Genomic DNA, 57,671 nt, shown 5'->3' with positions numbered 1-57,671 from the left:
GCTTAGGGTCTCCTGGTGCTGGGTATTGAATTTCATACAGGGGCTTGGGGAAGTTATAAAAGTCGTGAATAGTATGCGGCGCATCTCCTGATGTAATAACTATATCGTGCGCTTCATCAAAATGGGCAGAAAACACCACAATAGCTCGTGGTTTACTAAGCGTTTGACCTATTGATGCAAGAAAATCTGACGTAGCCGATTGCTGTACAGCCATCATTGGCGAACCGTGAGATATAAATAAAGCTGGCTGAGTCATACTAAAACCTTAAACAAATAGACGTGTTATAAACACTATATAAGTTTCTAATTTGACGATAAATATGATACTTATTTATACATTATCAACAAAGTATTGTTAAAGATGGATAAACTCACCACCATGAAGACCTTTTTAGCCGTCGTGCAAGAAGGATCATTTTCAAAAGCGGCCGATAAACTCGATATTTCGCCGCAGTTAGTCAGCAAATATATTTCTGCGCTGGAAGATAATCTACGCACGCGTTTATTACACCGTACAACGCGAAAAGTAAGTGTTACAGAGGCTGGAAATCAGTATTATCAGCGTTGTCAGCAGGTGGTTATTGATATTGAAGACATGGAAAACTCACTCAATAACTTAAGCGAAAATGTATCGGGTTTGCTTAGTATTAGTGCGCCTATGTCGTTTGGTACAAAGCATTTAGCAGGCTTGTTGATTGATTTTCAAAAGCAGTATCCAAATTTAAAGTTAGATTTACGGCTCACAGACCAATATGTAGATATAGTAGAGCAGGGTATTGATATTGCTCTGCGCATTGGTGTATTAAAAAACTCAACGTTGATAGCTAAAAAAATTGCACCTATACACCTAGCGGTGTTTGCGTCACCCGACTATTTAAAACGCCATGGCACGCCACAAACGCTTTTAGATTTACAGTCACATAACTATTTACGCTATTCCCACAGCGAACCCACAAAGCGATTATTTGGGGTTAATGAGTTAAAAAGCGAGCTAAAGCTTGAAAGTAACTTTGTGGCTAACAATGGTGATTTGCTACTAAATACAGCCATTGCGGGTGGTGGTATTGCTATGCAGCCCACATTTATAGCAGGGGAAGCACTGGCTCAAGGTAAAGTAGTGCGCATTTTAAATGACTACGAACCCGAGCCAATGGGGCTTTACATGGTATACGCTAATAGGCAGTTTTTACCCAGTAAAGTACGTGCGTTTGTTGATTTTGCAAGTGGCTATTATGGCGATACACCTTACTGGGATTTAGGAGAGTGATATGTCGATAACTAATCAATTAACGTTATTTGTAGATGTAGTGCAACAAGGCTCATTTGCCAAAGCCGCAGCACTGCATGATATGGATAATTCGTCACTATCTAAGCAAATTAAAAAAAAGGACAAAACACCCAATTATTATGGAAGTAAAAATCCATAATAAAATAGGAATATAATTAAAATACAGATTCATATTACTGTGAGCGCGTTAAATTAATAACGCCCATTTACTGTAATGGGGGTTTACAGTAAATTTTTGCGTTATACATTTAGCTCTTTTAATTTATTCCAGACGCTCTCGCCGCCAGGGTGAAGCGCTGCATGGTACCGATACGCATAATATGTAATAGGTACGCAATGATGCTTTTGGCCAACTACAACTAAACTTTTCTCTTTTAGCTCTTTAGTAATGACATAGTTTGGTAACCAAGCAATGCCATTACCCTCTAAAGCCTGTATTTTTAAAAGCTCTGTCATCGACGATACAAATACTTTTTTAAGTTTAGAGCCCGATATTATCGGCTCTAACTGCCTACCCATATAAGAATCTAAACTGTAAGCTAAGTGAGGTACAAACCCATCACTTTCTAAATTGTATATTGCCTTACCGTTTGCATTGCAGGCACTCACTGGCAATAACTCTGCACTGCCTATTTTTTGATGACTAAACGGAGGTAACTTTAATCGTTCGTTATCAAAAGCAATAAGTAGGTCACATGCGCCCTGTTCGAGCGTAGCTGTGGCTTTATCAACATCAATGGCTTCTATATTGAGGACTACTTTGCGATCACTTTTACTATGAAAGTTCGACAGTTTTAGCGCTAAAAACGTAGCTAATGAGTGCGCTGCAGCAACCTTTACTGAGTGAGTTTCTTCAGAGGAGAGTTCTTCTAACATACTCACTGAGTTATTCATTTGGTTTATTAGATTACGCGCTGTTATATGAAATATTTTACCGCTTGAGGTAAGTGTAATTGGTAAGTTCTCTCTATCTATTAGCTCTGCACCTACGGCTTCTTCTAATGCTTTAATTCGTCGACTAAAAGCAGGTTGCGTTATATGCCTAAGCCTTGCGGACTGCGAAAAGCTTTTTGTATTAGATAAGGCCAAAAAATCTTCTAACCATTTACTCTCTATATTCATAATACTCACTCAAGATATGCAATTTAAGCATGGGCAGTAAAATAATAGCATTATTCAAAACAAAAAAAACACGATAAATTTAACCCATACAGTAACAACTTATCGGAATATAACAATGCTTAGAACACTAGGAGTATTGGGAGGAATGGGGCCTTTAGCTACCGCCTCATTTATGAATCAAGTAATTGCGTTATCACCTGCTAAGAATGATCAAGAGCACATACCTATGTTTATAAGGAATATCCCGCAAATTCCTGACAGAACAAATTTTTTAATGGGTATAGAAGATGAAAATCCATTTTTTGAGCTTAAAAAGGGTTTTAACCAACTTACTAGCTTAGGTGTAAGTTGCATTGTTATACCGTGTAATACCGCGCATTATTGGTACAACGCACTAACGAAAAATGCTGATGTGCATACCATTAGTATTGTACAAAGCGTTATTAAGCGCGCAAAGGCAACGGGCAAACGTAAGGTAGGGATATTAGCGACCACAGCCACGCTCAATATGCGGATATATCAGACGGCATTTAGTAAGCACAATATTGAATTTATTGAGCCTAACGAGCAGCAGCAAACATTTATAATGCAAGGTATAACGGCGGTTTAGTCAGGAGATTTAACCTCAGGACATAATCTTTTAAAACAAAGTTATGAGCTAATGCTAGCCCACGGTGCCGATACAGTACTATTTGGTTGCACCGAAATACCGCTAGTTTTAAATGAACAAGTATTTAATTCACCCGGTACATGTTTAGATACCATCGCGATTTTAGCGCAAGAGTGTGTTAATTGGGCTTATACAAGCACTCAACAATCAACTCACTTATTCTCAAGCGTTGCTTAAAAAATTAAGCATAGGTGCGCCAAGTAATACCAATTCGCTTAATTAAGTGATCTATTTTGAGGATGGAAAAACGTGTTGATAGCTAGGCAAAAAATTCGCGATTTAGTTGTTCTCGGCAATTGCTCCTGCATTGCTCTACCTTCTGCATCCATGCAGTCGTAAATGAAAATTTTTTAAACACAGGTAGCGACACGTTTAGCCCCGAAAAATGATTAAGTATTATTGCGGATTGGTATAAATGGCACACCTATTTTGTTATGTAGGTATGGGGGCGTTTTGTGCAATAAGCTGTTTAGATTTCAACTCACTCCAAAATTCGCTTGGTATGGTAACTTTCATTGAGGCTACATTAGCTTTAATTTGCTCCTCCGTGCGTGCCCCAGGAATAATTGAGGATACCGTTGAAGGCGCCTCTGCAAACTGCAGTGCAGCTGTTTTAATATCAATCCCATGTTTAGATGCAATGTCGCTTATTGCATTAAACTTTTGCTGCATAGGCCCTGGAATTTTAGGCGAGTAATTAAAGCGATTACGACCGGCTAAAAAACCACCATTAAGCGGCGCACCAATGACCGCTGAAATACCTCGTTTATCAAGCATAGGAAAGGTTTTATCAAGTGCCTGCTTGTGATCTAAAATTGAATACTGCAGCGCTAGTAAGCAAATATCAGGGTCTGACATATCAAGCGCTTTATAAACAGCATGAGGTGTATTTACTCCAAAACCCCAGCCTTTAATTATTCCTTCATCACGCATTTTAGTCAGCTCAGGAATAGCACCTTTAGCCGCTTGATCAAAATACTTAAGCCAGTCATCTCCCATATCGCTGTTTTGTGGTGATAAATCGTGAATATAGACAATATCGAGTGAAGCTACTCCAATACGATGCAAAGTATCTTCTATTGAACGGCGCGTGCCTGAGGCTGAATAATCATACTTATAATAAAACGGTGAGTGATCAGCCCAATGCCAACTGTTTTCTAAAGGCTCTGCTGAAGGGGTAAGAAGGCGGCCTACTTTTGAGGATAAAACATAATCTTCACGTTTTTTGTTTCGAAGTAAATCACCGAAGCGCCTTTCGCTTAAACTCAAACCGTAAAAAGGTGACGTATCAAAATGACGAATACCAGAATCCCATGCTGCATTTAGCATTGTTAAAATTTCTGTATCGCTTGATATAGTATTAAAGCCATTCCCGGCGGCAAGGCCGCCCAAGCCCACTCTTGATTCCGGCCGGTAATGCTTAGCGTTAGTAACATCGTTTGTGGGTAGAGCAGCGCTTTTATCTATTGATCCTTTAGTTTGCATAACACTGCCGTTAGACATTTTTACCTTTAGTTGCTCAGCCAAAGCTGAAGCACTAAAAATAGAGCCTAAACTTAAAGCAGCCCCTGCTTTAATAAAATTTCTGCGAGATACCATGTGACTATTCTCCTTGAGTAGGTTAAATATCTACGCTATAAGCTAGTATAAATAACAACCAAACCCAAGCAAGACAAAGACAATAAATACCAATACTATCAATAATATAGTTAAATTAACAAACACTGAACAGACGTTTGAATTAACATTTAAAACAGATTATTTTCTTTACTCGTATAGTCCTTTTAAATGCACAAAACAGTGCACTTTAATAGCTTGATAAAAAAGCATACTTCCAAATTGGTGCACGCTTTAATACTCATTTATACAACATAAAATGGTTACATTTATTAGATGTGTACAAATTAGTAGACAAAACCGTAATAAATTAAAGGTGCACAAATAATCTCACTAGCAAAGCGATTGCGGCAATAATTGGCTAATTTAACCGAGCGCAGTTGAAATAATTGGGGTAAATATTACAAAAACGTTTATTATTAAAGGTTTGCCTTGCAATACACGACGTATTTGTCTCTTTCACAATGCCATTGCTGGCAAGCCCTGTAAGAGTTTTATCTTGCCTAGTAACACTGTGCAGTGCAGACTATTACAACTAAATTCAACGTAGTTAGCGCTGAAAATAGCTGCTTAAATAGAGCTATTATTCAAGTTCAGGTTACTTGAGCTTTTTAATACCAATTAACACACAGATGGTACCGCCAATAATACCCGCCCATGCTTCTATTGGTGTGTCGCCACTAAATGCACGGCTAAGCTGCGAAGCCGCCGCATCATACACGTCGTATCCCCACATAATTAAAGCGATACCTATAACGATTAAAACAATTCCTACAATCTTATTATTCATAAATATCCTTAAGGTTTAACTTACATAAACTAAATAAAAAATAAATCAGAGTTAATCTAACTCTAATTGGGCACGTTCTACGCTCTCACTAGGTAGCTCTTTTTGTACCGACACACCTAGCTCTTTAAACTCTGATGCTTGTTTAATTAAATTACCTTTACCACGGTATAGCTGCGAAAATGCTTTATCATAACTTTCTTTCGCTTTATCAAGCTGCTTACCTACGCCTTCCATACTCAATAAAAAACCATTGAGCTTGTTATAAAAACGCTCCGCTCGACTTGCCAGCTCTTTTGAATATTTGGTTTGCTCTTCAAAACGCCAAAGCTGTTTAACAATATTTAAACTAGTAAGCAGGGTAGTGGGTGTAGCTACCAGTATATTTTTTTCGATTGCTTGTTGGTAAATATCGCTTTGATATTTGAGTGCTTCTACAAAAGCTGATTCTATTGGTACAAACATAACCACTACTTCTGGCGAGTTAATACCTGGTAAGCGGTCGTACGATTTACTCGCAAGTTCATTAATACGCGCTGTAACGGCGTTTACATGCTCTTTAATTGCTTGATTAGCATCTAGATCATTTTCAGCGTTCACGTAGCGTGTATAGGCATTTAATGAAGTTTTAGCATCAATAACTAAGTGGCGACCCTGTGGTAAGTACACAACTACATCAGGGCGCAAGCGGCCATCTTCAGTGTTAAACGACACTTCGCGCTTATAATCAACGCCTGCACGTAAGCCAGCACTATCTAATACGTTTTCGAGCATAAGCTCGCCCCAATTACCTTGGGTTTTCTTTTGCCCTTGTAGGGCGTTACTGAGCTTGTCGGCTTGATCTGTTATAGCTTGGCTTTTAGCTTGCAAATGCAGTAGCTCGGTTTTAAGCGCAGTCCGTTGTTTTATGTCTTCAACGTGCATTGATTCCATTTTTTCTCTAAAGCCTTTTAGCTCGCCTTGAACTGGTTTTAATAATTGCTCAATGCTTTCTTGATTTAAGGTTTTAAAGCTTTGTGATTTTTCTTCTAGAATTTTATTGGCTAGGTTTTCAAACTCTTTTTTGAGCGTATTTTTACTTTGCTCAATTTGCGCGAGTTGCTCGCTAAAGTTTTGCTGTTTTTGCTCAAGGGTAGTGCGCATATTATTATATTCAACATCGCGCTGATTATATTGTTCACGAAGCGCTGCCAGCTCGCCTTCGGCTTTACGCCAAAAATGATTGTATTGGATGCTTTGTTTTTCTTGTTCGCTAAAACGCGTTTTAAAATGCTGGGCTTCATCGCGCTGCTCTTGGTGAGTATGTTCTAGCAGTTCATGATCTTCTAGTAAGGCGCTGTATTGCAGCTCTTTATTATCAAATTGGTTTTGTAACAGGGAAAGCTGTTGCTGCTGTTCGCTTATTTGTAGATGTAGCTTTTTGCGAAGCCGTGTTGATACAGCGCCGTAAAATAGGGCGCCTAAAGCAACACCAGCACCAGCGCTTAGCCAATCAATATTAGTGAGTACTTGAGTGAGCATAAAATAAACTTATAAAATTTAGAGACATGCCATCATAACCAATAACCAACAACAGAAGTAGGGGAGTTAAGAAATTACAGACATAAAAAAACCAGCTTAAAATAAGCTGGTCAAATATTACTAATATTATTAGGTGAGGCTATATAACAACAGGCATTAGAGTAGACCGGATAACAAAATAATTAATTCAAATTAATTTGCGGAAGATCATTTATTTTTATTTGGGTTGATTTAAACAAATCAAATTATGGGCATAAAAAAAGCCAGTTCAAAATGAGCTGGCTCAATCATTACTAAAATGAGTAACTAAATAGGGGGAATCAACATGAAAACTTGTATTAACTGCAATTAATCAACAAGCATAATAGTAGACGCGTCTTTTTTAATTAAGTTCAAAAAAAATAAAAACTTTTAAAATAAGTGCTGAACGCTAAATTTTAGACATAAAAAAAGCCAACTCAAAATGGGCTGGCTCAATCATTACTAAAATTAGTAACTAAATAGGGAATCAACATGAAAACTTGTATTAACTGCAATTAATCAACAAGCATAATAGTAGACGCGTCTTTTTGAATTAAGTTCATAAAAAAATAAAAAACTTTTAAAATAAGTGCTGCGCGCTAAATTTTAGACATAAAAAAAGCCAACTCAAAATGGGCAGGCTCAATCATTACTAAAATTAGTAACTAAATGGGAAATCAACATGATGCTTGTGTTAACTGCAATTAATCAACAAGCATAATGATAGACGTCCGCTTTTTAATTAAGTTCATAAAAAGATCAAAACTTTTTAGATCTTTTTTAGTTTTTAATTAAAGACAACATTTGCTGCTCATCAAACTTTGTAAAGCTCATTGATTTATCAGTAAATAATGCATCAACAAGAGCTTGCTTGTCTTGCTGCATTTTAAATACTTTTTGCTCTATTGAGTTACTCATTATGAGCTTATAAACAAATACAGGATTAGTTTGACCAATACGGTAGGCTCTATCAGTCGCTTGCTTTTCTACTGCGGGATTCCACCATGGATCAAAATGAATAACAGTATCTGCTTGTGTTAAGTTAAGGCCTGTTCCACCGGCTTTTAAGCTAATTAAAAACACGGATGTTTTACCACAGGTAAACTCGTCGATTACTTTATCTCGTTGACGCGTTTGCCCTGTAAGCATACTAAAGTTAATGTTTATTTCTTCAAGGCGTTGAGCTATTAAATCGAGTGCCGATGTAAACTGACTAAATATAATAATCTTACGACCCAGGCTTAGCATAAGCGGTAAGTGTGTTGTTAACCATTCAAGCTTAGCAGAGCCTGCTTGAGTATGTGGATCTATTAATTTAGGGTGGCAACAAATTTGCCTTAACTTTAAAAGCGCCTCTAAAAATGCAAGCTTACTTTTTTGTGCGCCTTGTTCGGCAAATAAGTCTATTAGCTTCTCTTCTAATGAACGTGTAATGCCTTGGTACATTTCTTTTTGCTTAGGCTCAAACTCAAACTCTTTTGTAAGCTCTGTTTTTTCAGGTAACTCTTGCGCTACTTGTGCTTTAGCGCGGCGCATTATAAAGGGCATAATTAACGCTTTTAACTGCTCAGCCCTCTGCATATCAGCTTCACGCTCAATAGGTGTTTGAAAGTGCTGCTTAAAGTGGGCTTGAGAGCCAAGTAACGATGGCATAGCAAAATCGAGTAACGATTTAAGCTCAAGTAAATTATTCTCGATTGGAGTACCACTTAAACAAAGTTTAAAGTCGGCATTTAAGCGTTTAACTAATCGTGAGACCTGTGCGGTATCGTTTTTAATGTATTGTGCTTCATCGAGGATTATATTTTCAAAATATAATGGCGAGTAATATGCAATATCACGCTTTAAAAGCGGGTATGTAGTAAGAATGCATTGTGCTTGTGCTAAGTGTTGTAAAGGATCGTTACGGTTTGATCCAAAAATAGTGGTTACTTTTAAACTTTTAGCAAACTTAGTAATTTCGTTTTTCCAATTACTCACCAAGCTAGTTGGGCACACTATAAGTGTAGGGCCTGCTTGAGGGCGGTTAAATGTACTCGCTAAAAATGCAATAACTTGGAGTGTTTTACCCAACCCCATGTCGTCAGCTAAAATACCACCTAATTGATGACGTTTTAAAAAGCTAAGCCAATCAACGCCTTGCTGTTGGTACTCACGAAGTGTTACAGAGTCATTTAAGCCATGTAATGAAACCTTAGGCATTGCCTTATCGGTATTATTTAACTCTTGTAAATATAGCTCAAGTGAATCGTCGTGAAGCTCTACATTAATAGCTGTGTGCTTTACTAGTTCAGGTAAATACGAAAGCGGAATATTAAATTCGTCACGTGTTTTTACAAATTCAAAGCGTTCTTTAAATTCGTTTAATAAGTTAATGGCAGACTTATTAATAACCCCAAATTGACGACCAAGCGGGTAGTAATAAAACAGTTCACTTTGGCGATTCAATGACTGATAAAGCGAATCAGCATTAGTAAACAACAGCGCTGCTTTTGCGTCACACAACAATACTTTGCAGTGCATTTGATGCCCTGCTGCACGGTGTACATGTAAACTCACTTCACATTGTGGATTAGGGCTTGTTACTTTACTTACACTGACTTGCCAACCACGCTGCTTAAAGCCAGGAAATACTTCGTATATTAGCCAATGCAAATGGATAGGAGATTGCTTTGTAAATACAAGCTCACTTTGTAAACCCCCTTTACAAAATTCAAACCCTAGATTGATTAGCTCGTTAGTTACGGTGTTTTCAAATGCGCTATTTATAGTACTTGCTGGGGCAGAACCAGCTAAATAGTTTTTATTTTTATACTTAAATAACAGCGAAAGTGATAAACCTTGCTCGCCCATTGTTACTTTTAAAACAGCATTACTAGATAGCTTAGGTAACGTTGGCTGCAAGTTAGTAGGGTGCGGTATAACACCTGCACCAAAGTTATCTGCAAGTTGTTTGTATATTCTGTCAAAATTAGCGTCATGCAAAGCAGGCATAGTTTGTAAATGCGCTATTTCGTCTGCACTCAATGGTGTACGAAGACGACCCGCTTTTAAATGATCTAAATCGAGGTAAGTAGGCGGTGTTGTTTTTAATAAAGCCCAGTTTTGGGTTTGCTCGAGCTTAATAACTAATTGTGATAGATCTTTATCTTGCTCCCAACTAAAACTCAATGCTTGGCCAGATTGCGCTTTAATTGGCACGCGAGAGCGCTGAAAAAACAAGCGCTCAGTAGCTATCAATTGTTGTAGGGCACTAAAGCCCCATTGGCCTTTTAGCTCAATACTTCCTACTGCATTTTGTGAACGTATCCAACTAAATAATCTAAAATCACTTTCGAGTAAATCATTTGGCGTTACGAAACTATTTAACTGCTGCTCAGTGAGGTTTCGGCCTAACGTGTAATTCTTTTTAGTCTCAAAATTAGCTATTTTAGGTGTTAAAAATACTTTGTTATTTTCAATATCTAATACAAATAATAATACTTGCGAGGGTGTATGTTGATCACCACTTTTAAGAGCGCTTAATTCACTAAACCAATCATTAATGAAGTAATCTTCACCGTATTCACCAGAGTGCTCTATTTTAAGCTTAAACAAAATAGCAGCTAAATGTCGGCATTTGGTTTTTGCATTACACGAACAGTGTGTATCAACAGAATAACCAGTTGGTACTTTACTGATCTCAATACGTTGGTTAAATGATGATCCGTTATCCACTTGCACGGTAGAGTCTACAACAGAAAAATTAGGGGTATGCTCTAGCCAGGTGATTTGACCTTTCTTGTAGTACTCTTTGCCTTTATCTAAGACATTTTCGCGGAAAAGTTTTTTAATAAAGCGTTCAGAAAGAGGAAACTGGGTAGCCTGCTCATTTTTAATTTCTTCAAAAATAGCCATTAAATCATTTTTTGATAAGTTAGCAGACATGTCACTCTAAGCATTAAATTTTAAAAATAATTCTGCCAGTATATGCCTTATGTGCTCTGAGCTAAAGCACTATTAACAAGATATAAACTGGTTGGAGCTGATAGCTTAGTAAAAAATCGGTTTATAGGTAAAAATGAGTATAAAATTTCGCAAAATATTAGGCACTACATACAAATATAAAGATTAAACGACACGTTATAGATCACAATTTTACTAACAATAATAATAAACCAAGAGCAAATAGCTAAAAGGGGGCGATTAGTTAGTAAAAAAGTGATCTTGAAGAGGAAATATGATTATTTAAGGTAGGATTAGGCTAGTAAAGATCAGATTTTTACTAACAAAACAATCTGTCAGATCAGTATTTAACTAAGTATATATGTCTGACAGATCATTATTTAACTAACTAATTAAAGGCACTTAATAACTTAGTTAATTGCTCTAAGCGCTTGTCTGTCATCACTTTATTATCAATTTTGATAGACACATCACCACTTTTTAAATTGCGTTGTACCGATACAAACTTATTTTCAAGTACAGCTTCACGCTTAACAGCAGCTTGAGGCTCAGCAGTTAGGCATTTGGTGATTGCCATTGCACGCTTGTCGTCACTTGTAATGGCGTTTAGCTCTTCATCGCTAGCTAAGTCACTAACAAGTTGATTAAACGCCTCTTGGTCTCTCTCCTTTGCGCTCATGAGCTTTTTAGCCACTTCGCGACCAACGTGATTCGCAGTAGGGTAGAGCGCAATAACTTCAGCAGGTATTTGTTCATACGCTTTAACAGCATCAGCAATGGCGGTGTGTGATACACCTTCAATTGCAGCAATCTCTCTGTAAGATCCTTTTTTACCTTGTTCAATAAGCTCATTTTTAGTTTGCTGGTAAGCTTGTCCCAGCTCCCATAAACTTGGAGCGATATATTGATCTGAAGATACAGCTAAAATTTTAGCGTCTTGCTCAGTAAAGTCACTTGAACTAAGTACTAAATAATCAGCGTTACCTAAAATACAGGCCATACGACGGCGAGAACCCGCTAAGACTAAGCTTTTATCACCCTGATCCCAAAGTAACGCAGGGTGCTGATTACGGCCATCCTCTGCAATGGCAGGTAAAATATCCGATACTGACTTTTCGTTAAGAAGTGCTTGTACACGGCGATTTTTACCGTATACACCAGTTGTAGATTCAATGTCAGCGTGTGCGATCACTTTGCAAATAAGTGTAATTTGGCGCTCAGGATCGCTCGGTGCTGGCATGCGAATTACATCACCAGCATTTGCTTGTTCAAGTAATGCGTCAAGGCTACTACTTCCTACAGCTGTTGCAAAAGGATCTAAGCGGGTGTCATTTTTACGTTTTTTAGCCATTTTTATTTAACATCCTTACTTAGGGGTATTGAGTGTTGATTGAGTTGACTGCCAATTTGAACGAATAAGCATTTCTAGCTCATCGACCACATCTTTAATATTTTCTTGAGCGCGCATTAGTGATTCACGGCTTGCTAAGCTGTCTGACGCTTTTTGATCAAAAATAGTATTGAAAGACGAAGAGCTAGCAGTAATCGCCGAGCTGTGGTTGATTGGGTAACTCATAACTTGGCGACCGAATGCACTACGAACATCTTTAACAATATCGCGCTGTGAGTGATTACCTTTTACATAGTTGGTAACTAAAAACTGCATAAAGTCCCATCCCTCATGGCCAAGTGCCGCAACGGTATGGTAAATCTCACCTAGTCGTTTTAAATATTTATTATTAGCATCAAAGTCTACAGCTTCTGGATGAACAGGAATAAGCATCGCAGTAGAAGCCATTAATGCATTATAAAACATAAAGTTAAGAGTTGGAGCTGTATCTATTAATATAATATCAAACTCGTCTTTAACAGGGTTAATTACTTTTTCAAGTAACTTATGGTAATGACGAGTTTGCTCATAATTTGAGGTGTCTTTGAGTAATGTTGCAGTTTCGTGCTCAAAATAAAAATCGTCCATACCTGATGGTAGTACACGAATATTTGGGATATGCGTTGGTAAAAATGAGTTTGAAACAAATTCAGGCCATGTTTCGCCCTCATCTAAATCTATACAATCACGCATTAAATCACCAACAGTAATTGGGTCATGCTCGCTTGAAGGAAAAAAGCTTGAAGAAGAGCCTTGAGGATCTAAATCAATTATTCCAATGCGATAGCGCTTAATATTTGTAGTTGCCAGCGCTGCTGCAATATTAACCATGCTGGTTGTTTTGCCACAGCCACCTTTGAGAGAATTAATGACAATAACTTGCAGTTTGTCATCACCAGTACGATGATCTGGTTTAATATCCATAATATCAGCCATAGCAAAAATGTTTACTAATGTGTAAGCATAATGACCATTGGCGCCGCGTTTTATGTTTAAATCATCAAAGTCACCGTTGTCATGACGTCTTTTTAAAGTACGATTATTACAACCTAATAAATCGGCAGCTGCTTTTTGCGTATAAGTTCTTAATTCTTTTTCTTCTGATTTAAGATGAGCACGATAGTGCTGAATACGACCTTCTAATGATTTTTCAGCTACTTCGGCAGTTGCTTTTAAAAGCCGGTAGGTACTTAACGCGTTATTATTGATAGACATACTTTCTTCCTCAAAGTTAGGCAGTTAGTATAATGTCCATTCAAATTGCTGTAAATAACTATTTAAGACGACATGCGTTTTAAAAAGAAGACATTTAAAAATACTTTTACACTTTTACACTTTTAATGTTGCTTAGTATAAATAAAGAAGTTTAAAGGTGGTTAAATATATAAGGTAGTAAAGGTTAAGGGCCTAAAATTAACACATAACATTATGATTAATATAAACAATATAAAAAAAAGCAGATCAGCGTTATACTTGGTTAAGATCAGATCTTTATCTACCTGCAGATCAGCTTTTTACTAAGCCTTATTTTTTAAATCAAGTTACCCACAGGTTGCGCATAAGGTTATGAACAAAAAGAGCCCTTGAGATCAACTTTTTACTAAGTAAATTATAAAGTTATGCACTAACCTTAGCGTCAATAGGTTCGTTTAATTAGTATGGATCTGATCTGTACTTGGTACAGATCAGATCTATGCTAACTCGATAAGCCTTTATCCACAGGGATATTAATTTTATTGTGAATTTGTCGTGCTAAATTTTAAAATAAAGCCATTGTGATGGACAAAATAACAGCTGAGTTAGTAAAAAACAGATTTGTGATGACCCAGTTAGTAAAAATATGATCTGAAATCGCAAGTTATGTACATTACTTAGTATAATAGTGATCTAAACGTTTTATTTAAAGTCAGATCACTTTTATACTAACTTAAACATTTAACTTTTGTTGTTTAATGTGTTGTTATTAGATGTCGCAATAAAAATGGAAATAAGAACAATGAGCCGAAAGGTCAACATCTCGGTAGATAATTTGCCCGATACACTCAGGGGCCAAATCCACGGGGTGGAAAGTGCAATTGATAACGAAAGTTTAGCACTATTTACAGACAACAAAGACGTGCGAATTTCTATTGAAAATGCAGCTCATGGTTTACGTGCATATTCAAACACGTTTAATCATTATGATTTGTGGGGCCGTTTTGTTCGCTCTGGCTATAAAAAATTGCCACTTGAAGAAGCGCCTAAAAAAACAATCATTACGCGTAAAATATCGGAGAAAGTTGATGGTATTTTATACGATGGTGAGATAAAAATTACCCCTGCTGTTGTCAGTACTCGTAAAGATGGCGAAGATATTGAGTATCTTGTTTGGCCATCGGACAGAGAAGAAAAAGTAGAACGAGCACTTATTCGTTTAGCTTCTAAAGGCAAAATAGTAAAAATTAATTTTAAGTCCGGTATTCAATACGCGGTTGTTTTTTCTATGAACGAATTAGCGCAAGAGCTCAAAGCGGTAGGGCAGTCAATGCCATATCCTGCTATTAAAGAGTCACTTGAAGCATTGCAAGGTTCTAAACTTTCATTTAAATATTCAGCAACCGATACTAAAAACTCCGATATAGATGATTCGTTTTACGAGTCAAATATGAACTTTTTATCGTCACTTCACTTTAGTGGCAAAAAAGGTCAAGGTGGCAATGTAAAGTGTGTGGCCTGCTTAAATGCGTTTGTTCATAACATGATTGATAACCTTGAATACAAAGGGTATTACTTTAATAGTGCACAAGAATTAAAACGGGGATTGTCGCGTTGGATGATGCTTCGTTTGTATCACCTTTGGCGTTATGCAGCTCCAGGTAAAACTTATCATTTTAGATTACTTTCTATTATGGAAAAATACGGATCTATTTATTCAACTGATGATATTACGGAAAATAAATTAAAAGCGCTTCGTCGTGATATGACCACCACAATGAAAGATTTGATTGAAAAAGGTGCTATATCAGAATACAGCATTACAAACGTCAAAGATGACAAAAATGGTAACATTATTGATTACACATACGAAATGCACCCGTCTGATCAGTTTTGCGATGAAATACTTACATTGAACAAACACAACAAACGCATTGAGATTCAAGGCGGTAAACGTATTGTTGAAAATGCAGTGTTAATTGATGAAGATAAAATAGAAGAGATAGTAGAAAAATAATAAACGTTATTTAAATACTGTACATATTTACTAAAAAGGCCACATATTGTGGCCTTTTTAACATAATAGCTATCGGTCAACTTGTTCTAAATATAGCCTATCAACTAAAAAATCATACTCACGTTTTCGAGGATGAGCTTCGGGTTTTTTATAATCAGGTAAGATACCTAGTTTAACGTCTGGTTCTGGATTAATTAGAATAAATGGTAATGCGGCGCTCACATGATAGCGGTTTTGTGCTGTGTATCTCACATTAACTTGAGGGCTTACGCGAGTAGGGCGACGAATTCTTAATTTTTCCTTTTCACCTAAACTAGCAACCCGTAATTGTTCTTGAGCTACAAGTGATTGCCATTTTTGCTGATCTATCATTCTTGGATTTCGATAACAGGCCGATTTGTCGAGCATTTCGAGGGCCATTTTTTTAGTCAACGTTTTAGTTGCGTGCTTGTGCATCCAAGTAAACCTAACAGAAAATGGTGATTCACTCTCACTGTGAATCTTACGATAAGCAGCAAGTGTTATTAAATTTGGTATTGCATTATGAACAGCCTCAAATCGGGCATCGTTATTATCAATTGCCAATATACACTCTTTGAAACTAGCTTTAGCTTTGTTAACCTGTGCTATACGATTATTTAAAGCTTGTTTATCTGCATTTTTAATAACAAGTAAACCAGGGTGCCTTTTTAACACGCGACTGCTTAAGCCCGATTTTTTATAAATGTCAGAAAAGGAGTTTAAAATTGCCTTTTGAGCCGGCGCTCCAGTTATTTTAGAGACAAGTATGGACTCAGGAACCTTATTTTCATCTAAATTACTTACATCAGGTAACTGATAGTACTCTGCTCTGGAAAACTCACATTCGTTTAATTCTTCAATTAACCTTAAAGTTAATTCGTTCATTAAATCAAACTGACTCCTAATTTGCACTTTAGTAACCACGGCACACCTTAAAGAACACATCTTACTAATTTCATATTATTGCACGGACTTTGCATTGAGTAAACTTTTTAAAAAATAATACTCGTTGATCAGATAATATTAAAAGAAGTATGAGTATGGTGTGTTCTTTTCTAGGATGGATAGTTCTACTTATTCCTGTAATTTAGTACTGTTTTATTGATTAAAGAGTTAGTTCGCTTAGAGCTTAATTGCCCATGTAGTGTAATAAATGAGGAATGTAAAATGAACTTGGTGCGGTTGTATTCAAAATAATAGTGTTAGTTTTGGTTGTTTCTCTAATTAGTGATTAATATTATAACGTGTTTTAACTATGGGTCTATCATCCAAAACCTTAGAATGTCATACATGCTTTTTACATGAGAGCCATTTAAGGCATCACTGGCAGTTAAGTTTTTAGTTATCACAACTTGCTAAATAACGCTGACGGCAGGGTGAGAAGATGAGGGGTGAATCAGCAGATTAACCTTGTGTCAGTTGTAAGTATATTCTGGCATGAGAATAATCAACAGCGTTATTCTACTAGGCTTAAAGTACATATAAATGAGCAACACAAAATGACATATCATATATTTAGGCCTGCACATAGTCCTTGTTAGTTAATAATTAATTTAGCGCGTAAAGTTAAGATTACATTTGATGCAATTTAAGTATGATGTGTTCTTAAGTAAAATACATATAATATACCCTTGTGCTTTATTTATTCTCAATGTGTTAAAATTGAAACTAATTAACTCTAATTGTATGTTTTTAATCACTTTAGTTTATTTAAAATAAAACTAAAGTGATTGTTATATAATCACCTGAGTTAAGTAAAATTACTTTTATACTTAACTCATAACTAAATAATTGGAAAATAGTGAATTTAGTCCTTGAACATAGGGGTCTGCATACGTTAATTTCTTCTTATCAGGTAATGTAGGAATGAGGAAAAATTATGTCATCGTGGAACCCAAATAGCTGGAGAGAGCTGCCAATACTGCAGCAGCCACAGTACCCAGATCAAGAAATACTTAAATCAGTAGAAGGCCAATTAAAAACGGCTCCGCCTCTAGTTTTTGCCGAAGAAACAAGAAGCCTATTCAAACAACTTGAAGACGTGTGCGAAGGTCGTGCATTTTTACTTCAAGGTGGTGACTGTGCCGAGTCGTTTAGCGATTTTAATGCCGCTAATATTCGCGATACATTCAAAACAATTTTACAAATGGCTGTTGTATTAACTTATGGCGGTAAATGCCCAGTAGTTAAAATAGCGCGTATGGCTGGTCAATACGCTAAACCTCGTTCAGCAGACTTAGAAACAATTAATGGCGTGTCTTTACCATCTTACCGTGGCGACATTATTAATAATATTGAGTTTACAGAAGAAGCGCGCATTCCAGACCCACAACGTTTAATGACTGCATACCATCATAGTGCTGCTACGTTAAACTTATTACGTGCATTTGCACAAGGTGGCCTAGCCGATCTTCACCAGGTTAACCGCTGGAACATGGGCTTTGTTGCTGCAAATCCACTTAAAGAAAAATACCAACAACTTGCAGATAAAATTCAAGACGCACTAGAGTTTATGGAAGTGTGCGGAATTAACTCTACAATTGCACCAAGCTTAAAAGAAACCGATTTATACACTTCTCACGAAGCTTTACTACTTGGTTACGAAGAGGCACTAACACGTCGCGACCATTTATCGGGTGACTGGTACGATTGTTCTGCTCACTTTGTTTGGATTGGTGAACGTACACGCCAACTAGACCATGCACATATTGAATTCTTTAAAGGCATTAAAAACCCAATTGGTGTTAAAGTTGGCCCAGGTATGGACCCTGACGACCTAATTCGTTTAATTGACGCATTAAACCCAGATAATATTCCTGGTCGTTTAACGCTAATTACGCGTATGGGTGCAGACGTACTGCCAGAAAAACTCCCAGCACTAGTAAGAAGAGTTCAACAAGAAGGCCGTAAAGTAATTTGGAGCTCAGATCCAATGCACGGTAATACTGAAAAAGCGACTTCAGGTTACAAAACGCGTAACTTCGATAATATCATGCGCGAGATCAGTCAGTTCTTCGCTGTACACAAAGCTGAAGGTTCATACGCAGGTGGTGTTCACCTAGAAATGACAGGTCAGCACGTAACAGAATGTACAGGCGGTGCTTACGGTTTATCTGACGATGACCTAGCGCAGCGTTACAAAACGCAGTGTGATCCACGCCTTAACGCCGACCAAGTATTAGAGTTAGGCTTTTTAGTCGCTGATTTACTAAAAGACGCACGTAAATAATATTTATTGATACAAAAAAACCGCTTAGTTGCGGTTTTTTTTATTTCAAATTTGATGACTAAGTTAGTACTTACGTCGCTCCAAGTCTGTCTCTATCAGTATTTTTGCAGAAATTTCTTCAACAGAATGATGCGTAGAATTAAAGTAAGCTATTTTGTGACGCTTATACAACATTTCTACTTCGCGCACTTCAATACGACACTGTTTAATTGAAGCATACTTAGAGTTAGCCATACGTCGATGCCTTATAGCTGCAAGCCTCTCAGGGTCAATCGTGAGCCCAAATAACTTATGTTTATAAGGGACTAAACATTTAGGCAAACCTTCATTATCTAAATCTTCTTCTGTAATAGGGTAGTTAGCCGCTTTAATGCCGTACTGCAGTGCTAAGTATAAGCTTGTCGGGGTTTTACCACTTCTGCTAACGCCAATTAAAATGATGTCTGCCTCGGAAAAGTTTTTAATATTTCCGCCATCATCATTCATAAGCGCATAGTTAACCGCATCAATTCTAAAATCATAACTTTTTTCGTGGATAGAATGCGTACGATGCATTTTTGGCACAGGGGCTACGTTGAGCTCTTTTTCTATTTTTTCGCTATACGTAGTTAAAAAATCATACGTAACTGCATCAGCCGATTTTATAATTTCACTTAAATTGTGATTCACAAAAGTAAAAAACACGAAAGGCTTTTCACCTGTTTTTGCAGCGGTTGCATTAATTAAAGCTTTAATTTCGTGCGCTTTTTCTTCAGTTTCTACAAATGGAATTGTTTTATGATTAAAATCGATAGGAAACAACGACAAAGTCGCATGCCCAAACACCTCTGAAGTAATTGCTGTTCCATCTGATATATAAAAAGCAGTTCTCATAATTAACCTTTTTATTGCGTTTAAATCCCTAAAATGGGTTTCCCACGGTTTACGTGAGGACTGTTGCCAGTGTAGAATGATGACGACCTTTATAAAAGGTTTTCTTTCTTAACTCTCACAGTTAGACCTACAATTTGTTTTTTTTGGAGAAAGATCCGTGCAAGAATACGTTCTCTGGTATCAAGAGCTTGGTATGCAAGATGTTCCTCGAGTTGGCGGTAAAAACGCGTCACTTGGCGAAATGATTTCAAACCTCGCAAACGCAGGTGTACAAGTACCGGGTGGTTTTGCAACTACCGCAGATGCTTTTAATGAGTTTCTAGATCAATCAGGACTCACCGCCAAAATTCATGACATCCTAGATACACTTGATGTTGATGATGTAAATACACTCGCTAAAGTCGGTGCCGATATCCGCCAATGGATAATCGACACACCATTCCAACCAAACCTAGATCAAGCCATTCGCGACGCATATAGCCAACTCCATGGCGATACTGCAGCAGATGTTTCATTTGCAGTACGTTCATCAGCTACCGCTGAAGATATGCCAGATGCATCATTCGCAGGCCAACAAGAAACTTTCCTTAACGTTGTCGGTATCGATTCAGTCATGGTCGCTATTAAACACGTATTTGCTTCATTATTTAATGACCGCGCAATCTCATATCGTGTTCACCAAGGTTACGATCACCGTGGTGTAGCGTTATCAGCAGGTATACAGCGCATGGTACGTTCAGATAAATCAGCATCTGGCGTAATGTTTAGTATTGATACAGAGTCTGGTTTTGAAGACGTTGTATTTATTACATCAAGCTACGGCTTAGGTGAAATGGTTGTACAGGGCGCGGTTAACCCTGATGAATTTTATGTTCATAAACCAACACTCCTTAAAAACAAACCTTCAGTAGTACGTCGTAATATTGGTTCTAAAGCCATACAAATGATTTACTCAGAAGACAAAGCACATGGTAAGCAAGTAGACATCGTTGATGTTGACCCTGAGCTTTCTAATAAATTTTCGATTACAGATGAAGAAGTGCAAGATCTTGCCAAACAAGCTGTAATCATTGAAAAACATTACGGTCGTCCTATGGACATCGAATGGGCAAAAGACGGAAACGACGGCAAACTATATATAGTTCAAGCACGTCCAGAAACTGTCCGCTCAAACGAAGACTCAAACGTAATGGAACGTTTTCAATTAAATGGCACAAGTAATGTACTTGTTGAAGGCCGTGCAATTGGTCACAAAATTGGTAGCGGTGTTGTACGTGTTCTTGATTCAATTAAAGAAATGGACCAGGTACAAGTAGGCGACATTTTAGTAACCGATATGACCGACCCTGACTGGGAACCAATCATGAAACGTGCAGCAGCGATTGTTACAAATCGTGGTGGCCGTACCTGTCACGCGGCAATCATTGCACGCGAACTTGGTATTCCGGCAGTTGTTGGTTGTGGTAATGCAACTGATTTAATTAAAGCGGGACAAGAAGTAACAGTATCGTGCGCCGAAGGCGATACCGGCTTTATTTACGAAGGTATTTTAGATTTTGAAATACTAACGTCACGCGTTGATAAAATGCCAGAACTACCAATGAAAGTAATGATGAACGTGGGTAACCCCGATCGCGCCTTTGACTTTGCACGCTTACCGCATGCAGGTGTTGGCCTTGCGCGAGTTGAATTTATTATCAACCGTATGATTGGCGTTCACCCTAAAGCGTTATTAAATTTTGATGCGCAAACAGATGCATTAAAAGCAGAAATTACTGACATGATTGCCGGTTACGAATCACCAGTAGAGTTTTACATAACAAAACTGGTTGAAGGTATTTCAACGCTTGGTTGTGCTTTTGCACCGGAGCGTGTAATTGTGCGTATGTCTGATTTTAAATCAAACGAATACGCAAACCTAGTTGGTGGCCAGCAATACGAGCCAGAAGAAGAAAACCCAATGATTGGTTTTCGTGGCGCCGCACGTTATATCTCTGAAGATTTCCGCGATTGTTTTGCATTAGAATGTGAAGCTATAAAACGCGTAAGAAACGACATGGATATGGCAAACATAGAAATCATGATCCCATTCGTACGTACCCTTGAAGAAGGTAAACGCGTAATTGAACTACTAGAAGAGCATGGCCTTAAACGTGGTGAAAATGGTCTTAAAGTAATCATGATGTGTGAGCTGCCTTCAAATGCATTACTTGCTGATGAATTTTTAGAAATGTTTGATGGTTTTTCTATCGGCTCTAACGATTTAACACAGTTAACGCTTGGTCTTGACCGTGATTCTGGTTTAATCGCACATTTATTTGATGAGCGTAACCCAGCAATTAAAAAACTACTTTCTATGGCAATTAAAACAGCTAAAGAAAAAGGCAAGTACGTAGGTATTTGTGGTCAAGGTCCTTCAGATCACGAAGACTTTGCAGCATGGTTAGTAGAGCAGGGCATTGACTCTGTTTCACTCAATCCAGACACAGTAATAGAAACATGGTTATACCTAGCTAAAAAATTAGCAAAGTAATAAATAGGTAAGCTATAAAAAATGCCAGCAATGTATTGCTGGCATTTTTTTATAACCAATTAAAAGTTAAATTAACGGGCTAATTTTTTATCTAAATAAGCACATGATTTAGTTAACGCCTTTTGACAAAGTGATAAGTAATGTCGCGCTTTAGGGTAGTAAAACGAAAGACACAATAAACCCGCCATAAAAAATATAATCGATGGGCCAGGGACGATCGCAAAAAATAATCCTAGCAAAATAAATAGCACGCCACTGATCTGTAATAGTAATTTTTTCATATAACACACCTCATTACTCGTTAACTTGAGTATAATTTAAGCTGCATTAAAATCGACTAAAAGAGTGTTACAAACTGTAAAATCTTCAATTTCTATTCGCCATCACCATGATATAATTAGTCAAATGCCCTAAAATATCGTCGTCATGATAGCAACAATTACACAGCAAGATGCCGCGACAGTACTTGTCGCAAATTACCTAAATACCATTGCAAGCCAAGGTTTTAGTGGAGATACCGATGCCAGTTATGCAACGCGTATTACTGCTTCAACCGATAACAGTGTGTATCAGGAAATACCCCAAGGTGTTATTTTTCCAAAAAATGAAAAAGATATTCAACTCGCACTGCAAACTGCATCTCGCGACCCATTTTTATCATTAACTTTTGGCCCTCGTGGTGGCGGAACAGGTACTAACGGTCAATCGTTAACACCAGGTATTGTTGTAGATTTGTCTCGCTATATGCGCGAAATCCTCGAAATAAATGTAGAAGAAGGCTGGGTACGCGTTCAAACTGGCGTAATAAAAGATCAACTTAATGACTTTTTAAAACCTTATGGTTTTTTCTTCTCACCCGATTTATCTACTAGTAACAGGGCAACTATTGGTGGCATGATAAGTACTGACGCATCTGGGCAAGGGTCGTTAGTTTACGGAAAAACAAGCGATCATGTTTTAGGGCTTACAACTTATTTAGTCGATGGTACACCTATGTGTACCTCACCAATAAACATCGACAAAGCAAAAATTATAGCCGAGCAAGACTCTTTAATTGGTAGTTTATATAAAACAGTTTTAGATATTTCAGTTAATGAACGCGCAGCTATTTTAGCTAAGTTTCCACGGTTAAATAGGTTTTTAACCGGTTACGACCTAGAGCATGTGCTAAGTGATGACTTACTTACTTTTGACATGAGCCGACTAATAACAGGTTCAGAAGGCTCATTGGGTATAGTAACTGAAGCTAAATTAAACCTAACACCGATTGCTGAATTTAAAACCCTTATAAATATCAAGTACGATAGCTTTGATTCAGCACTTCGTCATTCACCGTTTTTAGTTGATGCACGCGCAACATCGGTAGAAACCGTAGATAGCAAAGTTTTAAACTTAGCGCGTGAAGACATCATTTGGAATTTAGTATCGGACTTAATAACCGACGTACCAAATAAAGATATGCAAGGCCTTAACATGGTCGAGTTTAATGCAGTATCAAACGATGATATAAAAGACAAAGTAGACACACTTTGTAAGCTTCTAGATGAATGCGTAGCAAATCAAACTAATGGCGTTATTGGATATCAGTTAACCAGTGATAAAAGCGATATACTAAAAATTTACGCAATGCGTAAAAAATCAGTAGGTTTATTAGGTAATGTAAAAGGCAGTCAAAAACCACTCGCCTTTGCAGAAGACACTGCAGTACCCCCTGAAAATTTAGCAGATTATATTGTCGAATTTAGAGCATTACTCGACAGCCATAATTTACAATATGGTATGTTTGGCCATGTTGATGCTGGGGTTTTACACGTACGCCCAGCACTTGATATGTGCGACCCAGAACAAGAAAAACTACTTAGAACTATTTCAGATCAAGTAGTAAAACTAACCGCTAAGTACGGTGGTTTAATGTGGGGCGAACACGGTAAAGGTTACCGAAGTGAATACAGCCCTGAATTTTTTGGTGAGCATTTATATACGCAACTTCGTAAAATAAAAACAGCTTTCGATCCTAACAACCGCATTAACCCCGGTAAAATATGTACTCCTATCGATAGTGAAGACTCACTAGTTAGTGTTGATGGACAAAAGAGATCGCACTTCGATAAGCAAATATCAATAGAAGTTAAAACCAGTTTTAACAATGCAATGACCTGTAATGGTAATGGCATATGCTTTAATTACGATGAAAATTCACCTATGTGTCCATCGTATAAAGTAACCGGCGATCGTCGTAATTCACCAAAAGGTCGCGCAAGTTTAATGCGCGAATGGCTTCGTTTACAAGAGTCAAAAAATGTAGATTTACTCGAAGTAGAAAAGCAGCTTAACAAAGGTGAAGTAATCACCTGGTGGGAACGTTTCGTTCACAGCCGCGAAAAACGAAAAGGTATTTACGATTTTTCTCACGAAGTAAAAGCGTCAATGGATGAATGTTTAGCATGTAAAGCATGTACAACTGCTTGCCCAATTAAAGTAGATGTTCCTACTTTTCGTTCGCGCTTTTTAAATTATTATCATAGTTATTATGCACGTCCGCTAAAAGATTACCTGGTTGGTAACATAGAAAACAGCGCGCCATTAATGGCAAAGTTTGCAAAAGTTATAAACCCAATTGTTAAAACATCATTAGTAAGCAATGTTATTAAAAAAGCAGTTGGCTATGTTGATACACCACAGTTAAGTATTCCTGCACTTTCAAAACGTATTACTAAAACACAAAAATTTGATTTTGATTTATTAAATAAATTAAATGCAGAGCAACAAAGTGAATATGTATTAATAGTACAAGACCCATTTACGAGCTTTTACGAAGCCGAACTAGTAGAAAGTTTTATTACTTTAATAACCCAACTTGGCAAAAAACCAATGCTATTACCTTTTAAACCAAATGGTAAACCGCAACACGTAAAAGGTTTTTTGCATGAATTTAAAGTTACAGCTAAAAATGCAGCTGAGTTTTTAAATAAATTAAATGATATCAATGCACCGTTAGTCGGTTTAGATGCTTCACTCGTTATGTGCTACCGCGATGAATATAATACAATTTTAGAAAATAACCGTGGTGAATTTAATGTGCAACTTGCCCATGAATGGTTAGAAACACAATCGTTTAAATCACTAAGCGCAAAACAAAATACAGATACCGAATTTACATTACTGAGTCATTGTACTGAAACAACTGCGCTGCCAAAAGCGGCAAATGTTTGGCAAACAATTTTCAGTGATATTGGTTTAACATTAAAAACAACAAATACAGGTTGCTGTGGAATGGCGGGGACTTATGGCCACGAAGCACAAAATCAAGATAACTCACGTGCACTTTACGAAATGAGTTGGAAACCAATTGTAGATAAAAATAAACCAGAGCAACTTTTATCTACGGGCTTTTCTTGTCGTAGCCAAGTTAAACGTTTTGAGAAATTTAAACCAAAACACCCAATTGAATTACTCGCACAGGTACTTAGCTAATAAAAGTTAAAAAAAGGCGTAACTTAAAAATAAGTTACGCCTTTTTTTATTAATACCCATTCGCTTAATTAAATGATCGTTTTTGATGCTGGAAAAACGCCTTGATACCTCGGCAAAAAATTCACTAATTTTTATAAAAGCTATTTAGATTTTTTAGCGAAACTGTCTGCAATTGGCTTTGTACTTATACCGTGAATAAATACACTAAACAAAATAGTCGTCATTGCTATTGTCGCTATTTGATATTTGTTTTCTATTTGCGTATCAATCACCATCAATGTAAAAACAATTGATGCTAATCCTCTTGGTCCAAACCACGCAAATGTAAAACGCTCTTTAATATTCAATGCCGTAAACTGCAGTGACAACATAACAGGAATTATTCTAATTAATGTTGTACTTAATAAAGCGTAAATTATAATTTCAGTATTTAATTTCGGGATAACTAAGTAAGCACAAACAAACCCAAACAAACACCAAATCATTAGCGATGTAAAATCTGCGATGTGCTCTGAGTCTTCAATTAATTCTGTTCTAACTTCTTCAGTCGAAAATTTGTCAAATAGTAAACCTGCAATAAACACCGCAATAAATCCACTGCCATGAAAATACTGAGTGACAGAAAACACAGCCATAGCAAAACCAAGTAATAAAAATGGACTGGTATTTTGTGCAAAGTAATGACGTTTCATTGCAAAGTTTAAACTCGGTATAAAAACAGCGATACTTGTAATAGCTATTAATAGAGCCAGGCCAAGCTCTCGGCCAAACACACTTAATGTTTGTGTTGCAGTAATAGCTGAGTCAGGATTTTTAGCGAGTAATATAAATATTAAAAATATGGGCACACATAATCCATCGTTCAAACCACTTTCAGTATTTATTCCTTCGCGTATTTTTTCAGGCACTTGTGTACTTGCTAGTAACCCTTTACTTAATGCCGCATCAGTAGGTGTTAAAATAATAGCGAGCAACGCCGCTTGAATAAGTGAAAGCTCAGCAAAGAAAAATAAAGCAACAGCAATACCGAGTAATAAAGTTAAGGGTAGGGCAACAAACAACAGTAAACTAGGATACTGAAAACTATGCCTTAATACACTTAACTTTGATTTAGCTGCATCAGAAAATAAAAATATACTTAGCGTAAGCTCTATAAATGGTAATAAAAGATCAACGCCTTCTTTTATTTTATCCCCTTCGTTGGGTAGCATTAAAGCTAAACATATTCCCCCAACAACAAAAAACATTGGGCCTGTTACTTCTGTTTTTTCTAACTGGCGAAGTGTTAAAGAATAAATTAAAAATAGTCCGCCTATAAATGATATTACTAAATACTCCATTAAATTTTCCTTTTAAGTCCTGATTTTGCTCGCTCTTTAATATTTGTTTGAATATAAATTTGATCGGTAGTCGCAATTTTAGAATGGCCTAAATCTTCTGATAAATGTTTGAGCGGTCTGGTTTGCGCATCATGTGTAGCACCAGTATGACGAAGCCAATGTGCAGTTGCAGCGCCAAGTTGTTCAGCGTCATCTTTAAAACCATCATTAAGTAATGATTGCTGAGCATAATCAAAACTTTGTTGAACTAAACGCCTAATTTGCCTTACGGTCATACCACCTTGACCGCGAATTTTATGAACTAACGGCTCAGATTCATCAACCCGAGGAAGGGCAGGTAGACCTCGATATAATCTGTATCGTTTTAAATATTCAACAAAATCATCACTCAAGGTTACATCTCGTAATTTATTACCTTTACCCATTATACGTAAAAACCAAAATCCATCATTATCTTGCCAAAAATGAGACATCACCGGCGACCATTGTGGGCGCTCAGATAATTCTGAAATTCGTAAATAAAGACCTTTTAAGCAGGCAAGCGTAAACAAATTTCGCTCTAAATCAGGGTTATGTTCGCATAAATCACGCGTTACACCAAAAACGTATTCCCATTGAATATCACTTAATGTATCAGGAATTTGAATTTGTGATTGAACAACTAAATACGGGCTATTTTTTTTAACAACAGGGACAAAGTTCGCGAATGTTTTTTCTTCGAGTAGGGCAAACTTATAAAATACATTTAAGGCAGTAAACATGGCCGATAAAGTTTGTTGGCTGGCAGTCGATTCTTTTAGCATAAAAGGGCGCCAATTTTGATTTAATCTACGAATTCCTTGCTCATCTTTATAACGCCATTGCACTGAAGTTGCAGCCCATTCTTTATCAGGTTCAACCATAAAATCAACGTAAGCTTCAATATCTTCACGTTTTAAATCGAATACTGATTTTTCTGCTATTAACCACGACCATAAATAAAAGCGTTCAAGTTCATTTCGAAAACGGCTATAAGTCGCTTCTGATTTTCTGCCATAAACATATAAAAACTGATATAAGAATGTCAGATCGGCTTTTGATTCAGTTACAGTCAAGCCAACTTCCTGTATAAAGGATGCAAGTTCTGGGTATTCTGAATTTAGAGTACCGTCATCTAGATGGGCAATTTGATATCTTAATTGTTTTAACGTATCAACCAAAGCAACAAGCATAATGTATAAATATTCAATTAAATAATAGGTTTACAGAATAACGTTAAAGTCCGATACTGTCTATTGTATATAGTTATGTTCATATGTACTTTTATTTAAAGTTAAAAAATATTTCCTTTATATTTCCTTTCAAATAGATTAACTTCTTGATATTAAAAATAATTCAAGTTTAAGATGTCAACAGTAACTGTCATTGCAAAAATTATTACAGATAATACTGGCTCGTGGGTTAATGTTCCTGTAATTCTTACCGCCAATGGTGACATACCACTAATTACAGACTATTTATTAGTCTTAACTGCACAAGGTAAAAGCCGCTCCTCTCTAATATCTTATGTAAGAGCCATAAAGTTATTTCTTGATTACATGGAAGCTAATAAAAGTATATTTAATGAGCCTGACAGATTACTCACTTCATTCATTTTAAGGTTAAGATCTGGCACTTTAGATGAACGTGGGATCGACCCTTCTGGTCTTTATTGGGAACCAAAATCCTTTCTTAATACTAAAAACATTATTCGTTGTTTAATATCACTTCTAAATTGGTTAGAGCCAAAATGTACAAAAACTCATAAACTTATCCAAAATGATTTTCGTAGCGTTTTACTTTATTCGGCATGGTATAGAAAAAATATAAATGACTTTCTTGGACATACTAAGTCTTTTAAAAACAGCTCATTAAGCTACAGAGAAATGAATTATTGCTCAACGAAAACACATTTAGTAGCCGAAGGTGATGCTGTAGCCTTTCCTGAAGAAACATTTAAAAATCTTTTTTTCGATGGTTTTTCAACTCAACGTGATTTAAGAATTTCAATAAGAGACAAGCTAATCTTACTCCTTATGCATGGAGGCGGCTTAAGAGAGAGTGAAGCCATGAGTTTATGGGTTTCAGATATTGAATTAGACCCTCTAAATAATAATGCTGCGCATGTTAAAATATATAATGAAGAGCAAGGTGTTGCTCCTTATGGCTGGAAATCGAACAGGGGGGGAAACTCTAGAAAATTATTCCTTAAAGAAAAATATGGCAGAGTACCACGTGTTTCTATGTTCAATACTGAGCATTTAGGCTGGAAAGGCGGGACTATAGACCACAAAGATGGTTATATAATTGTCAATTGGTTCCCTTCATACTATGGTGAAATTTTTCTAAGACTCTGGAAAATTTATCATCAATATCGAGCATCTATCTTATGCAATCATCCCTATGCCTTTATTTCATTTCATAAAAAACATTTAGGTTTACCTTACACATTAAATGCATTTCATCAAAATTATAAAAATGCATTAAAAAGAATTAATTTATTGCCCTCAAAGCATGCTGGTTATGATCCACATGGTCATAGACATAGCTATGGTCGGCGTTTACGAAGAGCAAATATAAATCCATTAATTATCAGAAGGTGTATGCATCACAAATCGCTTGACTCTCAAACTCCTTACACAGAGCCAAATTTCAATGAAATATCAGATACTTTAACTGCTGCTTCAGTAGCATTAGATAAAGGTGAAAAGATGTTAGATTTAAGTTGGGAGAACTTAACTAAATATGGTTTCAATGACATAGATCCTAATCAATACTTTTCGGGTGAAAACATAAAATTCAAGGTATAAAATGAAAAAACCAATTAAGAAAAATGACAATCGAAGTATTGATTTAACATTTAGCTGGATATCTAAAGTCCTCGGCAGTAAATGGAATGGTTGGGAGAAGCTTGCTAGTGAATGGATTGGGATGCAAACAACTTCAATAGATGTAAAAAGAGTAGCTCTTACTTTTTTCTTAGAAAAATATCTTTTTATACATGCTCCATATGCATCTAATATTGATGACTTTTTTAGAGGTGCAAATGGCCATGTAAGCAATTCAGATGAATTTGTAGAAATAATGAAATTATCAGGTGTAAATGATCTTTATGAACAGTCAAGAAGACCAAACTATATAGTTGATTTTATTGACTTTGTCGTTAATAAGCATTTTACAGTTGCTGACCAGCATAATGTGCCAAAAAAATTAGTTGTTAACCCATTTACTAAGGTTAAATTTAAAAGTGTTCCTCTTGAAACCGTTCGTCAACCGCTACCTTATAAATATATACTCAAGCTAAGAGATATAATTTCATCTAGCTCTGGTAAAACAACCAAACACTATAAAACATACCACTGTCTGTCATTTAAAGATTGGGGTTGGGCACAAGTTCAAACAGGAGTTAGGTCAGGAGGTAGGGGTGGTGATTGGTTTGAAGTTCCTGAAAGTTTAATCGACAAAAATGATCCTGACTGTGTTTGGCGCCGAAAAAAAATAAAACCAAAAGGCGGTACTGAAAAAGTAATTTTTCAAATGTGGTCTCCTGTTAGATCACTAGCTATCTTAATCAAACTACATTTACCACTGAGAACATATCAAGTTAGAATGTTAGACTCCGGAGAGGATGATACCTGGAAATATGACAATAAATCTTGGATAGAAAATGAAAATAAATTAACAAAAACCTCAAGCCCAAAATTAATTGAAAGAGGTGTTTTTAGGAGAATATATGATCAATATACTTCAACTCATACAACAGGGCTATTCATAAACACTAATAAAACATCAGATGCTGAAGTTGACGCTGGCTATGTAATACCTTGGAACCACCAAGAGGTTTTATATTGGCTTGAAAAACTTAGAAACTGGCAAGTAAAATATAACCCAATAGACAGGCCAACACATTGTAAGGAGCTTTCAAGAAAACACTTAGGCACTACTAAATCGGAACTTCAGCTTAATGCAATGGGGAATATGTGTTTTTTATTTCGCGACCCTACAGCCCAAGGCGATGATAAGCTCAAACCTATTGATGCTGATTCCCTAAAACGCCTTTGGCATTCTCTATTATTAGAGCTAGAGACTAATCTGTTTAGTACTGGTGATACCCTTGAAAATGGAGAAAGACTCAACCTAGTTGTCAATTATGAAAACGAAAAATCAAAAGGGTCAACTACACATTTCCCTCTACATAGTTTAAGAGTAAGTCTAATTACAGCTTATTCAATGGATTCAAACGTACCGATCCCAGTAATTTCGAAACTCCTTGCGGGTCATACAAGGCTTATTTCAACAATATATTATAACAAAATATCACCGTCAGTTATGGCAGATAAAATGCGAGAGGCAGAGGAGAGCTTAATCGAAAACTCTGATAGCTCACTTCGCTCATTTTTAAAAGATGCATCAATCAGTCAAATTAAATGTAACGTTGTTTATAACAGTGAAGATAGTGTCGTTGCATCGCTAGCAAATAGAAACCCTATAGGATGGGAAGAAAGAGCCTATGGTATGTGCCTAGTAGGTGGTAATAATGTTCGATCCGATGAAATGAGTACACTTGGTGGATGCTGGAATGGTGGTGAGCTTTTAGTTAAAAAAGCTAGGGCAATAGATAGAGTATATGGAAAAGTACCCAATGGCTCAGAAAATTGTATTAGATGTAGGTGGTTCATCACCGAAGCTGTTTATTTACCTAAACTAAATGCGTTATTTAATCAGTTAAGCTTCAAAGCTCATGAAGCAGCAAGCTTAGCATTGGATTTAGAGACAAAATTAGAGAAAATCAAAGACAGTAAATTTATAACTGACCAAGAGGGTAAACCATTTCTAAAGTTCGAAGAACTCCACTCACTTCAACGCAGGTTTGAAAAACAAAAAGTTGAATCTGACGAATATACTAAAGACTGGATATCATGTTTTGGCCTTATATCTAAAATTATTCAGCTAGAAGAAAACCGAGAAGCTGACAATGATAAGACTAAATTAATTGCCTTAGGAAACACAACTGATGTAAATACGGCCTTGAAGTTTATTGAAACTAAATCTGAACTATTGCATCTATCATGCTTATGTGAGGATGCGGAAATATATCCAGATTTTATGGATACATTGCAAAAAACTCCAGCTTTAAAGCAACGTACAATTCAATTAAGTCGCATCTTACTTAAACACGGTAAAAAACCTATTTTCTTAGAGATGGGTGATAAAGAACAGTTAATTGCCGGAAATGCAATGATAAGAAAAATGGCTAAAATTGCCGCTCCGAATGATAAGTTTGAAGGATTTAGAGTTGTTGCTGATTATCTTGAAGCCGAAACATACCTCACTGACTCAAAATTACTAGATGCCGGGTACACTGAGACACATAACAATTATATCAACTTACCTTCTCATAAATGAGGCACCGAATGCGATCAGACTTAGAAAAAAAGCACCAAGATGAGAAGCTAGAAGCTCTAAAAGAAGGGAGAACACAAAAGACTAAAGATACTCTTGATAAATTGAACTTAATTTTATCTAAATATTTTGAGCAAGGAAATATTGATTTTTCAATAACAAATATCGGAATGATAAGTTATAAAAATGGTGGTCCTAGTTACGAAACGCTTCGTGCAACAAAAAATGTGCACTATAGAAAATTAATTAGTTATTGGGCTGAATTAATCAAAAGTCAATCGATTGGCAATAAAGTGGTATCACCAGCTACAGATAATGAGCTTTTAAATAAAATACCCGATATTGCGGCTCGCGCATACTTTGCAAGAATTTTAGCTGAAAGAAAGAAATTTAAAACCGAGCTGAATATCTTAAAAAGTCAATCAGAAATAGTAATCGATAAGCGTAATCAATATACCCAAACAGCAGACTTTATACCTAACTTAAAACTAACTAATAATGAGTTATCAGCGCTTACTTATGCTGTATCGGATGAGTGTATTAAGCTCAATGGTTGGCTAAAAACTGAATTAGGCCAAATAAAAGGAAGTGAATATCAAAATGAAATATTCCCTAGAGGCTTTATACAAGCTTTAAATAAAGTAATTAAGTCTAATGAGTAATATATTCACAATGTACTACTTATGAGGTTTATAATTAAAATTAGATGTATATTGGCCTGGCAAGTGAATATAATTTATTAATTTGACAGGCTGTTATGTGCCAAAGCGGACGTTAAAAGAATTCATAAGATGAAGTTACAACTCGGATTGAAAAAATATTTCTTGGCGAGTTTTTATCAGGGGGGGTTATTGAAGATGAAACATTCAGGTTTCGGCCATTTCAGCAAATCGTGACTTCAAAGATTGTTAGCAAATCTGCTGATGAGGATAAGTTAGAAATATACACACATAGTGTGAGTTGTTATGTGATTGATGCTGACCATAAGTTAATTGATATTTCGTTTGTTGAACTGGTTGTTATGAGAGCAGGAGCTTATTCGGCAGATCGAGTTTTAGAAATGAGAGAGCAACTTAAGTCTCAAAATAAAAGCCATTGAATAGCGAAGATAAGAAGTCTGATGAGATTATTATTTGTCACTTACCTCTTTGAAAAATTTGACGATAATCAAATATTCATAAATGTTTATACAGCATCAATTGACTTAGTCAAAAATTTGCATTAGTATTAGAGATGTATATTTGTAAGAGAATTTTATGTCTAAAGTATTTTCAAAAGTCTTAGTAATGACGCTTATGCTGGTTGCCTTTGTAGGGCAAGCATTTGCGTATTCTGCTATGCCTTGCGAAATGTCATTAGGTTCTCATGAATCACACATGAACATGGAACATTCCAAGATGAGTCATCATGAAGGAATGGAGCATGGTGATATGAATAAAAGCAGTAACGGTCAATCAGAAGATTGTTGTGGTGTTTGTGTTTGTCCTACAAATGCTTGCTCATCTACGACAGTCCTAAATTCCAGTATTGATTCGACAGATATTCAAATATTCAGTGAATCTGTAGCTGCTCTGCAATCTAAACAACCTCATTCAATTTCCACTTCCCTTTATCGTCCACCAATTTTTGCCTAATACAGGATTAGTGCGTCCAAATTTCTCGCACATGTAATTAATTTTTCTGTTAGTCAATATAGCGTCGTAGCGCTATAGATATTTTCCAGCGATGTCTGGGGGCAAAAATGATCAATAAGTATTTAAAAATAGCAGTAGTAATGCTGCTTTCACCTGCGTTTGCAAACGCCAACGAACATAACCATGCAGACAATCACGACGTAACACCTTTGGAGTTAATCGTTTATAAAACCCCTACTTGTGGGTGTTGTAAAAAATGGATAACTCATATTGAAGACAAAGGGATCGTTGCGCATTCCAAAGATTTCCGAAACATCGGCAACATCAAAACTAAGTATGGTATCAAACCTAATTACCGTTCATGCCACACGGCAGTGAGTAGAAATGGATTTGCCTTTGAAGGTCATATACCTGCTAAATTTATTCAGCAGTTCTTATCAGAAGAACATCCCAATGCGATTGGGCTTTCAGTTCCAGCAATGCCAGTTGGCTCTCCCGGTATGGAAGTCGATGACCGCTTTATGCCATACAACGTGTTAATTCTATTTAAAGATGGAACGAGCAAAGTCTATGCAAAAGTTAAGACATACGAGGAGCAATTCTAATGAAATTGAACTCTTCAAACCTTACTTCACTTTCAACTGCATTAATACTCGGCTTATCTGTATTCTCAGCTCAAGCTGAGAAAGTAGTGCCGCTTGAACAAGCTATCACCTTAGCTCAGCAAAATGATCCTTGGCTTCATGGTAGCCGATTGAAACAAAGTGCAGTTGAAAATAGAAGTATTGCTTCAGGTACTTTGCCTGATCCGAAAGTATCGCTAGGGATAATGAATTTACCAACAGATACTTGGGATTTAGATCAGGAAGGAATGACTCAGCTAAAGGTTGGCGTCTCTCAAATGTTTCCGAGAGGCGACAGTCTAGAGATCAAGAAAGACCAGTTACAAATTGAGTCCACGAAATTTCCACTGTTACGAGAGGATCGTAAAGCTAAGTTGAAAAGCCAAGTGTCACAACTTTGGTTAGATGCTTACTTAGCCCAACAAACTATTAAATTGATTGAAGATGATTGGTCTCTCTTTGAGCAGATGGCGGAAGTGGCTAAAGCTAGCTATTCAAACGTTGTTGGTAAAACTAGACAGCAAGATGTTATTCGTGCTCAGTTGGAAATCGTGCAGTTAGATGACAGATTAACTTCGCAAAAGCAGAAACTAGAAACGACAATCGCTCGTCTCAATGAGTGGCTTCATATTTACGATGCGGATCGTTTGAATGAATCATTCAACTTTGACGCGCAACCATTAGAGTTTAGCGTCTCAAAAGAATTGCCTTCGATTCAATTGAATAATCCAACAGTCCTAAAAGCATCTAATTACTCAAGAAATCTATTGGCTCAGGAGCTTTCGAATCACCCAGCCATACTTGCAATTGATATAAAACGCAAAGCTTCAGAAAAAGGAATTGAGTTAGCCAAACAGCAATATGAGCCGGAATGGGGTGTTAATGCTAGTTATGCCTATCGCGACAATATGCCCTCTGGTGATAGCCGAGCTGATTTATTTTCTGTTGGGGTAACGTTTGATTTACCCTTGTTTACCGAGAACAGACAAGATAAGCAAGTTGCAGCTTCTATTGCAGATTCAGAGACTATTAAAACCGAGAAACTATTACTGACAAAGCAAATGATCAGTGTTTTAGAAAAAGAACTAAGACAGCTTAAACGCTTATCAGATAGACAATCTATCTATCAAGAACAACTCCTTAAACAAACTCATGACCAAGCAGAAGCGTCATTGACAGCCTACACAAATGATGATGGCGATTTTGCCGAAGTTGTTCGAGCAAGAATCGCAGAATTAAATGCCAGAATATCAGCCTTAAGAATTGATGTTGACGCACTTAAAACAGTTGCTCGTATCAACTATTTCTTTGCGCATTCTCAATCTAACTCAAATGCTGAACATAAGTCGATGCAAACTTCACACAAAACTAATCAGCACTTATCCAGTCAGCAATTTGGAGAAAAATAATGTCAACGAATACAAAAACAATTATTGCCATCATCATTGGGGCAGCACTTGGTGCTGGAGCATTGAGTTTATATCAAGGTACTGGCTCAAACAGTAATAGTAATGAAGCAACATCAGGAGAAAAAAAGCCTCTGTATTGGGTTGCACCGATGGATTCTAATTACCGCCGGGACAAGCCCGGTAAGTCGCCTATGGGGATGGATTTAATACCTGTGTATGAGGAAGAATCATCTGGTGATGACTTTGGCCCCGGAGCAGTAAAAATTGCGCCTCATGTAGTGAATAACCTTGGGGTTCGCACTGCACCTGTTGAACTGAAAAATATGCATACTGAAATCTCAACGGTAGGTTATGTTCAATATGATGAAGATAAGCTAATTCATATCCACCCACGGGTTGATGGCTGGATTGAAAAACTTTACATCAAAGCAGCAGGTAACCCTGTAGAGAAAGGGCAGCCTCTTTATACACTGTATTCTCCTCAGTTAGTTAACGCGCAAGAAGAGCTGTTAATAGCGTTAAAGCGCAACAATAGTTCTTTAATTTCAGCAGCCAAAGATCGCCTAAAAGCGTTACAGCTTTCAGCAGACTTTGTTCAAAAGCTAGAAAAGACACGAAAGGTTCAGCAAACAATTACCTTTTATTCACCACAAGCAGGTGTTGTCGATGGTTTGAAGGTTAGAGAAGGTTTTTATGTAAAGCCGGGAAACACCTTATTAAGCATTGGCCAGCTAGATCAAGTTTGGGTTGAAGCAGAAGTGTTTGAACGTGACGCAGCCTTAATTAAAAAAGGACTTCCTGTATCAATGACACTGGATTATTTACCCGGTGAGGACTGGGCTGGTGTCGTTGATTATGTTTATCCAACATTGAACAGTAAAACACGCACACTCCGAGTGAGATTGAAATTTGATAACACAGACTATCAATTAAAACCAAATATGTTTGCACAAGTCTCTATTCACGCTAATCAAGCTGATAGCACCATCCTCGTGCCTAAAGAAGCCGTTATTAGAACAGGTAAACAGGACAGAGTAGTACTTGCGTTAGGTGATGGGCAATTTAAATCTATTGAAGTGACTATTGGCCGGGTTGATATCGACAGCATCGAAATATTAGACGGCTTAAATGAAGATGACGTTGTGGTGACATCTGCCCAATTCTTGATTGATTCTGAATCAAGTAAAAGCTCTGACTTTAAACGAATGACTCATGATGAAGTGCCTAACTCTGTTTGGATGCAAGGGGATGTTAATAGTGTTATGGCAGGGCACCGCATGGTTAATATTTCACATGGCCCTGCTGAAGCTTGGGATTGGCCTGAAATGGTTATGGATTTTACTGTGGCTGAAAAAGTCGATATTGACTCATTAAAGTCAGGTCAATCTTTGCACTTTGAAGTGAGCAAAACCGAAGAGGGTGGATATGAAGTTACTGGAATTCATATCATGAGTGAGCCTGCTGATATGAGTGAAGAAGTATCATCAGCAACAGTATCAGGTTTAATTAATGCGATTGATATTGATACACGGATTCTAAATATTAGCCGAGGCCCAATAGAGAAGTGGGATAGACCTGCTGCGACGATGGATTTTATCGTCGCGGACAATATAGAAATAGTTGATTTCAATGTTGGTGATAATGTCACTTTCACTTTTGAGGTTAGGGATGACTTAGTTATCACTGACATTTCTCTTGAATCAGATGAACAACACGGCAAGGAAAATAAGCCGGTCGTTGATCACTCGAATCATTAAGTTGGGAGAAAAATAATGATTGAATCAATTATTAGATGGTCAATTGGCAATCGCTTCTTTGTTATCTTAGCTACCTTAATTTTGATTGGTGGTGGGCTATTTTCAATAAAGAATACGCCTGTTGATGCACTACCAGATTTATCTGACGTTCAAGTAATAATTAAAACGAATTACCCCGGTCAGGCACCGCAAGTTGTTCAAGATCAGGTTACTTATCCACTGACAACTGCAATGTTGTCTGTTCCCGGCGCTGTTACTGTTCGTGGCTATTCATTTTTTGGTGACTCATTTGTTTACGTCATCTTTGACGAAGACACTGACTTATATTGGGCAAGGAGCAGAGTACTTGAATATTTAAGTCAAGTAGCCCCTTCACTACCCGCTAGTGCGCGTCCACAACTAGGGCCAGATGCGACAGGTGTTGGCTGGGTTTACCTATATTCTCTTGTAGATAAAACGGGCAACTTGGATATTAGCCAATTGCGTAGTATTCAAGATTGGTTCTTAAAATATGAATTGCAAACTGTCCCCGGAGTGTCAGAGGTTGCTGCCGTTGGTGGAATGGTTAAACAATATCAAATACAAGTCGATCCCGATAAGTTAAGAGCCTACGGTATACCACTTAGTCACATTCAAATGGCCCTTAAGCGTGGTAACCAAGAAACAGGTGCCTCTGTTGTTGAAATGGCTGAAGCAGAGTACATGGTTACCGCTACTGGCTATATCAAAAGTATTTCAGATATAGAGTTGATCCCTCTCGGTGTGAACGAACAAGGAACGCCGCTTACTATTGGCGATGTGGCAGAAGTTAACTTAGGTCCACAAATGAGACGGGGCATCGCGGAACTTAATGGTGAAGGAGAAGTTGTTGGTGGTGTGGTTGTTATGCGCTTTGGTGAAAACGCACAAAAAACCATTGATGGAGTAAAAGCCAAATTAGAAGAGTTAAAAAAAGGTTTACCCGAAGGAGTTGAAATAGTTACGGTTTATGATCGCTCTGGCTTAATAGGAGAGGCGGTAGAAAACCTATGGAGTAAATTGCTCGAAGAGCTTGCTGTCGTCGCGATTGTATGTGTTGCATTTCTGTTTCATTTGCGATCTTCGATTGTTGCAGTTGTCACTCTACCTATTGGCATCTTAGCTTCATTTATCATCATGCATATGCAAGGTATCAATGCGAATATTATGTCATTAGGTGGTATCGCTATTGCAATTGGTGCGATGACAGATGGCGCAATAGTGATGATTGAAAATATGCATAAACATATGGAAAAGACACCGCTAACAGATGAAAATCGTTGGCAAATAGTCTCAAAGGCGGCAAGTGAAGTCGGTCCTGCATTATTCTTTAGTTTGCTCATCATTACAGTCTCATTCTTGCCTGTATTTATTTTGGAAGCGCAAGAAGGAAGAATGTTCTCTCCTCTTGCTTACACAAAAACATATGCAATGGCTGCATCAGCAGGCTTAGCGATAACATTGGTGCCTGTATTAATGGGGTACTTTATTCGAGGCAAAATTGTTTCAGAAAAGAAAAATCCGTTAAACCGATTGCTAATTGCTATTTACATGCCTGTTTTAAAGCAAGTAATGAAGTTTCCAAAATCGACAATTGTAGCAGCAATATTAGTGACTATCGTCGGTTTTTGGCCTGTTGATAAGATTGGTAGCGAGTTTATTCCTCCTCTAGATGAAGGAGATTTAATGTACATGCCGACTACATATCCGGGGATCTCTATTGGTAAGGCAAGAGAAATTCTACAGCAGACAGACAAGCTAATTAAAACAGTGCCAGAAGTTGAAACAGTATTTGGTAAAGTAGGAAGAGCTGAAACTGCAACTGATCCCGCGCCTCTAACTATGATTGAGACCTTCATTCAGTTGAAGCCTCAAGAAGAGTGGCGTGAGGGAGTTACAACAGAATCTTTAAAAGCTGAGTTTGATAAGTTGGTTAAGTTTCCGGGCTTGACGAATGCTTGGGTTATGCCAATCAAAACTCGTATTGATATGTTGGCAACAGGTATTAAAACGCCTGTGGGTATTAAAGTCGCCGGACCAGAGCTTGATGTGATTCAGGAAATCGGCCAACAAATAGAGCAAATTTTACCCGAAGTTACAGGCACAGCATCAGTTTACTCAGAGCGAGTTGCAGGTGGACGATATATCAAGGTTGATATTTCACGCGATAAGGCAAGTCGCTTTGGGTTAAACATCGAAGATGTTCAACAAGTGGTTTCTACAGCTATTGGTGGTATGAACGTTACCCAAACGGTAGAAGGTCAAGAGCGTTACCCTGTTAACTTACGCTATCCGCAAGACTATCGAGACTCTCCTGAGCAGCTATCACGATTACCTGTTGTAACACCAAGTGGTCAACGCATTGCACTAGGTGATGTCGCAGATATTCGAGTTGAGAACGGTCCGCCGGGGATTAAGAGTGAAAATGCTCGTTTAAATGGCTGGACGTTTATCGATATAGACGGTGTTGACGTAGGTACTTATGTTGAAAGTGCAAAAATACACTTGGCTAATAATCTAAAACTACCAGCAGGTTATTCAATTACTTGGGCTGGGCAATACGAATATATGGAAAGAGCGAAAGAAAAGCTCACCTATGTATTGCCTTTAACACTCGCCATTATTGTTATTCTACTTTACTTAAACTTCAGAGCGTTTAGTGAGGTGGCTATCATTATCGTTACCTTGCCGATGGCGATGATTGGTGGCTTATGGTTGATGTATCTGGAAGGGTTTAACTTCTCTGTGGCTGTTGGCGTGGGCTTTATTGCTCTAGCTGGGGTAGCGGTTGAGATTGGTGTGATAATGTTGGTCTATCTCAATCAGGCACTTGCTGAGCTTAAGGAAAAAGCGAAAGAGCGAGCAGAACTCATCTCAGAAGATGAATATCAAGATGCCTTATTGCACGGTGCTGGATTACGTGTTCGTCCTGTAATGATGACAGTAGCGACAATCATTATCGGCCTAATGCCTATTTTATATGGTACAGGAACAGGCTCTGAGGTAATGAGTCGTATTGCTGCACCAATGGTAGGTGGGATGACAAGTGCAGTCCTGCTAACTCTAATTGTTTTACCCGCGATTTATTCAATCGTTAAAAAGCCCGAAGTAAACGCCTTTAACAAGGAACTTTCTAACTCGGAGCTAAAAAACAATGCTTAGAAAAGCTAGGAAGTACCATAAATGGCTAATGGCATTTGTAGGGATACAATTCCTTTTCTGGTCGATTACTGGTGTGTATATGGTGACTATGGATATTCACTATATACACGGCGAAACCTTGGCTAAGAGTGAGGAAGCCAAAATAGATTTAGCAAGTATGGATTACTCCATTGTAAAGCTAGCTGCGGATTATCCTAAAGCTAGCCAAGTTACACTTACTCAAAGTATGGGCCGTCCTTTGTATTCTTTTATTAATGGAGAAAATGGAAAAGTAGCAATAGATGCTAAAACTGGAGCTGTTCAGGCCCTTGTAGATGAAACCAAGGCTAAAGAAATCGCACAATACCATTATGTGCTGAATCATCAAATCGACAGCATAAGGTTGATTAAGTCAGCGACAAACTTGCCTGCTGAGTTGTCCCCAAGGCATTTACCTGTTTGGAGAGTGACGTTTGAGCAATTCTCCACACCGACATTTTATATAAGTCAACAAACAGGATCACTTGTTGCCAAGCGTCATGATTACTGGCGATTGTTTGATTGGATGTGGCGGTTCCACATTATGGATTACTATGATGGAGAAAACGTATCTAACTGGTTTTTGTTCTTGGTCGCAACTCTAGGTCTAATGGGAGCAATTACTGGCGCAGTATTGACTTATTACCGAGTGCTTTCCCCAAATAAAAAGAGAGTCATTTGATGCGACTATTTAAGTTAAATACAACGATACACAAGTGGCTTTCTTTATTTGTTGGTTTACAACTGCTTATTTGGTTGGGAACGGGCCTTTACTTCAATTTGATGGATCACAGTAAAGCCAGTGGTAATGAACTTAGAGTTCATTCTCATCATGAAGGTAGCATTACAGGCTTTGACCTATTCCCTATTAAAGACATTACTAGTAATGCTCCGCAGGAAGTAAACCTTATATGGGTTTTACATCAGCCTTACTATCATTTTGTGTTCGATAAGGGGCAGCATAGCTATCAAGAACGCCACTCAAAGCTATTTGATGCTGTAACAGGAAAGCCATTTAATTTGTCTGAAGAACAAGTACTAACTTTGGCAAAAAACTCCTACTCAGGACAGGGTAAGTTAACTACTCCAGTGTTATCTCAACCTCCGTTTTCTGATCACGTAAGGCAGCAAAATCCTATGTGGCAAGTTGCCGTTGAGGATGAGAACAATACAACTATTTATTTAGATAGTATTACAGGTCAAGTACTTCGCCATGCCAATGATGATTTCAGATTGAAAGATCTGATGATGAAGCTTCACTTTATGGACTATGGCAATTCTGGAGGATTTAACCATTGGTTGATCATTGCATTTGCTTTTGCAACGCTATTCCTTTCAATTACTGGTGTTACTTGGCTGATACAACAGTATCGAAGTGGTTTACTGAAGCTAGGTTGGGGCACTAACAGGCAAAAAGTGGCAGTGACGTTTTCCAATGAAAATACTATTACTGACATCTCAGCAGTTGGTCGCTCAACTGTACTAGAAGGGCTAGCTAGTTCACATGTATACCTTCCTTCAGGTTGCGGTGGTGGCGGTACTTGTGGCAAATGCGTGTTCTTAAGTTCAACTAAATTACCTATCACACTATCTGAACAGGAACATTTATCTCAGGAGCAACTTAAGGAAGGTTATCGGCTTGGATGTCAGCATAGGTTCTCTGAAATTAGTTCGATTGAAGTTAATACTGATCGCAATATTGAAAATCATGAGCTAGTTGTGGTTGCGACTAATTTCATTACTCCTTTTATCAAGGAAGTGAAATTTAAGCTGAAATCAGGCAAACAGTTGGCATTTAAAGCTGGTGCATATATGCAATTTGATGTGCCAGCAGGGATGAATAGCTTACGTCCAGATGATATGCCAGAGTGCTATGAAAAATACTGGGATAGCTACTATCATGGAAAATTTTCTCATAACGGTGTAACTCGCCACTACTCATTAGTTAACTTTGACGAGGAGTCTGATGAGTTAATGTTTAATATCCGTTGGCAGACCGCAAAGAATGGTTTTAAAGCAGGAATAGGTTCAAGTTATTTAGGTTCACTCCAAGTAGGTGAAACGATAACTGCAAAAGGCCCTTTTTCTGATTTTTATGCCACTTCAAATAAAAAAGTTAGTCGCGTGTTTATTGGTGCGGGTTCAGGACTTGCACCACTGAGGTCTATTATTTTTGAACAGTTGAAAAAGCATAAAGATAAAAGTGGTTTGACTCTTATCTATGGTGCGCGAACTGAAGATGACTTGCTATACCATAATGAATTGAAGTCACTGAGTGAGAAGCATAAAAACTTCTCTTATATTCCTACTCTTTCTAATCCTTCAGAAGAATGGCAAGGGCACTCAGGCTATGTTCAAAAAGTACTTCTGCCGTATATGAACCAAAAATCAGAACTGCTTTTGGCTGAGTTTTACTTGTGCGGTCCAGAAGCAATGATGAGTGAAGTGGAAAAAATAATTACAGATGCTGGGATTCCAAGTAATCAAATTTTCAAAGATAAATTTAGTCGTTAATCCATTAAATAAATAGAGGTATATATGAAAACATTAATTAAACTTTTAACCATAATCAGTGTCGTTTTTAGTAGTGCGGTATTTGCGCATGTGCATCTTGAAAAAAGTGTGCCTGCTGATAATGCAATGCTAATGAATCCTCCAGAAGAGTTAACTTTGGTGTTCACCAAAGAGGTACGTGTTGTAAAAGTTTCATTGGCCAATAAACAAGGCGAAGAATTTAAATTTGGATTCGAGCCTTCTAAAGTCGCTACTAGCAAATTTACATGGAAACTACCTAAATTAGCTCCTGCAAACTATGCTGTGGATGTAACCTTCTTAGGTAACGATGGTCATAAAATGAAACATAGCTTCGGCTTTATGGTTCACTAAAATAGGCGGTGTGATTGATATGGAAATGTATATCTGGAATACAGTCATTGTACTGTCAAAAATTGTATTTTACGTCGGCTTTGCCTGTATTGCTGGTTATACATTTTTCAGGCAAATATTTGAGAATAATGAATCTCATACTAATACTGTAATAGCGAATTTAACGTGGACAAGAACTTATATAGTTATGGCTTTGATCGCTAATATTACTTGGTTCTTTGCCAGTACTGGTGCAATGGCAGAAGAGGGAATTCAGGGGGCGATAGACGCTGATATATTGGCTATTATGTGGGACTCCTCTGTCGGCACTGGAGCTTTGCTTCGAGCGCTTGGGCTAGTTACCGCAATAATCGCTTTAGCTTTAAGGTTCAAACTCGCTGTGAACTCGTACTTAAAACAAAGCGCTTTAATGTTGAGTTTATTAATCCTTGCATACTCATTCACGTTACTGGGTCATATTTCTGAGTTAGGCACAATTGAAAAAGGCTTGCTTATTTTGCATGTGCTCGTTATGGCATGGTGGTTTGGGGCGTTATTGCCACTAAAACAGGCTTGCCATCAGCTAAGTTATGCAGAACTTCATTTGCTGATGGAAAGCTTTGGCAAACAAGCAAGTTTTACAGTGAGCCTATTGTTGGTAGCAGGCCTCTGGCTCGTGATTCAATTGGTCGGAAGTCTTGATGCACTAATAAGCTCAAGTTACGGACAAACACTGTTGTTTAAATTGGCCCTTGTAGTGTCTATTTTGGCACTTGCTGCTAAACATAAACTAATACTCGTTCCACAACTTAAAAATAGTCAAGGCAGAGAGGCTTTATCTAAATCTATCTCGATAGAAATGCTAGTAGCTTTTGCCATTTTATCTGTAACGGCTGGGCTTACTAGTGTTGTTGGCCCTGCAAATTAAAACCTAAAAGAGAGAATGAAAATGAAAACAATAAATATATTACTCGTTTTATTAATGACGTTTAGTTTCGCAGCAAACGCTCATGGTGATAAGAACAAAGACAAAGGTTTGTTTAAAGGTATAGATACCCCTGCCGCAAAAGTTGTTTTGGCATTTCATCAAGCACTTGAAACTGGCAATCAAAAACAGGCTAGAGCGCAGTTAGCGGATGATGTCACCATTTTCGAGGGAGGCCGCGTTGAAAGGAGCGCTGATGAATATGCTCATCATCATATGTTGTCGGATATGAAGTATTTAGCAGCGATGAAGAGCGACACACTTGAACATCAAGTGACGATACTTGGAAATACCGCTATCTCTGCGTCGCGTAGTCAAACTACAGGTACTCATAAAGGTGTTGAACGCGATTATCAAGGCATGGAAACGATAGTGCTGGAAAAACAAAATGGTGAATGGAAGATTAAGCACATTCATTGGTCACATTAATTTATTGGTTAAATAACGGAGTACAAAATGAGAATTAAAAGTCCATTACATCAAGTTTCTACGCCACGTAGACGCTTTGTACAAGGTGTAATTGCTGGCGGTGTATTAGCTGCTTTTCCAAGTGTTCTTCATGCAGCTTCATCTTTGATTGCTGGAACTTCAACAGGTACTGCGCCCGAACTAAGTGGAGAAGTAATAGATTTAGTGATAGATGAGTCACCCGTAAACTTCACAGGTGTTGTAAGAATGGCTACAACAATCAATGGCTCAATACCAGCTCCTACCTTGCGCCTCAGAGAAGGTGATGACGTTACTATCAGGGTAACTAATAAATTATCAGTGCCGAGTTCAATTCATTGGCATGGGATCATTCTTCCGTATCAAATGGATGGCGTACCGGGTATTAGCTTTAAAGGTATAATGCCGGGTGAAACCTTTGTTTATAAATTTAAGCTGCAACAAAGCGGCACATATTGGTATCACTCACACAGTGGCTTTCAAGAAATGACAGGTATGTACGGCGCATTAATTATTGAGCCAAGAGAAAAGGATATTATTAGTGCTGACAATGAGCATGTTATCCAATTGTCTGATTGGACTGATGATGACCCAATGGATTTGTTCCGCAAGTTAAAAGTACAGAGCGATGTATTTAACTTTAATCAACCTACTGTTCCAGAGTTTTTTGATGACATTTCAAATAGCAGCGTTTCAAATGCGCTACAACGCCGGGAAATGTGGAATAAAATGAGAATGAACCCTACAGATCTTGCAGACTTATCAGCATCTGCAATGACTTTTTTAATGAATGGTTGTGCGCCTTTGACAAACTGGCGTGGAATGTTTAAAGCTGGCGAAAAGGTTAGGCTTAGATTTATTAACGGTTCTAGTAATACGTTTTTTGATGTAAGAATACCTGAGCTGAAGTTAACAGTTGTACAAGCTGATGGACAAAATGTTGAACCTGTGACAGTAGATGAATTTAGATTTGGTCCCGGTGAAACTTATGATGTACTTGTCGAGCCAAAAAATGATGCATATACGATTTTTGCACAAAGCATGGATCGCTCAGGTTATGCTAAAGGTACTTTATCAATGGCACCTAATATTGATGCACCAGTACCTGCTCTAGATCCCGTTGAATGGTTAACGATGACAGATATGATGGGGAATATGGCCCAAGGTGGTGAGCATTCCGCGATGGCAGGTATGGCAGACATGTCGGGCATGAATTCTAATAAAATGGATCATAGTGCAATGGGTCATGGAGCGATGGCAATGGATCATAGTAAACATGGAATGACTAAAAACCCATTAGCTGTTGCTAGCACTAAAGTGCGTCATGCAAAAACAGAGTATGGAGCTTCTGTTGATATGCGTGTTGATATGCCTAGAACAAACCTTGATGATCCCGGTATAGGTTTACGTAAAAATGGACGCCGTGTTTTAACACTTGCAGATTTACATTCTCTTGAGGGAATTACAAACCAGCAAGAGCCAGAGGCTGAAATTGAATTACATTTAACTGGAAACATGGAGCGTTATAGCTGGTCATTTGATGGCTTGGAATTTGGAAAAAGCACGCCAGTTCACATGAAGCATAATCAACGTTTAAGAGTTATTTTACAAAACGATACAATGATGACACATCCCATGCACCTGCATGGTATGTGGAGCGATTTGGAGAATGAAAAAGGTGATGTACAGGTTCGTCGCCATACTATCCCTGTACAACCAGCGCAAAGAATTAGTTTTTTAACAACACCTCATGACGTAGGTCGCTGGGCATGGCATTGCCATTTATTATTCCACATGGATGCAGGTATGTTTAGAGAGGTAGTTGTATCATGAAAAAATTAATACTAACCAATACGTTAAGACTATTATTAATAGGTTTGCCCCTTATAAGTGTATCTGTATCTGCAAAAGATGAGATGACTGAGATGGGTGATTCTAAAATGCAAGCACAAGGTGGAGATGCACCTAAAGATGCTAGAGACCCCCATGCTTATGCAGCAGGTACAACTTTGACTGAAGGTCCTTATGCACTCAGTAGCGACAAACGACTGACTTTGGCAGATGAGCATTCATTTTACGCGCTACTAGGGGATCGTCTTGAATATAATGAGCAAACAAACGCAGGTGTTTTTGACTTTCAGGCATGGTATGGCACTACTTTTGATAGATTAGTCATCAAAACTGAAGGAGATTTTAGCGAAGGTAATTTAGAGGAGAACCAAACAGATTTTCTATGGGGCCACGCAATATCTGCTTATTGGGATACACAAGTCGGTATTCGACTTGATTACAATAACGAAGGTGAAAACCGCAAATGGCTAGCTTTTGGTTTACAAGGTCTAGCCCCCTACTGGTTTGAAATTGATATGACTGCGTATTTAGGAGAGCAAGGTAATAGTGCATTTTCGATCGAAGCTGAGTATGAGCTATTACTTACTCAAAAGTTAATTGTTCAACCACGAGCAGAGTTGACGCTTTACGGTAAGGAAGACGTCCAAAATAACCTTGGTAGTGGCTTGTCTAGCAGTGCTATTGGTTTTCGGGTTCGTTATGAATTTACCCGCCAGTTTGCTCCCTATGTTGGCGTTGAGTGGACAAATAAATTTGGTAATACAGCCGACTTTGCGAAGTTAAATGGGCAAAGTACTCGTGATACTGCTTTTGTTGCAGGTATCAAGTTCTGGCTCTGATATGAAGAAATACTATATTGACTTGATGAGAGCTACCGCAACTATATTGATGGTAGCTTTCGTTTTTTGGGATTTAAACCATTTTAGTTATGTTAGGAAAGGCTTAGCTAATAGTTTTTTTGGAAAGAACTAAGAGCAGTAATAGTAAGCTACTTCTTGTTTTCAGTCGGTGCCAGTCTGGTGTATACCTATCAAGGTGGAATATCAGCTAAGAAGTAAAGTTGGCGAATGGTTAAGGTTAAAGAGTCAAGGCAAAAAACATCGCCATTGAAAGACGTACAATAGGCCATTTTATCACTTTTGATGAACGGGAATTGGATGTGCCCGGGATAGAACCGATTGTTGCAAAGTACTGCGCTTAAAGCTGAACAATTGGAAAAATGATCCATTACTCAATACCTAGTTATGAGCGTAGGGTTTTTATTTCTTTTAATGGTGCTCATGCTTGGCTTCAATCTCATGAGTATAAATTAGACACCCCTTTTATACTTGTGAAGTTAAAGCTGTTTAAAAAAGTAAAAAGTAAAAAGTTTAGGTTTTAGTTCAAAGGTTGATCAAGATCATAAAATTATTTTTATAAAGTGGCTAATATTGTAGGTGATAAATAAGGAATTAAAATGTTTGGACTTTTCAAGTGGTTTAAAATAGTGGTAATTACTCTGTTGCTTACGCAGCATGGCTTTGCTATTGCTAAACCAATGAATTGTGAAGAGCATCATAATGGCTCATCCGACACGCATATTATACAACCAAGCAAAAATATGCATCATCAATCAATGATTGACAATAGTCACTATCACACTGAAAATTCGCAAGATTCTAAAAACCGTCATGGTGATGAAGACTGTGAAAAATGTAAAGCTGGTGATTGTGTTTGTTGTGAAGGCGGTTTTTGTACAAGCTTTCATTTAAATGCCTATCTTGTGGAAGCGCAAGACGAAGGTATTTGCAATATTCATTCTGAGCTAATTCTACAGCGTATACCCCTACCAAAATCTGGTATCCATCTCTTACTTTATCGTCCACCAATTATTGGCTAATCACGGGATCAGTGCGCCTTTTTTTCGCCAGTCCCATCAAAAATAAAACGATTTACTGATTGGTTTAAATTACCAACCGTTTTGAACAATTAGCACAATATTTTTTGGAGGCATGATGAACATGCTCAAACTATTGCTATTTACAGTACTTAATGCTGTCGATTTTGACCGAGATTTCTCTTTTACCAAAAAATTAGTTTTTAGCTTATTCACTAGAATTAGTACTTGACCTGTGTCTTAGGCACAGGTCTAAGCTGAAGATGAGAGTACAAACTTAGCTAAAAAACTGAGGAGTGAATATGAAAGTTGCGGAGCTGGCAAAAAGCCTTGGAACGACTGCTGATACGGTGCGCTATTACACCAGATTAGGATTGTTAAAACCTGCTAAGTCAGTGAACGGCTACAAGTCATACTCGAATAAAGAAGTATCGAGACTTAAATTCATTTTAAGTGCCAGAAACCTTGGTTTTTCCGTTGCAGATATCAAGGAAATTATTAATGAATCTGAAGATGGTAAAAGTGCGTGCCCATTAGTCAGAAGCCTGATCAAAGAGCGGCTTGAAGAAACAGAAAAGCAGTTTCAAGCAATGTTGGCACTTCGAGGAAAAATGTCTTCTGCGCTTTCTCGATGGGAAGAAATGGAAGACAAAGCACCGACTGCAAACATGGTTTGTCATCTCATCGAAAACTTTGAGCAAATTAAAAAAGCATAGGAGGAAAAAGGGTGGCTACTAACACAAATATAAAAACTGAATCAGGCTGTTGCTGTCAGGCAAAAGCTCAATCCTCTTCGTGTAAAAGTAAGGAGAATACGTTGGAGAAAGTATCACATAACCAACAGCTTATCATTGAAGGTGCTGGGTGTGCTAGCTGTGTAGGCAAAATTGAAGGGGCGTTGAAGGCAACTCTTGGAGTCGTCAGTGCGGAAATGAATTTTGCTGATAGGACAGTAACAGTTTATGGGACAGCTAAAACAAAAGAGTTGATCAAAGCTGTTGAGTCAGTGGGGTATAACGCGAAGCCAATTGATGATAGCTCAGCAACAGATGCGCTTGATGAGAAAGAGGCTGCGGATTTTGCATATTACAAAAAGCTAATGCGCGATACGTTTATTGCCCTTTCACTCGGCGTTCCTTTGATGATCTACAGCATTGTGGTTGGAGAAATGACGGTTGAAACAAACCTTGAGCGCATGTCTTGGCTGGTTGTAGGCATTTTAACTTTTGGTGTTATGTATTTTTCAGGTAAGCATTTTTATGTTGGCGCTTGGAAAAGCTTTAAAAACCACTCCGCTAATATGGACACTCTAATAGCTTTAGGAACAAGTACAGCTTGGTTGTATTCGATGGTTGTCGTGTTTGCACCTGACGCTGTTCCATTGATGGCACGGCATGTTTATTTTGAAGCTACCGCCATGATCATTGGCTTAATTGATTTAGGTTTAGCATTAGAAATCAAAGCCAGAGGTAAAACCTCTGAGGCCATTAAACGTCTTATCGGCTTGCAAGCCAAAACAGCAACCGTGGTTCGTGACAACAAAGAAGTTCAGATAGGTATTGAGCAGGTTTTATTTAACGATATTGTGAAGGTAAAACCGGGTGAAAAAATTCCCGTCGATGGCGTGGTATTGGAAGGACACACCTCTATTGATGAGTCCATGCTGACAGGCGAACCTATGCCTGCTGAAAAAGCTGAAGAAGATGAGGTTGTCGCAGGTACTTTGAACAAATCAGGCATGATTTTATTTAGAGCCACACGCGTTGGTAAAGACACGGCGCTTGCACAAATCATCAATATGGTGAAACGAGCACAAAATTCAAAACCGCCGATTGGCCGTTTGGCCGATGTTATTTCAGCTTTTTTCGTACCTGTCGTGATGATTACCTCTGTGTTAAGTGCGCTAGCATGGCTTAACTTTGGACCTGAGCCAGCCATTGCTTTTGCCATCGTTTCAGCAACTACTGTGCTTATTATTGCCTGCCCGTGTGCTTTAGGCTTGGCAACACCCATGTCTGTCATGGTGGGAGTAGGAAAAGCAGCAGAAGCCGGAGTGCTTATTCGCAACGGTGAGGCACTGCAAACCGCCTCTAAAATCACTGCCATGATTTTAGATAAAACGGGCACTATTACTGAAGGGGCACCTAAGGTAACCGATATTATTTTAGCAAAAGCTACTGACGAAAAAGACGTACTACAGCTTGCAGCAAGTTTAGAAAGCGGCTCAGAGCATCCTTTAGCGCAAGCGATTGTTGAAAGTGCGTTAGATCAGGATATTGAGTTACTAAAAATTGAAGCCTTTAACGCCATTACGGGTTTTGGTGTAGAAGCAAGCTGCAACAACAAAGCCCTGCTTTTCGGAAACGATAAACTAATGAAGTTAAAAGGCGTAGACCTCACAGGCTTTGTTGAACAAGCACAGTCTTTAGCCAAAGAAGCCAAAACACCTATGTACTTTGCTGTAGATGGTGAACTTGCAGCAATCATTGCTGTTGCAGATCCTATCAAGTCAGACTCAATCTCTGCTATCAAACGGCTTCAGGCTAATGGTATACGCGTCATCATGTTAACGGGTGATAACAAGGAAACCGCTGCCGCCGTAGCTAAAAAAGCGGGTATTAGTGAGTTTCTTGCTGAAGTGCTGCCAGAAGATAAAGCCAACAAGGTGAAAGAGCTACAAGAAGGCGGCGAAATTGTTGGTATGACAGGAGATGGCATCAACGATGCTCCTGCGCTAGCGTTAGCCGATGTTGGCTTCGCCATAGGCACAGGGACTGATGTAGCTATCGAAAGTGCTGACATTACCCTAATGCGTGGTTCACTTCATGGCCTTGCTGATGCCATAGCGGTAAGCAAAGCTACTTTACGAAATATCAAACAAAACTTGTTTGGCGCGTTTGTCTATAACGTAGCCGGGATTCCTTTTGCTGCGGGGGTTCTATATCCCTTCTTTGGCATTCTGCTTAGCCCTGTAATTGCAGGTGCTGCAATGGCGTTTTCGTCATTGACTGTAGTGTCAAATGCAAATCGACTTCGCTTTTTTAAAGCAAAAGAGCATTAAGGAGAATCACAATGATGGTTATTAACTTATTAGGCTTAATGTTAATCGCGCTGATTGTTTGGTGGTTTTGGCTATATAAACCCAATAAAACAATCGTTCAAGGTAATGAAGTACTCATTGAAGTGAGGGATGGTGTGTATTCCCCATCCTCAATTCAGGTGTCTGCTAGCCAACCTGTCACTCTGAAGTTTATGCGCAAAGATCAATCCCCCTGCGCTGAAACAATGCTTATTCCTTCATTGGATATAAGCGAACAGCTTAAATTAAATGAAATTACTCAAATTACCCTATTGAACTTATCACCGGGAGAGCATGAGTTTCACTGTCAGATGCAAATGTATCGCGGTGTCTTAAAAGTCGTTTAGGAGGGCAATATGAAAAATCAACACCCTAATTTTTGGTCAACACCTACAGGCTGGGCTGCACTGGCACTTATTGCCGCAGTGACCTACTTCTTAGTGCTTGAGCATGGTCAACATATGCTGCAATTTCTTCCCTACTTGATTTTATTGCTATGCCCCTTGATGCACGTATTTATGCATGGCAGTCATGGTAAACATGGTCACGATCATTCACATGCGCCTGATGAAAAAAAGGAAGAGAGCTTTCAAGAACTCACGGATAAAAATGCAGCCTATCGCGATGGCTACATACAAGGGTTAGAAAAGGCACGTAAGGAATCACATAAAAAGGAGAGCAGTGATGAATGAAACATATGATTATGGCTTATGGTCAATGGTGATACTGAACTCAGCAATTTTTATCTTTTTTGCCTTTAGTTTTGTCAAACCAAAAACATCAACTGATTGGAGAAGTCTAAGCGCGTTCTCTGCCTTTATTGTTGCCCTATTTACTGAAATGTATGGCTTTCCTTTAACTATCTATTTTCTGTCGGGGTGGCTGACGGAGACCTATCCAGAAGTAAATTTCTTTGCGCATGAAAATGGGCATTTATTACATACTTTCTTTGGATTTCAAGGTGATGCCCATTGGGACCCATTTCATATAGTGAGTATGGTGTTTATTGTTGCAGGTTTCTTTATGTTGTCTTCAGCATGGAATGTATTGCATCACGCGCAAAAACATCATCAATTGGCTACAACTGGATGGTATGCAAGGTGTCGCCACCCACAGTATGTAGCTTTCATTCTAATCATGTTCGGCTTTTTATTGCAGTGGCCGACAATCCCAACACTTGCGATGTTTCCGATCTTAGTCGTTGTTTACGTCGAGCTAGCGAAACGCGAAGAAGCACAAGCGATTGCTGAGTTTGGTTCGGAGTACCACAGGTATATGGAATCGACACCAAGTTGGATCCCAAATTTTAATAAAAGTGTAGAAGGTAAAAATCATGAAAACGTTAACTAAATCAATTTTATTTATTAGTTCACTACTGATAACCACTAGCTCATTTGCCCAAAACAATGAGCATAAACATGAAGGTGCGAACAAAGCTGATATGCATCAAGGCATGGCAATACCACATGAGAACATGGGAGAAATGCACAAAAAGATGATGGAAATGAAAAAGGAAGTCCATGCCATTAAAACTGAAAAAGATCCTGAAAAGCAACAGCAGATGATGGTTGAACATCACCGTTCAATGATGAAGATGATGCAATCCATGCACAAAAACATGGAAGAAATGCCAATGCATCAACAAATCAAGATGGCTGAACATCATTTAGAAATGATGGGGAACATGATGCCGCAGATGAACCGTAAAATGGAAGAAATGAAAGATAGCAATCAACAGCATTCACACAAACATTAGGAGAAAAATTATGAGCGATTTAAATCATAGAGTTGGCGTTAAAGAGCAAAATTTAGTTGTTCGAAACCTAAAGCTTAGCAATGTCACAGAAGAAAGCTGTGACGAGTTAGTAAAAGAAATAGATCAGCTTTTTGGTATAGATGAAGTTAGTTACAACATCAAAGAAGGTGAAATACACCTTGCCTATGATGCCGCAAACGTAAGCCTTGATGGGATTGAGGAGGTAATCCGTAAGTATGGCGCAGATGTTCATGATGATTGGTGGACACATACTAAAGAAAGTTACTATAAATTTGTTGATCAGAACATCAAAGATAACTCTGTTCATAAGCCTTGGAGTTGTCATCAAGCACCTTCGGGGGCTGGCCGGAAAAACAAATGAATTCATAAAAAAGTGTATAGATAATTAGTTAGTCAAATGAGGTAACAGTGATGAAAACACCCTATATAAAAGCTCTTTTATTGCTTACATTCGGTTTATATTTAGTGGGTTGTTCCAATACCACTTTTTATCATAAATACATGGTGAGAGGTCAGGTAGTAGAAAGTTCTGATAATCGAACTCTAATCTGTATTGGTGCTAAGCATGGCGCAGAGGTTGGGCAAAAATACAGTGTTATTAGATTCCATGAAAGAATAGTATTGAGTGAAGGTGAAGATCCCTACACTATCGAAAAGGTAGGAACGGTACAAATTACTAAAATTGTGAATGATCATTTCGCAACTGTAAAGCTAGTGTCTGGTGACATTGCAGCGAAAGATATGGTGGAACTTGAAAACTAATAAAGTGGTGGCGAAAGCCACCACAAGAGCATAACAATAAAACTTAATGAAAAAACTTTAGTGTTATTTTGTACAACCTTTGAGATTGTTTGCTCAGTTCTGGTTATCTTGATGCCAGTACGACAGAAAAAATGTTACATATGAATTAGAAAGGTGTGGGCTGGCATCCTAGGTCTAATCTTAACAGTTAAGGGGCCGCCGAATAGAGCTATACCTTTACATCAGCAGCATAATCAATGCTCCCGCGATCATAAATAAGTTTTCAGATAGCGATACAAATCCAAGTGGCACACTGCTATCGCCGCCTACACAGGCACACTTTAACTGGCGTTTGTCGATGTAAACGGCTTTGAAAACTGAAATTGCTCCAACTGTGCCGATAAACAATGAAAATGGTGCCACTGCGAGAGGCTGTAGTTGGGAAACCATACCAATACCTGCATATGCTTCAATGAAGGGATAAATATAACCATATCTTATCCATCTCATCGTAAGCGTCCGGCCAACCACACCATCCGACAATAATGATGAATTTACCAGAAACAACCCGACTTACCGCTTTATGGTACTTACTTGTTTATGATATACCATTCTTTGTTTCGATGAATTTAAAACTCACTTCACTAAAGCATTATTTGACTTACTTTGCGTAATAACAGTAACGTATATTTAGAGTAACATGAGATTAGGTTAGATCGGGACTACTAAACAACTTGATTTTTTGACCTGCATCACCCTGAACACACTTGCAATTACCTATACTAAGCACCATAATCAACAGAAATACGTTGATTATGGTGTTTCAGTGCTAATAAAATTTATCTGTGAAAATTTCTACTCTTTTGGCAGTGAGCAAGAAGTATCTTTCGAAGTTGGGAAAAAACCATCAGCTTCCTACTACGACATAAACCTAGAGTCTGGTGAGCGTCTGAACAAGGTATTAGCTGTTGTTGGTGCTAATGGTGCTGGTAAGACTCAGTTGTTGCGCCCACTCGCTTTCCTTGGCTCATTTATATCGACTTCTGTGTTCGACTATAAACCATCTGAGAGTATCCCATACATGCCACACCGATTGTACACCGATAAGTCTACTGATTTTGAGCTGTACTTCATACTCGGTGGGGAGCAGTACAAATACAAATTATCGATTACAAAAAACGATGTATTGTTGGAATCGCTTTATAAAAAAACGAGTCGTAGCTACTCCTATGTATTCGTCAGAGAGAAAGCTGAGGATGGATACAGCTACAAGCAAAAAGGTTTCGGCTTTTCTGTAGCTCAAGCCAAGAAAGTAAGAAGTAATGTCTCTGTTATTTCAGCAGCATTCCAACAGAGTGTGTCTAACGCATCTAAGTTCTATGAGTACTTTGAAAGCTTTATTTTTAATGTGAATATGTTGGGGCGTAGACATTTCAATGATGGTGATATTCTTGAAGCGACCGAGTTTCTAAAAGACGATATTGATTTGAAACAGAGATTACATCAAGCTGTCTTTGACTTCGATTTGGGAATTCACGATATTGAATATAAGCCGCAAAAACTTACAGATGAAAAAGGAGACGAAATAGAGTTTGATTTTCCTTTTGCTATCCATAAATGCGAAAAAGGTGAATTTACACTCCCATTCTTCGAGGAATCTAGCGGTACTAAAGCTCTTTTTGTAATGCTTCGCAGGGTACTTCCAGTATTACAATATGGTGGTGTTGCTATCTTAGATGAGATTGATAACGACCTACATCCTCATATGCTACCAGTCATTCTGAATTGGTTTAAGCACAAAGAGACTAACCAGCATGATGCACAACTTATTTTTACCTGTCACACACCTGAAGTGCTCAACATACTCAAGAAACACCAAGTCTACCTCGTAGAAAAAGAGTCCCTTGAAAGTGATGCATGGCGTTTGGATGAAATGGTAGGCATTCGTGCCGATGATAACCTTTACGCTAAGTACCAAGCTGGTGCTTTAGGTGCAGTACCCAACGTATAGGAGTGTTGAAGTTGGCGAAGAAGAAAATTAGAAAGGCTAATATTGCGTCACTTATCGTCGTTGGTGAAGGAATACACGACAGGGCGTTCTTGAATCATATGAAAGATAACTATGACGGCCGAAAAACGGGGCAAGTAGTTAAAATTGAATCATCAGATGGTGGCTCACCTAGAAATATTCTCATGTCTGCTAAAAAAAGCCAAGAAGCGGCTTATGACAAACGATATGTTTTGATGGATAGTGATGTAGCAATACAACAACAAGATTGGGCGTATGCAGAGAAGCATAAGATCAAAGTGATTTTATCTACACCCATATGTCTTGAGGGGATGCTGCTTGATGTTCTTGGTGTTAACGCTGGAACCTGTGGTGACAGCTGTAAAGCTAAACTCAAACCTTTTCTTGGGGGCTGCCCTACTAAAAAAAATAGCTACCAAAAATCATTTTCAAAAGAAGTTTTAGATGCTACTGGGAAAGGTACGATTGTTAGTCTAAGAGAGTTGATTTCTAACCAAAAATAAAAAGAAATAGCTTAATTTTTAATTACAAGAATTTACGAAAATAAACTGCTACCGTCATGAGTTTGTTGGAGAAAACGTTACGGAGTCTATTCTAAACTTTCATGGTTTCAAGATACTTTTTTATCTGAAAACAACCTTGTTAGATCAAAAGTTCTAACAAGGTTCTGTCCAAAAACGAGTTTACTCGACCGTCTGCTTCTCGCTCATATGGGCCTGTCAGATGAAACCTAAGCCTAATAATTAAACTCTCTGAATGATGTGAATTATTTCAAATTATCCTACTAAAAACGTCTCTATTATCCGCTCTCTAAACCGTAAGCGTCTAGCGAACCACACCTAGCATCGATGTTCTGATTATCTAAAAATACCTGCTCAATGATAAATTCGGAGCAGGTGATGAAAACTTACAGAACAAGCGCACAGTGGCAGCAGCT

General features: G+C 37.9%; 47 protein-coding genes and 1 pseudogene (1 of these 48 running past the window's edge). 34 read left to right on the top strand and 14 right to left on the bottom strand.

From position 1 onward, the window contains the following. Nucleotides 1-256, bottom strand: the start of a protein-coding gene (locus I6F10_RS13415; RefSeq protein ID WP_165743968.1) for a DODA-type extradiol aromatic ring-opening family dioxygenase. It extends 521 nt beyond the left edge of the window; the window shows 256 of its 777 coding nt (coding positions 1-256); the start codon lies at nucleotides 254-256; the stop codon falls past the left edge of the window. 105 nt (nucleotides 257-361) lie between these two features. Between I6F10_RS13415 and I6F10_RS13410 the strand changes: the two genes are divergently transcribed. Together I6F10_RS13410 and I6F10_RS13405 are read left to right on the top strand one after the other, a co-directional pair. After that, nucleotides 362-1,267 (top strand): LysR family transcriptional regulator, encoded by a 906-nt coding sequence (locus tag I6F10_RS13410; RefSeq protein WP_197098971.1) that lies wholly within the window; start codon nucleotides 362-364, stop codon nucleotides 1,265-1,267. 1 nt (nucleotide 1,268) lies between these two features. After that, complete coding sequence (locus I6F10_RS13405) at nucleotides 1,269-1,427, top strand: helix-turn-helix domain-containing protein (protein WP_231619959.1); 159 nt, start codon at nucleotides 1,269-1,271, stop codon at nucleotides 1,425-1,427. Between the two features lie 101 nt (nucleotides 1,428-1,528). Here the strand turns inward: I6F10_RS13405 and I6F10_RS13400 are convergent, their stop codons facing one another. Next, nucleotides 1,529-2,410 carry a LysR family transcriptional regulator gene (locus I6F10_RS13400; RefSeq protein ID WP_165743966.1) on the bottom strand — a complete coding sequence of 294 codons (882 nt, stop codon included), beginning with the start codon at nucleotides 2,408-2,410 and terminating at the stop codon, nucleotides 1,529-1,531. A 115-nt stretch (nucleotides 2,411-2,525) separates the two neighbouring features. Between I6F10_RS13400 and I6F10_RS13395 the strand changes: the two genes are divergently transcribed. Together I6F10_RS13395 and I6F10_RS13390 are read left to right on the top strand one after the other, a co-directional pair. Beyond that, a complete protein-coding gene (locus tag I6F10_RS13395) occupies nucleotides 2,526-3,020 on the top strand; it encodes an aspartate/glutamate racemase family protein (protein WP_197098970.1) in 495 nt (164 codons plus the stop codon). Nucleotides 3,021-3,071: 51 nt separating this feature from the next. Continuing rightward, a complete protein-coding gene (locus I6F10_RS13390; RefSeq protein WP_197098969.1) occupies nucleotides 3,072-3,257 on the top strand; it encodes an aspartate/glutamate racemase family protein in 186 nt (61 codons plus the stop codon). A 255-nt stretch (nucleotides 3,258-3,512) separates the two neighbouring features. On the opposite strand, the gene I6F10_RS13385 is transcribed toward I6F10_RS13390, so the two are convergent. The 6 genes from I6F10_RS13385 to I6F10_RS13360 form a co-directional block, all read right to left on the bottom strand. Then, complete coding sequence (locus I6F10_RS13385; RefSeq protein ID WP_165743965.1) at nucleotides 3,513-4,679, bottom strand: aldo/keto reductase; 1,167 nt, start codon at nucleotides 4,677-4,679, stop codon at nucleotides 3,513-3,515. A gap of 616 nt (nucleotides 4,680-5,295) precedes the next feature. Further along, nucleotides 5,296-5,487 (bottom strand): DUF3185 family protein, encoded by a 192-nt coding sequence (locus tag I6F10_RS13380; protein WP_165743964.1) that lies wholly within the window; start codon nucleotides 5,485-5,487, stop codon nucleotides 5,296-5,298. A gap of 51 nt (nucleotides 5,488-5,538) precedes the next feature. Next, nucleotides 5,539-7,005: a DNA recombination protein RmuC gene (rmuC, locus tag I6F10_RS13375; RefSeq protein WP_024596527.1), complete on the bottom strand. Its 1,467-nt coding sequence runs from the start codon at nucleotides 7,003-7,005 to the stop codon at nucleotides 5,539-5,541. Nucleotides 7,006-7,806: 801 nt separating this feature from the next. Next, nucleotides 7,807-10,953, bottom strand: a complete 3,147-nt coding sequence (locus I6F10_RS13370; protein ID WP_165743963.1) for a DEAD/DEAH box helicase — start codon at nucleotides 10,951-10,953, stop codon at nucleotides 7,807-7,809. Nucleotides 10,954-11,359: 406 nt separating this feature from the next. Then, a complete protein-coding gene (locus I6F10_RS13365; RefSeq protein ID WP_024605352.1) occupies nucleotides 11,360-12,322 on the bottom strand; it encodes a transcriptional regulator in 963 nt (320 codons plus the stop codon). A gap of 15 nt (nucleotides 12,323-12,337) precedes the next feature. Further along, nucleotides 12,338-13,576, bottom strand: a complete 1,239-nt coding sequence (locus tag I6F10_RS13360) for an AAA family ATPase (protein ID WP_024596524.1) — start codon at nucleotides 13,574-13,576, stop codon at nucleotides 12,338-12,340. A gap of 781 nt (nucleotides 13,577-14,357) precedes the next feature. Here I6F10_RS13360 and I6F10_RS13355 point away from each other — a divergent pair. Further along, complete coding sequence (locus I6F10_RS13355) at nucleotides 14,358-15,572, top strand: replication protein A (protein ID WP_165743961.1); 1,215 nt, start codon at nucleotides 14,358-14,360, stop codon at nucleotides 15,570-15,572. Between the two features lie 69 nt (nucleotides 15,573-15,641). On the opposite strand, the gene I6F10_RS13350 is transcribed toward I6F10_RS13355, so the two are convergent. Next, on the bottom strand, nucleotides 15,642-16,517 hold the full coding sequence (locus I6F10_RS13350; protein WP_165743960.1) for a DNA replication terminus site-binding protein: 876 nt from the start codon (nucleotides 16,515-16,517) through the stop codon (nucleotides 15,642-15,644). 955 nt (nucleotides 16,518-17,472) lie between these two features. Here I6F10_RS13350 and I6F10_RS13345 point away from each other — a divergent pair. Further along, nucleotides 17,473-18,822 (top strand): class II 3-deoxy-7-phosphoheptulonate synthase, encoded by a 1,350-nt coding sequence (locus I6F10_RS13345; protein WP_024596521.1) that lies wholly within the window; start codon nucleotides 17,473-17,475, stop codon nucleotides 18,820-18,822. A 63-nt stretch (nucleotides 18,823-18,885) separates the two neighbouring features. Here the strand turns inward: I6F10_RS13345 and ppsR are convergent, their stop codons facing one another. Next, a complete protein-coding gene (ppsR, locus tag I6F10_RS13340) occupies nucleotides 18,886-19,695 on the bottom strand; it encodes a posphoenolpyruvate synthetase regulatory kinase/phosphorylase PpsR (protein WP_007583184.1) in 810 nt (269 codons plus the stop codon). Nucleotides 19,696-19,852: 157 nt separating this feature from the next. On the opposite strand from ppsR, the gene ppsA reads away from it, so the two are divergent. Next, nucleotides 19,853-22,228 carry a phosphoenolpyruvate synthase gene (ppsA, locus tag I6F10_RS13335; protein WP_007378803.1) on the top strand — a complete coding sequence of 792 codons (2,376 nt, stop codon included), beginning with the start codon at nucleotides 19,853-19,855 and terminating at the stop codon, nucleotides 22,226-22,228. A 71-nt stretch (nucleotides 22,229-22,299) separates the two neighbouring features. Here ppsA and I6F10_RS13330 read toward each other — a convergent pair whose 3' ends face one another. Beyond that, nucleotides 22,300-22,509 carry a PGPGW domain-containing protein gene (locus tag I6F10_RS13330; protein ID WP_197098968.1) on the bottom strand — a complete coding sequence of 70 codons (210 nt, stop codon included), beginning with the start codon at nucleotides 22,507-22,509 and terminating at the stop codon, nucleotides 22,300-22,302. A 145-nt stretch (nucleotides 22,510-22,654) separates the two neighbouring features. On the opposite strand from I6F10_RS13330, the gene ydiJ reads away from it, so the two are divergent. Further along, nucleotides 22,655-25,702: a D-2-hydroxyglutarate dehydrogenase YdiJ gene (ydiJ, locus tag I6F10_RS13325; protein ID WP_197098967.1), complete on the top strand. Its 3,048-nt coding sequence runs from the start codon at nucleotides 22,655-22,657 to the stop codon at nucleotides 25,700-25,702. Between the two features lie 140 nt (nucleotides 25,703-25,842). Here the strand turns inward: ydiJ and I6F10_RS13320 are convergent, their stop codons facing one another. Next, the gene (locus tag I6F10_RS13320; RefSeq protein WP_024605347.1) at nucleotides 25,843-27,042 is read right to left on the bottom strand and encodes a cation:proton antiporter; all 1,200 of its coding nucleotides are present in this window, start codon (nucleotides 27,040-27,042) and stop codon (nucleotides 25,843-25,845) included. Beyond that, entirely contained in the window at nucleotides 27,042-28,253 is a 1,212-nt protein-coding gene (locus I6F10_RS13315; protein ID WP_024605346.1) for a tyrosine-type recombinase/integrase, read from the bottom strand. Before I6F10_RS13315 ends, I6F10_RS13320 begins: the two co-directional genes overlap by 1 nt. A gap of 174 nt (nucleotides 28,254-28,427) precedes the next feature. On the opposite strand from I6F10_RS13315, the gene gmtY reads away from it, so the two are divergent. The 24 genes from gmtY to I6F10_RS13195 all read left to right on the top strand — a co-directional run bounded on the left by gmtY (nucleotide 28,428) and on the right by I6F10_RS13195 (nucleotide 54,726). Further along, on the top strand, nucleotides 28,428-29,870 hold the full coding sequence (gmtY, locus tag I6F10_RS13310; protein WP_197098966.1) for a gamma-mobile-trio recombinase GmtY: 1,443 nt from the start codon (nucleotides 28,428-28,430) through the stop codon (nucleotides 29,868-29,870). Nucleotide 29,871: 1 nt separating this feature from the next. Beyond that, nucleotides 29,872-32,466 carry a gamma-mobile-trio integrase GmtZ gene (gene gmtZ / locus I6F10_RS13305; RefSeq protein WP_138561104.1) on the top strand — a complete coding sequence of 865 codons (2,595 nt, stop codon included), beginning with the start codon at nucleotides 29,872-29,874 and terminating at the stop codon, nucleotides 32,464-32,466. A gap of 8 nt (nucleotides 32,467-32,474) precedes the next feature. Continuing rightward, entirely contained in the window at nucleotides 32,475-33,125 is a 651-nt protein-coding gene (gene gmtX, locus I6F10_RS13300; protein WP_138561106.1) for a gamma-mobile-trio protein GmtX, read from the top strand. A 594-nt stretch (nucleotides 33,126-33,719) separates the two neighbouring features. Beyond that, nucleotides 33,720-34,097, top strand: a complete 378-nt coding sequence (locus I6F10_RS13295; protein WP_197098965.1) for a hypothetical protein — start codon at nucleotides 33,720-33,722, stop codon at nucleotides 34,095-34,097. Between the two features lie 107 nt (nucleotides 34,098-34,204). Continuing rightward, the gene (locus tag I6F10_RS13290; protein WP_036956660.1) at nucleotides 34,205-34,702 is read left to right on the top strand and encodes a DUF411 domain-containing protein; all 498 of its coding nucleotides are present in this window, start codon (nucleotides 34,205-34,207) and stop codon (nucleotides 34,700-34,702) included. Beyond that, on the top strand, nucleotides 34,702-36,129 hold the full coding sequence (locus I6F10_RS13285) for a TolC family protein (protein WP_197098964.1): 1,428 nt from the start codon (nucleotides 34,702-34,704) through the stop codon (nucleotides 36,127-36,129). The genes I6F10_RS13290 and I6F10_RS13285 overlap by 1 nt, the downstream gene beginning before the upstream one ends. Next, on the top strand, nucleotides 36,129-37,886 hold the full coding sequence (locus tag I6F10_RS13280) for an efflux RND transporter periplasmic adaptor subunit (protein ID WP_197098963.1): 1,758 nt from the start codon (nucleotides 36,129-36,131) through the stop codon (nucleotides 37,884-37,886). The genes I6F10_RS13285 and I6F10_RS13280 overlap by 1 nt, the downstream gene beginning before the upstream one ends. Nucleotides 37,887-37,901: 15 nt before the next feature. Continuing rightward, the gene (locus I6F10_RS13275) at nucleotides 37,902-41,066 is read left to right on the top strand and encodes an efflux RND transporter permease subunit (protein ID WP_076923062.1); all 3,165 of its coding nucleotides are present in this window, start codon (nucleotides 37,902-37,904) and stop codon (nucleotides 41,064-41,066) included. Then, nucleotides 41,059-41,766, top strand: a complete 708-nt coding sequence (locus I6F10_RS13270) for a hypothetical protein (protein ID WP_008109638.1) — start codon at nucleotides 41,059-41,061, stop codon at nucleotides 41,764-41,766. Before I6F10_RS13275 ends, I6F10_RS13270 begins: the two co-directional genes overlap by 8 nt. Then, nucleotides 41,766-43,598 carry a 2Fe-2S iron-sulfur cluster-binding protein gene (locus I6F10_RS13265; protein WP_024596190.1) on the top strand — a complete coding sequence of 611 codons (1,833 nt, stop codon included), beginning with the start codon at nucleotides 41,766-41,768 and terminating at the stop codon, nucleotides 43,596-43,598. The genes I6F10_RS13270 and I6F10_RS13265 overlap by 1 nt, the downstream gene beginning before the upstream one ends. Before the next feature lie 24 nt (nucleotides 43,599-43,622). After that, nucleotides 43,623-43,970: a copper resistance CopC family protein gene (locus tag I6F10_RS13260; RefSeq protein WP_029773133.1), complete on the top strand. Its 348-nt coding sequence runs from the start codon at nucleotides 43,623-43,625 to the stop codon at nucleotides 43,968-43,970. A 19-nt stretch (nucleotides 43,971-43,989) separates the two neighbouring features. Beyond that, the gene (locus I6F10_RS13255; RefSeq protein ID WP_010558031.1) at nucleotides 43,990-44,877 is read left to right on the top strand and encodes a copper resistance D family protein; all 888 of its coding nucleotides are present in this window, start codon (nucleotides 43,990-43,992) and stop codon (nucleotides 44,875-44,877) included. Between the two features lie 15 nt (nucleotides 44,878-44,892). Then, a complete protein-coding gene (locus I6F10_RS13250; RefSeq protein ID WP_021032425.1) occupies nucleotides 44,893-45,363 on the top strand; it encodes a YybH family protein in 471 nt (156 codons plus the stop codon). A 27-nt stretch (nucleotides 45,364-45,390) separates the two neighbouring features. Continuing rightward, the gene (locus I6F10_RS13245) at nucleotides 45,391-47,214 is read left to right on the top strand and encodes a copper resistance system multicopper oxidase (protein WP_197098962.1); all 1,824 of its coding nucleotides are present in this window, start codon (nucleotides 45,391-45,393) and stop codon (nucleotides 47,212-47,214) included. Then, complete coding sequence (locus I6F10_RS13240; protein WP_138529296.1) at nucleotides 47,211-48,071, top strand: copper resistance protein B; 861 nt, start codon at nucleotides 47,211-47,213, stop codon at nucleotides 48,069-48,071. The genes I6F10_RS13245 and I6F10_RS13240 overlap by 4 nt, the downstream gene beginning before the upstream one ends. 617 nt (nucleotides 48,072-48,688) lie before the next feature. Beyond that, nucleotides 48,689-49,111, top strand: a complete 423-nt coding sequence (locus I6F10_RS13235; RefSeq protein ID WP_197098961.1) for a hypothetical protein — start codon at nucleotides 48,689-48,691, stop codon at nucleotides 49,109-49,111. 299 nt (nucleotides 49,112-49,410) lie between these two features. Next, nucleotides 49,411-49,824: a MerR family transcriptional regulator gene (locus I6F10_RS13230; protein ID WP_008467855.1), complete on the top strand. Its 414-nt coding sequence runs from the start codon at nucleotides 49,411-49,413 to the stop codon at nucleotides 49,822-49,824. A 101-nt stretch (nucleotides 49,825-49,925) separates the two neighbouring features. After that, nucleotides 49,926-52,169 carry a heavy metal translocating P-type ATPase gene (locus I6F10_RS13225; protein WP_197098960.1) on the top strand — a complete coding sequence of 748 codons (2,244 nt, stop codon included), beginning with the start codon at nucleotides 49,926-49,928 and terminating at the stop codon, nucleotides 52,167-52,169. A gap of 11 nt (nucleotides 52,170-52,180) precedes the next feature. Then, nucleotides 52,181-52,534, top strand: coding sequence for a cupredoxin domain-containing protein (locus I6F10_RS13220; protein WP_004589267.1), 354 nt, complete (start codon nucleotides 52,181-52,183; stop codon nucleotides 52,532-52,534). 9 nt (nucleotides 52,535-52,543) lie between these two features. Next, the gene (locus I6F10_RS13215) at nucleotides 52,544-52,879 is read left to right on the top strand and encodes a DUF2933 domain-containing protein (protein ID WP_008467859.1); all 336 of its coding nucleotides are present in this window, start codon (nucleotides 52,544-52,546) and stop codon (nucleotides 52,877-52,879) included. After that, nucleotides 52,872-53,537 carry a methyltransferase family protein gene (locus tag I6F10_RS13210; protein ID WP_004589269.1) on the top strand — a complete coding sequence of 222 codons (666 nt, stop codon included), beginning with the start codon at nucleotides 52,872-52,874 and terminating at the stop codon, nucleotides 53,535-53,537. The genes I6F10_RS13215 and I6F10_RS13210 overlap by 8 nt, the downstream gene beginning before the upstream one ends. Further along, nucleotides 53,521-53,943 carry a hypothetical protein gene (locus I6F10_RS13205; protein ID WP_008467863.1) on the top strand — a complete coding sequence of 141 codons (423 nt, stop codon included), beginning with the start codon at nucleotides 53,521-53,523 and terminating at the stop codon, nucleotides 53,941-53,943. The genes I6F10_RS13210 and I6F10_RS13205 overlap by 17 nt, the downstream gene beginning before the upstream one ends. Before the next feature lie 10 nt (nucleotides 53,944-53,953). Beyond that, nucleotides 53,954-54,325, top strand: coding sequence for a hypothetical protein (locus tag I6F10_RS13200; RefSeq protein ID WP_008467865.1), 372 nt, complete (start codon nucleotides 53,954-53,956; stop codon nucleotides 54,323-54,325). A 50-nt stretch (nucleotides 54,326-54,375) separates the two neighbouring features. Then, complete coding sequence (locus I6F10_RS13195; RefSeq protein ID WP_024602002.1) at nucleotides 54,376-54,726, top strand: hypothetical protein; 351 nt, start codon at nucleotides 54,376-54,378, stop codon at nucleotides 54,724-54,726. Nucleotides 54,727-54,942: 216 nt separating this feature from the next. Here I6F10_RS13195 and I6F10_RS13190 read toward each other — a convergent pair. Next, nucleotides 54,943-55,221, bottom strand: a pseudogene (locus I6F10_RS13190) (glutaredoxin family protein); the annotation flags it as partial. 310 nt (nucleotides 55,222-55,531) lie between these two features. Between I6F10_RS13190 and I6F10_RS13185 the strand changes: the two are divergent. Together I6F10_RS13185 and I6F10_RS13180 are read left to right on the top strand one after the other, a co-directional pair. Beyond that, nucleotides 55,532-56,716 (top strand): AAA family ATPase, encoded by a 1,185-nt coding sequence (locus tag I6F10_RS13185; RefSeq protein ID WP_138561114.1) that lies wholly within the window; start codon nucleotides 55,532-55,534, stop codon nucleotides 56,714-56,716. Between the two features lie 11 nt (nucleotides 56,717-56,727). Next, a complete protein-coding gene (locus tag I6F10_RS13180) occupies nucleotides 56,728-57,237 on the top strand; it encodes a hypothetical protein (RefSeq protein ID WP_197098959.1) in 510 nt (169 codons plus the stop codon). Nucleotides 57,238-57,671 lie beyond the last annotated feature (434 nt).

The sequence above is a fragment of the Pseudoalteromonas sp. SWYJZ98 genome (assembly GCF_015864495.1).
Lineage (GTDB): Bacteria > Pseudomonadota > Gammaproteobacteria > Enterobacterales > Alteromonadaceae > Pseudoalteromonas > Pseudoalteromonas distincta.
The sequence above is the reverse complement of the archived record's forward strand: the minus strand, read 5'-3'. Positions and strand labels throughout refer to the sequence as shown.

Bases quoted from the DNA above. Each gene is read 5' to 3' on its own strand.
- I6F10_RS13275 (WP_076923062.1), top strand. From the start codon at position 37,902: ATGATTGAATCAATTATTAGATGGTCAATTGGCAATCGCTTCTTTGTT.
- I6F10_RS13320 (WP_024605347.1), bottom strand. From the start codon at position 27,042: ATGGAGTATTTAGTAATATCATTTATAGGCGGACTATTTTTAATTTAT.
- I6F10_RS13210 (WP_004589269.1), top strand. From the start codon at position 52,872: ATGAATGAAACATATGATTATGGCTTATGGTCAATGGTGATACTGAAC.
- I6F10_RS13345 (WP_024596521.1), top strand. From the start codon at position 17,473: ATGTCATCGTGGAACCCAAATAGCTGGAGAGAGCTGCCAATACTGCAG.
- I6F10_RS13245 (WP_197098962.1), top strand. From the start codon at position 45,391: ATGAGAATTAAAAGTCCATTACATCAAGTTTCTACGCCACGTAGACGC.
- I6F10_RS13220 (WP_004589267.1), top strand. From the start codon at position 52,181: ATGATGGTTATTAACTTATTAGGCTTAATGTTAATCGCGCTGATTGTT.
- I6F10_RS13370 (WP_165743963.1), bottom strand. From the start codon at position 10,953: ATGTCTGCTAACTTATCAAAAAATGATTTAATGGCTATTTTTGAAGAA.
- I6F10_RS13380 (WP_165743964.1), bottom strand. From the start codon at position 5,487: ATGAATAATAAGATTGTAGGAATTGTTTTAATCGTTATAGGTATCGCT.
- gmtZ (WP_138561104.1), top strand. From the start codon at position 29,872: ATGAAAAAACCAATTAAGAAAAATGACAATCGAAGTATTGATTTAACA.
- I6F10_RS13215 (WP_008467859.1), top strand. From the start codon at position 52,544: ATGAAAAATCAACACCCTAATTTTTGGTCAACACCTACAGGCTGGGCT.
- rmuC (WP_024596527.1), bottom strand. From the start codon at position 7,005: ATGCTCACTCAAGTACTCACTAATATTGATTGGCTAAGCGCTGGTGCT.
- ydiJ (WP_197098967.1), top strand. From the start codon at position 22,655: ATGATAGCAACAATTACACAGCAAGATGCCGCGACAGTACTTGTCGCA.
- I6F10_RS13200 (WP_008467865.1), top strand. From the start codon at position 53,954: ATGAGCGATTTAAATCATAGAGTTGGCGTTAAAGAGCAAAATTTAGTT.
- I6F10_RS13290 (WP_036956660.1), top strand. From the start codon at position 34,205: ATGATCAATAAGTATTTAAAAATAGCAGTAGTAATGCTGCTTTCACCT.
- I6F10_RS13400 (WP_165743966.1), bottom strand. From the start codon at position 2,410: ATGAATATAGAGAGTAAATGGTTAGAAGATTTTTTGGCCTTATCTAAT.
- I6F10_RS13235 (WP_197098961.1), top strand. From the start codon at position 48,689: ATGTTTGGACTTTTCAAGTGGTTTAAAATAGTGGTAATTACTCTGTTG.
- I6F10_RS13315 (WP_024605346.1), bottom strand. From the start codon at position 28,253: ATGCTTGTTGCTTTGGTTGATACGTTAAAACAATTAAGATATCAAATT.
- I6F10_RS13195 (WP_024602002.1), top strand. From the start codon at position 54,376: ATGAAAACACCCTATATAAAAGCTCTTTTATTGCTTACATTCGGTTTA.
- I6F10_RS13270 (WP_008109638.1), top strand. From the start codon at position 41,059: ATGCTTAGAAAAGCTAGGAAGTACCATAAATGGCTAATGGCATTTGTA.
- I6F10_RS13355 (WP_165743961.1), top strand. From the start codon at position 14,358: ATGAGCCGAAAGGTCAACATCTCGGTAGATAATTTGCCCGATACACTC.
- I6F10_RS13330 (WP_197098968.1), bottom strand. From the start codon at position 22,509: ATGAAAAAATTACTATTACAGATCAGTGGCGTGCTATTTATTTTGCTA.
- I6F10_RS13410 (WP_197098971.1), top strand. From the start codon at position 362: ATGGATAAACTCACCACCATGAAGACCTTTTTAGCCGTCGTGCAAGAA.
- I6F10_RS13230 (WP_008467855.1), top strand. From the start codon at position 49,411: ATGAAAGTTGCGGAGCTGGCAAAAAGCCTTGGAACGACTGCTGATACG.
- ppsR (WP_007583184.1), bottom strand. From the start codon at position 19,695: ATGAGAACTGCTTTTTATATATCAGATGGAACAGCAATTACTTCAGAG.
- gmtY (WP_197098966.1), top strand. From the start codon at position 28,428: ATGTCAACAGTAACTGTCATTGCAAAAATTATTACAGATAATACTGGC.
- I6F10_RS13265 (WP_024596190.1), top strand. From the start codon at position 41,766: ATGCGACTATTTAAGTTAAATACAACGATACACAAGTGGCTTTCTTTA.
- I6F10_RS13260 (WP_029773133.1), top strand. From the start codon at position 43,623: ATGAAAACATTAATTAAACTTTTAACCATAATCAGTGTCGTTTTTAGT.
- I6F10_RS13285 (WP_197098964.1), top strand. From the start codon at position 34,702: ATGAAATTGAACTCTTCAAACCTTACTTCACTTTCAACTGCATTAATA.
- I6F10_RS13405 (WP_231619959.1), top strand. From the start codon at position 1,269: ATGTCGATAACTAATCAATTAACGTTATTTGTAGATGTAGTGCAACAA.
- I6F10_RS13385 (WP_165743965.1), bottom strand. From the start codon at position 4,679: ATGGTATCTCGCAGAAATTTTATTAAAGCAGGGGCTGCTTTAAGTTTA.
- I6F10_RS13255 (WP_010558031.1), top strand. From the start codon at position 43,990: ATGGAAATGTATATCTGGAATACAGTCATTGTACTGTCAAAAATTGTA.
- I6F10_RS13360 (WP_024596524.1), bottom strand. From the start codon at position 13,576: ATGTCTATCAATAATAACGCGTTAAGTACCTACCGGCTTTTAAAAGCA.
- I6F10_RS13295 (WP_197098965.1), top strand. From the start codon at position 33,720: ATGTCTAAAGTATTTTCAAAAGTCTTAGTAATGACGCTTATGCTGGTT.
- I6F10_RS13240 (WP_138529296.1), top strand. From the start codon at position 47,211: ATGAAAAAATTAATACTAACCAATACGTTAAGACTATTATTAATAGGT.
- gmtX (WP_138561106.1), top strand. From the start codon at position 32,475: ATGCGATCAGACTTAGAAAAAAAGCACCAAGATGAGAAGCTAGAAGCT.
- I6F10_RS13395 (WP_197098970.1), top strand. From the start codon at position 2,526: ATGCTTAGAACACTAGGAGTATTGGGAGGAATGGGGCCTTTAGCTACC.
- I6F10_RS13390 (WP_197098969.1), top strand. From the start codon at position 3,072: ATGCTAGCCCACGGTGCCGATACAGTACTATTTGGTTGCACCGAAATA.
- I6F10_RS13280 (WP_197098963.1), top strand. From the start codon at position 36,129: ATGTCAACGAATACAAAAACAATTATTGCCATCATCATTGGGGCAGCA.
- I6F10_RS13250 (WP_021032425.1), top strand. From the start codon at position 44,893: ATGAAAATGAAAACAATAAATATATTACTCGTTTTATTAATGACGTTT.
- I6F10_RS13365 (WP_024605352.1), bottom strand. From the start codon at position 12,322: ATGGCTAAAAAACGTAAAAATGACACCCGCTTAGATCCTTTTGCAACA.
- I6F10_RS13205 (WP_008467863.1), top strand. From the start codon at position 53,521: ATGAAAACGTTAACTAAATCAATTTTATTTATTAGTTCACTACTGATA.